General features: G+C 41.5%; 60 protein-coding genes and 1 pseudogene (1 of these 61 running past the window's edge). 22 read left to right on the top strand and 39 right to left on the bottom strand.

Translation table 11 applies throughout. The features are described from left to right. On the top strand, window positions 1–1503 hold the end of the coding sequence (gene glgP, locus OQ5_RS0109840) for an alpha-glucan family phosphorylase (RefSeq protein ID WP_016777336.1). It extends 2730 nt beyond the left edge of the window; only the last 1503 of its 4233 coding nucleotides appear in the window; its start codon lies beyond the left edge, outside the window; its stop codon occupies window positions 1501–1503. 262 nt (window positions 1504–1765) lie between these two features. Here the strand turns inward: glgP and OQ5_RS0109835 are convergent, their stop codons facing one another. The 4 genes from OQ5_RS0109835 to kdsB form a co-directional block, all read right to left on the bottom strand. Beyond that, window positions 1766–3784: an alpha amylase C-terminal domain-containing protein gene (locus tag OQ5_RS0109835; RefSeq protein WP_016777335.1), complete on the bottom strand. Its 2019-nt coding sequence runs from the start codon at window positions 3782–3784 to the stop codon at window positions 1766–1768. Further along, a complete protein-coding gene (locus OQ5_RS20745; protein WP_255297466.1) occupies window positions 3711–4631 on the bottom strand; it encodes a hypothetical protein in 921 nt (306 codons plus the stop codon). Before OQ5_RS20745 ends, OQ5_RS0109835 begins: the two co-directional genes overlap by 74 nt. Before the next feature lie 160 nt (window positions 4632–4791). Next, on the bottom strand, window positions 4792–5190 hold the full coding sequence (locus tag OQ5_RS0109825; RefSeq protein ID WP_016777333.1) for a hypothetical protein: 399 nt from the start codon (window positions 5188–5190) through the stop codon (window positions 4792–4794). Between the two features lie 75 nt (window positions 5191–5265). Further along, entirely contained in the window at window positions 5266–6024 is a 759-nt protein-coding gene (gene kdsB, locus OQ5_RS0109820) for a 3-deoxy-manno-octulosonate cytidylyltransferase (RefSeq protein WP_016777332.1), read from the bottom strand. A gap of 543 nt (window positions 6025–6567) precedes the next feature. Here kdsB and OQ5_RS0109815 point away from each other — a divergent pair. From OQ5_RS0109815 to groL, 6 genes are all read left to right on the top strand, one after another. After that, entirely contained in the window at window positions 6568–7845 is a 1278-nt protein-coding gene (locus tag OQ5_RS0109815; protein ID WP_016777331.1) for a sigma-54 interaction domain-containing protein, read from the top strand. A 403-nt stretch (window positions 7846–8248) separates the two neighbouring features. Then, window positions 8249–8776 carry an LptE family protein gene (locus OQ5_RS0109810; protein ID WP_026055215.1) on the top strand — a complete coding sequence of 176 codons (528 nt, stop codon included), beginning with the start codon at window positions 8249–8251 and terminating at the stop codon, window positions 8774–8776. A gap of 11 nt (window positions 8777–8787) precedes the next feature. After that, window positions 8788–9825, top strand: a complete 1038-nt coding sequence (locus OQ5_RS0109805; protein WP_016777329.1) for a tetratricopeptide repeat protein — start codon at window positions 8788–8790, stop codon at window positions 9823–9825. A gap of 11 nt (window positions 9826–9836) precedes the next feature. Beyond that, window positions 9837–10193 (top strand): preprotein translocase subunit SecG, encoded by a 357-nt coding sequence (secG, locus tag OQ5_RS0109800; RefSeq protein ID WP_016777328.1) that lies wholly within the window; start codon window positions 9837–9839, stop codon window positions 10191–10193. Window positions 10194–10498: 305 nt separating this feature from the next. Beyond that, a complete protein-coding gene (locus OQ5_RS0109795; protein WP_010421684.1) occupies window positions 10499–10777 on the top strand; it encodes a co-chaperone GroES in 279 nt (92 codons plus the stop codon). 35 nt (window positions 10778–10812) lie between these two features. Continuing rightward, window positions 10813–12450 carry a chaperonin GroEL gene (groL, locus tag OQ5_RS0109790; RefSeq protein ID WP_016777327.1) on the top strand — a complete coding sequence of 546 codons (1638 nt, stop codon included), beginning with the start codon at window positions 10813–10815 and terminating at the stop codon, window positions 12448–12450. Window positions 12451–12492: 42 nt separating this feature from the next. Here the strand turns inward: groL and OQ5_RS0109785 are convergent, their stop codons facing one another. Then, window positions 12493–13461, bottom strand: coding sequence for a GDP-mannose 4,6-dehydratase (locus OQ5_RS0109785; RefSeq protein WP_016777326.1), 969 nt, complete (start codon window positions 13459–13461; stop codon window positions 12493–12495). 488 nt (window positions 13462–13949) lie between these two features. On the opposite strand from OQ5_RS0109785, the gene lepA reads away from it, so the two are divergent. Together lepA and OQ5_RS0109775 are read left to right on the top strand one after the other, a co-directional pair. After that, complete coding sequence (gene lepA / locus OQ5_RS0109780) at window positions 13950–15737, top strand: translation elongation factor 4 (RefSeq protein ID WP_016777325.1); 1788 nt, start codon at window positions 13950–13952, stop codon at window positions 15735–15737. 461 nt (window positions 15738–16198) lie between these two features. After that, window positions 16199–16786, top strand: a complete 588-nt coding sequence (locus tag OQ5_RS0109775) for an outer membrane beta-barrel protein (RefSeq protein WP_016777324.1) — start codon at window positions 16199–16201, stop codon at window positions 16784–16786. A 102-nt stretch (window positions 16787–16888) separates the two neighbouring features. Here the strand turns inward: OQ5_RS0109775 and rprY are convergent, their stop codons facing one another. From rprY to OQ5_RS0109750, 5 genes are all read right to left on the bottom strand, one after another. Beyond that, window positions 16889–17572: a response regulator transcription factor RprY gene (gene rprY / locus OQ5_RS0109770; protein ID WP_016777323.1), complete on the bottom strand. Its 684-nt coding sequence runs from the start codon at window positions 17570–17572 to the stop codon at window positions 16889–16891. Further along, window positions 17545–19146, bottom strand: a complete 1602-nt coding sequence (locus OQ5_RS0109765) for a sensor histidine kinase (protein WP_016777322.1) — start codon at window positions 19144–19146, stop codon at window positions 17545–17547. Before OQ5_RS0109765 ends, rprY begins: the two co-directional genes overlap by 28 nt. Before the next feature lie 148 nt (window positions 19147–19294). Next, window positions 19295–20032, bottom strand: coding sequence for a ribonuclease III (gene rnc / locus OQ5_RS0109760; protein ID WP_016777321.1), 738 nt, complete (start codon window positions 20030–20032; stop codon window positions 19295–19297). A 3-nt stretch (window positions 20033–20035) separates the two neighbouring features. Beyond that, entirely contained in the window at window positions 20036–21286 is a 1251-nt protein-coding gene (fabF, locus tag OQ5_RS0109755; protein ID WP_016777320.1) for a beta-ketoacyl-ACP synthase II, read from the bottom strand. Between the two features lie 35 nt (window positions 21287–21321). Beyond that, entirely contained in the window at window positions 21322–21558 is a 237-nt protein-coding gene (locus OQ5_RS0109750; RefSeq protein ID WP_010421658.1) for an acyl carrier protein, read from the bottom strand. Between the two features lie 173 nt (window positions 21559–21731). Between OQ5_RS0109750 and purN the strand changes: the two genes are divergently transcribed. Next, window positions 21732–22313, top strand: coding sequence for a phosphoribosylglycinamide formyltransferase (purN, locus tag OQ5_RS22475; RefSeq protein WP_026055214.1), 582 nt, complete (start codon window positions 21732–21734; stop codon window positions 22311–22313). A 127-nt stretch (window positions 22314–22440) separates the two neighbouring features. Here purN and OQ5_RS24525 read toward each other — a convergent pair. From OQ5_RS24525 to OQ5_RS0109720, 5 genes and pseudogenes are all read right to left on the bottom strand, one after another. Continuing rightward, window positions 22441–23172: pseudogene (locus tag OQ5_RS24525) on the bottom strand (peptidoglycan DD-metalloendopeptidase family protein); the annotation flags it as partial. Window positions 23173–23613: 441 nt separating this feature from the next. Beyond that, complete coding sequence (locus OQ5_RS0109730) at window positions 23614–24534, bottom strand: YitT family protein (protein ID WP_016777317.1); 921 nt, start codon at window positions 24532–24534, stop codon at window positions 23614–23616. Between the two features lie 210 nt (window positions 24535–24744). After that, window positions 24745–26967, bottom strand: a complete 2223-nt coding sequence (leuS, locus tag OQ5_RS20735) for a leucine--tRNA ligase (protein WP_369688191.1) — start codon at window positions 26965–26967, stop codon at window positions 24745–24747. Beyond that, window positions 26964–27533 carry a class I tRNA ligase family protein gene (locus tag OQ5_RS25285; RefSeq protein WP_369688190.1) on the bottom strand — a complete coding sequence of 190 codons (570 nt, stop codon included), beginning with the start codon at window positions 27531–27533 and terminating at the stop codon, window positions 26964–26966. Before OQ5_RS25285 ends, leuS begins: the two co-directional genes overlap by 4 nt. A 333-nt stretch (window positions 27534–27866) precedes the next feature. Next, window positions 27867–28865: a pectinesterase family protein gene (locus OQ5_RS0109720; protein ID WP_016777316.1), complete on the bottom strand. Its 999-nt coding sequence runs from the start codon at window positions 28863–28865 to the stop codon at window positions 27867–27869. Window positions 28866–29526: 661 nt separating this feature from the next. Between OQ5_RS0109720 and OQ5_RS0109710 the strand changes: the two genes are divergently transcribed. The 4 genes from OQ5_RS0109710 to OQ5_RS0109695 all read left to right on the top strand — a co-directional run bounded on the left by OQ5_RS0109710 (window position 29527) and on the right by OQ5_RS0109695 (window position 32028). Beyond that, complete coding sequence (locus OQ5_RS0109710; RefSeq protein WP_141638870.1) at window positions 29527–30072, top strand: hypothetical protein; 546 nt, start codon at window positions 29527–29529, stop codon at window positions 30070–30072. Window positions 30073–30077: 5 nt separating this feature from the next. Next, window positions 30078–30389, top strand: a complete 312-nt coding sequence (locus OQ5_RS0109705) for an ArsR/SmtB family transcription factor (RefSeq protein ID WP_016777313.1) — start codon at window positions 30078–30080, stop codon at window positions 30387–30389. A gap of 66 nt (window positions 30390–30455) precedes the next feature. Next, complete coding sequence (locus tag OQ5_RS0109700; RefSeq protein WP_016777312.1) at window positions 30456–30686, top strand: thioredoxin family protein; 231 nt, start codon at window positions 30456–30458, stop codon at window positions 30684–30686. A gap of 25 nt (window positions 30687–30711) precedes the next feature. Beyond that, complete coding sequence (locus OQ5_RS0109695) at window positions 30712–32028, top strand: permease (RefSeq protein ID WP_016777311.1); 1317 nt, start codon at window positions 30712–30714, stop codon at window positions 32026–32028. Between the two features lie 83 nt (window positions 32029–32111). Here the strand turns inward: OQ5_RS0109695 and OQ5_RS0109690 are convergent, their stop codons facing one another. From OQ5_RS0109690 to OQ5_RS20730, 3 genes are read right to left on the bottom strand one after another with little or no spacing between them, the layout of a single operon-like run. Continuing rightward, window positions 32112–32885, bottom strand: coding sequence for a sulfite exporter TauE/SafE family protein (locus tag OQ5_RS0109690; protein ID WP_016777310.1), 774 nt, complete (start codon window positions 32883–32885; stop codon window positions 32112–32114). A 4-nt stretch (window positions 32886–32889) separates the two neighbouring features. Next, on the bottom strand, window positions 32890–33279 hold the full coding sequence (locus OQ5_RS0109685; protein ID WP_016777309.1) for a rhodanese-like domain-containing protein: 390 nt from the start codon (window positions 33277–33279) through the stop codon (window positions 32890–32892). A gap of 12 nt (window positions 33280–33291) precedes the next feature. Continuing rightward, the gene (locus OQ5_RS20730; RefSeq protein ID WP_016777308.1) at window positions 33292–33630 is read right to left on the bottom strand and encodes an ArsR/SmtB family transcription factor; all 339 of its coding nucleotides are present in this window, start codon (window positions 33628–33630) and stop codon (window positions 33292–33294) included. A 181-nt stretch (window positions 33631–33811) separates the two neighbouring features. Here OQ5_RS20730 and OQ5_RS0109675 point away from each other — a divergent pair, with 181 nt between their 5' ends. The 5 genes from OQ5_RS0109675 to arsB all read left to right on the top strand — a co-directional run bounded on the left by OQ5_RS0109675 (window position 33812) and on the right by arsB (window position 37456). Beyond that, a complete protein-coding gene (locus OQ5_RS0109675) occupies window positions 33812–34144 on the top strand; it encodes an ArsR/SmtB family transcription factor (protein WP_016777307.1) in 333 nt (110 codons plus the stop codon). Between the two features lie 202 nt (window positions 34145–34346). Next, window positions 34347–34772, top strand: a complete 426-nt coding sequence (locus OQ5_RS0109670) for an arsenate reductase ArsC (RefSeq protein ID WP_016777306.1) — start codon at window positions 34347–34349, stop codon at window positions 34770–34772. Between the two features lie 34 nt (window positions 34773–34806). After that, window positions 34807–35019 (top strand): four helix bundle protein, encoded by a 213-nt coding sequence (locus tag OQ5_RS23835; protein WP_016777305.1) that lies wholly within the window; start codon window positions 34807–34809, stop codon window positions 35017–35019. Between the two features lie 284 nt (window positions 35020–35303). After that, entirely contained in the window at window positions 35304–36101 is a 798-nt protein-coding gene (locus OQ5_RS0109660; protein WP_016777304.1) for an arsenite methyltransferase, read from the top strand. 323 nt (window positions 36102–36424) lie between these two features. Beyond that, entirely contained in the window at window positions 36425–37456 is a 1032-nt protein-coding gene (gene arsB, locus OQ5_RS0109655) for an ACR3 family arsenite efflux transporter (protein WP_016777303.1), read from the top strand. Between the two features lie 17 nt (window positions 37457–37473). Here the strand turns inward: arsB and OQ5_RS20720 are convergent, their stop codons facing one another. The 14 genes from OQ5_RS20720 to OQ5_RS0109600 all read right to left on the bottom strand — a co-directional run bounded on the left by OQ5_RS20720 (window position 37474) and on the right by OQ5_RS0109600 (window position 48453). Continuing rightward, the gene (locus tag OQ5_RS20720; protein WP_016777302.1) at window positions 37474–37968 is read right to left on the bottom strand and encodes a phosphate ABC transporter ATP-binding protein; all 495 of its coding nucleotides are present in this window, start codon (window positions 37966–37968) and stop codon (window positions 37474–37476) included. 8 nt (window positions 37969–37976) lie between these two features. Then, the gene (locus OQ5_RS23830) at window positions 37977–38291 is read right to left on the bottom strand and encodes an ATP-binding cassette domain-containing protein (RefSeq protein ID WP_016777301.1); all 315 of its coding nucleotides are present in this window, start codon (window positions 38289–38291) and stop codon (window positions 37977–37979) included. A gap of 6 nt (window positions 38292–38297) precedes the next feature. Beyond that, window positions 38298–39152 carry a phosphate ABC transporter permease PstA gene (pstA, locus tag OQ5_RS0109645; protein WP_016777300.1) on the bottom strand — a complete coding sequence of 285 codons (855 nt, stop codon included), beginning with the start codon at window positions 39150–39152 and terminating at the stop codon, window positions 38298–38300. A gap of 116 nt (window positions 39153–39268) precedes the next feature. Next, on the bottom strand, window positions 39269–40159 hold the full coding sequence (gene pstC, locus OQ5_RS20715) for a phosphate ABC transporter permease subunit PstC (RefSeq protein ID WP_016777299.1): 891 nt from the start codon (window positions 40157–40159) through the stop codon (window positions 39269–39271). A gap of 38 nt (window positions 40160–40197) precedes the next feature. Then, window positions 40198–41133 (bottom strand): PstS family phosphate ABC transporter substrate-binding protein, encoded by a 936-nt coding sequence (locus OQ5_RS0109635; RefSeq protein WP_016777298.1) that lies wholly within the window; start codon window positions 41131–41133, stop codon window positions 40198–40200. Between the two features lie 369 nt (window positions 41134–41502). Then, a complete protein-coding gene (locus tag OQ5_RS21965; protein WP_016777297.1) occupies window positions 41503–42123 on the bottom strand; it encodes a hypothetical protein in 621 nt (206 codons plus the stop codon). 178 nt (window positions 42124–42301) lie between these two features. Continuing rightward, entirely contained in the window at window positions 42302–42781 is a 480-nt protein-coding gene (locus OQ5_RS21960) for an alginate export family protein (protein ID WP_016777296.1), read from the bottom strand. 100 nt (window positions 42782–42881) lie between these two features. Beyond that, window positions 42882–43550, bottom strand: coding sequence for a (Fe-S)-binding protein (locus OQ5_RS0109625; protein ID WP_044107773.1), 669 nt, complete (start codon window positions 43548–43550; stop codon window positions 42882–42884). Window positions 43551–43578: 28 nt separating this feature from the next. Then, on the bottom strand, window positions 43579–44280 hold the full coding sequence (locus OQ5_RS0109620) for a GTP-binding protein (protein ID WP_016777294.1): 702 nt from the start codon (window positions 44278–44280) through the stop codon (window positions 43579–43581). A 9-nt stretch (window positions 44281–44289) separates the two neighbouring features. Continuing rightward, window positions 44290–45114, bottom strand: coding sequence for an ATP-binding cassette domain-containing protein (locus OQ5_RS0109615; RefSeq protein ID WP_016777293.1), 825 nt, complete (start codon window positions 45112–45114; stop codon window positions 44290–44292). 127 nt (window positions 45115–45241) lie between these two features. After that, window positions 45242–46267 carry an inorganic phosphate transporter gene (locus OQ5_RS0109610; protein WP_016777292.1) on the bottom strand — a complete coding sequence of 342 codons (1026 nt, stop codon included), beginning with the start codon at window positions 46265–46267 and terminating at the stop codon, window positions 45242–45244. Window positions 46268–46394: 127 nt separating this feature from the next. Further along, window positions 46395–46517, bottom strand: coding sequence for a hypothetical protein (locus tag OQ5_RS24520; protein ID WP_255297464.1), 123 nt, complete (start codon window positions 46515–46517; stop codon window positions 46395–46397). 368 nt (window positions 46518–46885) lie between these two features. After that, entirely contained in the window at window positions 46886–47518 is a 633-nt protein-coding gene (locus OQ5_RS0109605) for a response regulator (protein ID WP_016777291.1), read from the bottom strand. Further along, the gene (locus OQ5_RS0109600; protein ID WP_016777290.1) at window positions 47515–48453 is read right to left on the bottom strand and encodes a sensor histidine kinase; all 939 of its coding nucleotides are present in this window, start codon (window positions 48451–48453) and stop codon (window positions 47515–47517) included. The genes OQ5_RS0109605 and OQ5_RS0109600 overlap by 4 nt, the downstream gene beginning before the upstream one ends. 418 nt (window positions 48454–48871) lie before the next feature. Here OQ5_RS0109600 and crcB point away from each other — a divergent pair, with 418 nt between their 5' ends. The 3 genes from crcB (at window position 48872) to OQ5_RS0109585 (ending at window position 52317) form a co-directional block, all read left to right on the top strand. Then, window positions 48872–49249, top strand: a complete 378-nt coding sequence (gene crcB / locus OQ5_RS0109595; RefSeq protein WP_026055213.1) for a fluoride efflux transporter CrcB — start codon at window positions 48872–48874, stop codon at window positions 49247–49249. Between the two features lie 340 nt (window positions 49250–49589). Then, a complete protein-coding gene (locus OQ5_RS0109590; RefSeq protein WP_016777288.1) occupies window positions 49590–49946 on the top strand; it encodes a DUF190 domain-containing protein in 357 nt (118 codons plus the stop codon). 37 nt (window positions 49947–49983) lie between these two features. Then, entirely contained in the window at window positions 49984–52317 is a 2334-nt protein-coding gene (locus OQ5_RS0109585) for a glycoside hydrolase family 3 N-terminal domain-containing protein (RefSeq protein ID WP_016777287.1), read from the top strand. 420 nt (window positions 52318–52737) lie between these two features. Here OQ5_RS0109585 and OQ5_RS23480 read toward each other — a convergent pair whose 3' ends face one another. From OQ5_RS23480 to OQ5_RS0109550, 7 genes are all read right to left on the bottom strand, one after another. Next, complete coding sequence (locus OQ5_RS23480) at window positions 52738–52896, bottom strand: hypothetical protein (RefSeq protein ID WP_016777286.1); 159 nt, start codon at window positions 52894–52896, stop codon at window positions 52738–52740. A 16-nt stretch (window positions 52897–52912) separates the two neighbouring features. Then, entirely contained in the window at window positions 52913–53128 is a 216-nt protein-coding gene (locus OQ5_RS0109575; RefSeq protein WP_016777285.1) for a hypothetical protein, read from the bottom strand. A gap of 113 nt (window positions 53129–53241) precedes the next feature. Then, the gene (locus OQ5_RS0109570) at window positions 53242–53976 is read right to left on the bottom strand and encodes an ABC transporter permease (RefSeq protein WP_016777284.1); all 735 of its coding nucleotides are present in this window, start codon (window positions 53974–53976) and stop codon (window positions 53242–53244) included. Window positions 53977–53980: 4 nt separating this feature from the next. Beyond that, window positions 53981–56071 (bottom strand): heavy metal translocating P-type ATPase, encoded by a 2091-nt coding sequence (locus tag OQ5_RS0109565; RefSeq protein ID WP_016777283.1) that lies wholly within the window; start codon window positions 56069–56071, stop codon window positions 53981–53983. A gap of 70 nt (window positions 56072–56141) precedes the next feature. After that, a complete protein-coding gene (locus tag OQ5_RS0109560) occupies window positions 56142–56555 on the bottom strand; it encodes a Fur family transcriptional regulator (RefSeq protein WP_016777282.1) in 414 nt (137 codons plus the stop codon). Window positions 56556–56783: 228 nt separating this feature from the next. Further along, window positions 56784–57140, bottom strand: coding sequence for a DsrE/DsrF/TusD sulfur relay family protein (locus OQ5_RS0109555; protein WP_016777281.1), 357 nt, complete (start codon window positions 57138–57140; stop codon window positions 56784–56786). Window positions 57141–57326: 186 nt separating this feature from the next. Next, window positions 57327–57521: a hypothetical protein gene (locus tag OQ5_RS0109550; protein ID WP_016777280.1), complete on the bottom strand. Its 195-nt coding sequence runs from the start codon at window positions 57519–57521 to the stop codon at window positions 57327–57329. Window positions 57522–57671: the final 150 nt, after the last annotated feature.

Genomic DNA, 57671 nt, shown 5'->3' with positions numbered 1-57671 from the left:
CGCGAACATGCAGGGGCCGATGAAATGTTCTCAATGAGTGTTCTGGCTGCTAAAACTTCTCAGGAAATGAACGGCGTGAGTGAATTGCACGGAAGCGTCACACGAAGAATGTTTCGTAACCTGTGGAGTGGTTATTTCCCCGACGAGCTTCACATTGGGCATGTGACCAACGGTGTACATTATGGAACGTGGACCGTTTCTGAGTGGCAGGAATTTTATAAAGAGATGTTTGGCCCTGAGTTTCTGTCAGATGTTTCCAATACAGAATACTGGAAGCGAATCTATGATGTTCCGGACAGGAAAATCTGGGAAGTAAGGCATGTGTTAAGGAAAAAACTGATGGATTTTGTGCGTCTACGCCTCGAAAGCAGCATGTCTAAACGTCACGATTCGCCTGCCCACATAGTGGAAGTGTTAGACATACTTGACGAAGATGCACTTACCATTGGATTTGCCCGACGATTTGCCACCTATAAGCGTGCTCACCTCCTTTTCAGGGACCTTGAACGGCTGTCCGAAATTGTTAACGATTTTGAGCGGCCTGTCCAGTTCATTTTTGCCGGCAAGGCACATCCGGCCGATGAGGCAGGGCAAGCGCTAATCAAGAAGATTATAGATATTTCCAAGCAACCTGAATTTATAGGTAAAATCATTTTCCTGGAAAATTATGACATGGAACTGGCCAAGCGGTTGGTTAGCGGTGTTGATGTATGGCTCAATACACCTACCCGGCCGCTCGAGGCATCAGGAACAAGTGGTCAGAAAGCGGAACTTAACGGGGTTCTCAATTTTAGTGTTCTCGATGGTTGGTGGTACGAAGGTTTTAAAGAAGAAGCCGGCTGGGGTCTTACTGAGAAAAAATCATTCGATAATCAGGATTTTCAGGACGATTTGGATGCTGCAACCATTTACAGTATTCTTGAGAATGAAATTGTACCCCTTTTTTATGATGTGAATGAAGATGACGTTCCGGTTGGATGGGTTCGTTACATCAAAAACTCAATCGCACATATAGCGCCCCGATTTACAACCCGACGGATGATTGATGATTATCTGTCCCGGTTTTATCAACCCATGCACAAACGGTTGAAGGCATTGTGCGCCACCGATTGCGAGCTGGTTCATGACATTGCTTCGTGGAAGCGGAGGGTGATGTCGGGATGGAATGATATTGAGCTTCTTGAAGTTAATATGCCCGATATAGCACGGCAGGAGTTAGGGATTGGGGATGATTATATTATCGAGGTTAAGCTTGATCTTAAACAACTGGAGGATATTGATGTTGGCCTCGAAATGCTTATTGTGGAATCAACAGAGGAAGACTTTCCGCCAATTCTGCATAAAGAACCTTTTAAAGTGACTAAAAAAGAAGGTTCTGTGGTTTATTACGAGATGAAGTACAAACTCAATCTGCCGGGTTCCTTCAAGTTTGGTATCAGGATGTTCCCAAAGAACGAACATCTGCCTCATCAGCAGGACTTCGCCCTGGTAAGATGGTTCTAAACTGATTTATTTGGTGCTCGTCTATACAATAGTCAGTTAAAAAAAAGCCCAAACGCAGAGACGCAATGACGCAAAGTTTTTATTATGAGAGCGTTGTGATTTGTGCCATTAATTGTGTAAACAATTAATTACCAAATATCTGTAAAAGTTTAACGGAGTATTGCTATAAACTTACAAAAAATTTTTACAATTTGAGTGTCTGTTCAGAAAGTGCCAGTTACAAGCGTAACACAGCAAATGGTACTTTATGGGCAGACACTATTTAGTGTACCCTCGGCGTGGGAATTTTCCTCAATACCAGTCCTGTCCGGTTGGGAAGATAAAGTTTAAGCTGATAGCCGTTTGCCGGATTCTCTCCCACCGGTTGGGCGAAATAGAGTTGTTGCTGGTCAACCCGGTCGAAACCTCCAAATTCATGTTTGTCGGAGTTGAGAATGATCTTGTATTTTCCGGGTGCAACCGGTATTCCATAATCCGGGAACGACCGCGTGGGATGAAAATTGAAAACCATCAGAAAGTTACCCCTGTTGAAAGCGAGTATTTTGTCACCCTCATTGGCAAGGTTTAGATATACCGGAAGGGGGCTTAAAATGTTTTGTTCAACAACCGTTCTGATCATCGCCTGATCGAAAGCTCCAAGCCATTCATATTTCAGGTTTTTATCATCGGCAAGACGCCATTGGCGACGCGCATATTTATACGACCAGTTGTTTCCTGCCCGTGGAAAATCTATCCACTCGGGATGACCGAATTCGTTCCCCATGAAATTGAGATATCCTCCGTTGGCAGTAGTGAGAGTGACCAGCCGGATTATTTTATGCAAAGCTATGGCCCTGTCGATGATCAGACTTGGCTTGTCTTTGCTCATAAAATCATACATCTCTTTGTCGGCCAGGCGAAAAATAATGGTTTTGTCACCAACAAGTGCCTGGTCGTGCGATTCTGTATAGGAAATGGTACGCTCTTCAGGACGGTGCTGGGTTAGCTCGTGAAAAATAATTCCCATATTCCAGCTTTCATCCGGTAATTCTTTGATGAGTTTGATCCAGAAATCGGGCACGCCCATCGACAATCGAAAGTTGAATCCCAGGCCCCCATCTTCGGGAGGAGCTCCCGTTCCTGGATAACCGCTCATTTCTTCGGCAATGGTGATGGCTCCGGGCTTAATTTTGTGGATGAGATGATTGGCCATCATCAGGTAAACCAGAGCATTTTGGTCGCGGCTGCCGTCAAAATAATCATGATAGCTGGTAAATGCTTTTTCGAGTCCGTGATGTGTATAAAGCATACTGGTTACACCGTCGAACCGGAATCCGTCGAAATGATATTCTTCGATCCAGTACCTGCAGTTGGACAGCAAGAACATCATTACCTCTTTTTTCCCATAGTCGAAACACCTCGAATCCCATGCCGGGTGAAATCCCCGGTCGCCAGGGTAAAAATATTGATCCAGGGTGCCGTCAAAGCGACTTAACCCTTCTTCTTCATTCTTTACGGCATGCGAATGTACGATATCCATGATCACAGCCATTCCCATTTCGTGGGCACGGTTGACCAGTGATTTTAGTTCCTCTGGTGTTCCGAATCGACTGCTGGGCGCAAAGAAGTTGGAAACATGATAGCCAAAACTTCCATAATACGGATGCTCCTGAATGGCCATGAGTTGTATAACGTTGTATCCTGCCTTTTGAATCCGGGGCAAAATGTCTTCTGCAAATTCTTTAAATGTTCCTATCCTTTCTTCTTCATGAGCCATGCCAATGTGTGCTTCATAAATGAGCGGGTGCTTGATATCGGGATGAAAGTTATGGTCGGTCCATTGAAATGCTGCACCGGGACACCAAACCTGAGCACTAAAGAGCAAAGTGGACGGATCCTGAACGACACGGTTGGCATAGGCAGGAATTCGATACCCCGAACCGGTATCCCATACCACGAATAGTTTAAAATAATCCTGATGTTTTAAAGTGGAGTCAGAAAGAAATATTTCCCATATCCCGTGGTCCTTTTTTTGTAGCCGAAAAGATTCATGCGGTTTCCAGTCCGAAAAGTCTCCGACAATATATATTTTTTCCGCGTTGGGAGCCCATTCGCGAAAAACCCATCCGTCACTGTATGGATGCAGTCCAAAGAACAGATGATTGCCGGCAAAATTTACGATCCCGTCTCTGCTATCGTTGATTTCGTCCAAAATGTCAGTGTATTCATTATATGTAGCTTCCAGTGCAGGCGCAAAGGGTTCCAGCCAGCCGTCCTTTTCTATAAGTGGAAGTTTCTTCATCGAATTTGCTTTTTATAAAATTAAAGAATTCTTCAGTATCCTTTATGTCTTTTAATCCCAAAATCCAACAAACTTCGGAGAGGTCCGAGAAGTCCAGGCCTCCTGCAGAGATCGCTTCGTTATTGTAACGTCCGTCTTTCCCATTGTATTTGTTTGCGATTTCAATAGCAAGCTGCCATATTTCAACTAACCGGGGGTCAGCAACTTTATCCTGCCAGTGGGTGTAATCAGGAGAACGAAATCCCGGCGAACCATTTCCAACGGCATTCCCGTCCGGAATTTTATGATAATCGGTATTATCTTTTACATATCTCAGATGCCCGGGCGAAGTCACTTCTTCATTCCAGTTTGAATGTTGAACTACATGAATGCGGTGTGAAGTGTTTATCTCCGGAATATCAGCTTTGACTGCTTTAACTACTTCAGCCGTAAAATCCGACTGCCCGGCATCGGCAATCCATACATCACCCTGGTTTTTGAGGGTTGTTTTAACTAATTCTTTTACTTTATTAATAGCCGATTCAAAATCTTTATGTGCATCTGTCCAGTTGTCGCGAAAAGCAAGTTGGAGCAAGTCGTTAGGAGGCACGTAAGGCCCCTCTTGAATACCATAAGCACCGGTAACAGCATGATAATTTACTTCTGAATAATCTTCTTCAGACATCAGGGTAGCCAGGGCTGCCATAGTGTGAATGTCGTCGACATCGGTCTTACAATCAAATTGTACCAGCAGCAGGTCTTTCTCTGTGTTAAAAGTCCCGTTTTTTGAAGATATTTCTTCCGGATTGGTGTTGAATGCCATGGAAAAAATAGCTATGGCAATTAGTATAATGATTTTAGTCTTCATAAATGTTAAGTTTATAGTTTCCAGGATATATTCAATATCTTGTTAATTTTAACAAATAACTGATAATCAATATTTTGCGAAATTAAAAAACGGCTATAACTCTGTCATAATAAGAACTTTGCGTCATGGCGTCTCAGCGTTTAGGCTTTTTTAATAATCGTTAATTTAGACCGATAAAAATCAGTCCGCTAATCACCCATAATAAAATCCATTGTCCCAATTTCAGGTAATTTTTTGGAAAATTCCTGGAAATTGCTATTCCAATTATCCAAACGATACCGTATCCAAGAAAATAAACCGCTAATATTTGAAGCAGAAGTCTTTCACTTTGAAAAAAGCTTGTAAAGTTTATCAATCCAAGTCCGACGGTGGCAAGTAGTAAGTCAAACGAAATCCAATGCCAGCCACTTCTTACCATTGTCCATTTTTCACGTTTTAAATATTTTTCGTCATTTTCATTCTCCGGCTCAATTATTTTCAGTTCTCTGTCCCCTAAAAAAGTGTGAATTACAAATGCCAAAAGCGTAAGGATATTTGCTATAATAATTGGAATGTTCATATTGTTACTTTTTTATGTTAGCTTTATATTCGTTTCTTAACAGTTCAGTTCCCTCTGCTCCTGTTGGTTGAATTTTTAAAATACTCCTTTACTCTTGAGTTCATCAATGTCCATCGGGGTGTCTATCGACCAGCTTTCAAATTCGGTTTTGCGGGTAGTAATTGCATATCCGTTTTCGATCCACCGCAGTTGTTCCAATGACTCGGCTAATTCCAAAGGAGCGGGTTTGAGAAGGGTTATTTCTCTGAGCACGTCGGTACGATACGCATAGAGTCCGATGTGTATATAATAATTGTGGTGTTGATGCCATTCCTCTTTAGGGAAATTTCGCAGATGGGGAATGGGTGAACGACTGAAATATAATGCCTGCGAGGTACTGTTCAAAACAACTTTGGGTTTGTTCGGATCGAATAGATCATTATTGTTTTTCAGTGGCTTTACCAGTGTTGCAATTTCGGTTTCGGCATTGTAGAAGCACATAACAAGCTTTTCAATTTGCTGTGGATCGATGAATGGCTCATCTCCCTGAATATTCACAACCACCTGATATTTACGATTGTTTAATGCTTCGGTTTTGTCAAGCGCCTCAGTGCAGCGGTCGGTTCCGCTGCGGTGCCTGTCGGAAGTCATCACACACACCCCACCGAAATTTTTAACAGCCTCCATTATTCTGGTGTCATCGGTTGCTACGACGAGCTGCGTTAACGCTTTTGAGGCTTGTTCATATACACGCTGTATCATCGGTTTTCCGCCAATATCGGCAAGCGGTTTTCCGGGAAACCTGGTTGATGCGTATCTTGCAGGTATAATTCCAAGTATATCTTCTGTTTTCATATTATTGTTTTAATTCTTGAGTCCGGTATAAAAAGCATCTTTGTTGCCAAAATCTGTGTTGTTTTAAATTTTTGCATCCTCATTAACAATGAGTTAACTCCGGTACAAAAATTTAAAACGCCTTGATTTTGACAAAAATATGCTTTTTATACTGCACTCATTCTTGTTGTGGTAAACCTTTCCATGCTTGTTTCTTTGCGATTTTAGCATTCCTTTAATTTTGCGTTCTCAGCGTGGAATAAAAATAGACAAAACTCACAGCACCTCAAAATAATATTTAGTGTCTGTCCATAAAGTGCCATTTACTGTGTTACGCTCGTCCGAAAATTACTCATTTACGATGCGTAAACTCCGTATTTTCGGACTTCGCAAGCCTTGTAAATGACACTTTCTGAACAGACACACATACTGTAAAAATTCTTTGCGAGTTAATAGACGAGCACTGTTTAGTACGGGTTTTATATTTTATCGATGCGTAAAATGGAAAAACAGACAAAGAATAGTAACTTTGTCAGTTGATACTGAAAAAATAGCAGTTATTTTATGGTCAATATACAGCAAATCAAGCAACGTTACGGGATTATAGGAAATTCTGAAGCACTTAACAGGGCTATTGATGTCGCTGTTCAGGTGGCTCCTACCGATTTGTCGGTTCTCATAACAGGCGAGAGCGGTACGGGAAAGGAGGTGTTTCCCCAGATCATTCACCAGCATAGCATTCGTAAGCATGGTTCATATGTAGCCGTTAACTGTGGCGCCATTCCCGAAGGTACCATCGATTCCGAATTGTTTGGTCACGAAAAGGGCGCTTTTACCGGTGCCTATTCCGACCGTAAGGGATATTTCGAGGAAGCCAATGAAGGCACCATTTTTCTGGACGAGATAGGAGAGCTTCCTCTTGCCACGCAGGTTCGACTGCTTAGGGTACTGGAGACCGGCGAATTTATGCGCGTGGGTTCGTCACGAATATTGAAGACCAATGTCCGGGTTGTGGCAGCCACCAATGTCAACCTCGAAAAAGCTATTAAAGAAGGGAAATTTCGTGAAGACCTGTTCTATCGTTTGAACAGTGTTCCCATCAATATTCCGCCTCTTCGTGAACGTGTTGAGGATATTTACCTGTTGTTCAGAAAATTCGCAGCCGATTTTGCCGACCGCTACCGGATGCCGGCCGTTAAGCTCGACCAGAGTGCCCGTGAGATGCTGGAACGATACCGGTGGCCTGGAAACATCAGGCAATTGAAAAATATTACCGAACAGATTTCTATTATTGAAAAAGAAAGAGTGCTGACAGCCAGTGATCTGCAAAAATATCTGCCTTATCATGAAGGAGATAATCTGCCTGCTTTGATTGGCGGCCGGGAGCATCAATTTGGGGGCTCTGATTTCTCCAACGAGCGCGAAATCCTTTACAAGGTGCTTTTTGATATGAAAAGGGACATGAACGATCTTAAAAAGCTTGTGCTGGAAATTTTGCAACACGGGAATGACGTCAGCCTAAAAGGTGATAATGCCGAAATAATTCAAAACCTTTATCAGGATACTGCGCAGGATTTAACCAATCCTCAGCTACTCAAAGAGGGAACTATTGTTCCTTTCAGTCAGCGCAGACAAAACAATAGCCCTGCCGAAGAACACCATAATATTGAAGATACTGAAGAGTTAGTTGAAGAGTCGCTCTCTCTTGAAGAAAAGGAGGTGGAACTCATAAAGAAAGCCCTTGAGAAGCATAGTGGAAAACGGAAGCAGGCAGCCAAAGAGTTGGGAATTTCGGAACGCACTTTGTATCGTAAAATTAAAGAACACAATATTGAAGGATAGAAGCAGTTTCACAGGCACATGGAGTAAACGGGCAATTACCGGTTGAGGTTAAGGTTAAGGTTGAGGTTGAGGTTGAGGTTAAGGTTGAGGTTAAGGTTGAGGATTCACCACAGATTAATTATCAATTACCAGTTACCAATTATTAATTGAGGTTGAGACTGAGGTTAAGGTTAAGGTTAAGAATTACCCATAACTTGAGCCAATCAAATAGATGATGTAATAAAACTTATTACATTCGGTAACTAACAACATTAACAATTCTAACAGCCGGGTAACAACTATTAAATGTAAGATGTAAGATGTAAGATGAAATGAACATAGATAGTTTTACCATAATAAGAACATGTATAAGTTCTTGCATGCGAGTTCCATTCGGCCAATTAGTTAAATAAATTTTATACGAATGAATAAACATCAGATTAAGAGTGTCATAACAAAAAGTATGTGGGTTTTAGTAGTGTCCTTTCTGATGCATGGATGTGCCATTCAGATGACATTCGACGGGGCATCCATTCCAGAAAACGTGCATACTGCCTCTGTTCAGACGTTCGATAACAGAGCTGCATATATAAACCCCGTTTTAAGCCAGACCCTTACCGAAGCCCTGAAAGACCGGGTTATTAACGGTTCGAGACTTACACTTGCTGAAGAAACCGGAGATGTGGACTTTTCAGGAGAAATAACCGGTTACGAAACAGAACCACTTGCTATTCAGGCAGACGCTGTTTCGGCTGAAACCCGTTTGACTGTTAGGATTAATGTTCGATACGAAAACTTTAAAGACCCCGAAAAAAGTTGGGAGTCTTCTTTTTCGGCATATCGCGATTTCCCGAGTGAACAGAACATTACAGCCATTGAGGGTGAGTTGGTTAGTGAGATTGTGGAAGAACTTACGGATAATATTTTTAATAAAGCATTTGCTGACTGGTAAAATTGTTTATTATGGGCCGTATGCGACTGATCGATCTGGTATCAGCCCCTGAAATGCTGGATGAACAAACTCTTGAGACGCTTAAAGAAGTTCTTGATACCTATCCGTTTTTTCAGGCTGGCAGGATGCTGTGGATCAAAAATCTTCACAAGCTTGACCACATACGGTTTAACAGTGAACTCAAACTGGCTGCTGCGTATATTCCCGACCGGTCAAAGTTGTTTTTCCTGATTAACGATGTATTTTCAGCAAAAGAATCTACAGAACAATCCCGCATTGATGTTCCGTCTCCTGATAAGGATGAAGCAGCATCAGGGGATCAGCCGGAGAGTCCATCTGTTGAACTCCTTTCTCGTGATGAGAACAGGGAAGAGACTGACCACCGGTCATCGAATAACCTTGAGCTGATAGTGGGTGATGATGCCAACTATTTTGAGGTTGATGATACGATTACTTCTGCAAACGGCGAGCAGATAAATTTTTCAGGCATAGATGAAGAAAGGGAAGATGAAAAGGGTGATGCCGAAGAAGGAGCCTACGATGGGAATGAGCACAATCCCGATCTTGTATTACCTTCTGCCGACTTGCTTGATTATGAGAAAGAAGCTTATTCATCTGCCTATTCTCTCGAGTACGAAGTATCCAAATCCTCCATTGATTTTAATGAAAGTCATTCATTTTCGGAATGGCTTTATCTGTTAAGACATCAGCCTGTGGAAAAAGGCACCAATGCTGAGAAAGAGCAAGTTCCAAAATCAAAACAAGACGGAAAAATGGAGCTTATAGATAACTTTCTCAATAAAGCAGGCAATCAAACCCGGATTGTGCCATCAGATAATAGTTCGGTTCCCGACAAAGATTTTTCTGTGAAAAGTGTTGAGGAGAATGATGATCTGATGACCGAAACACTGGCAAACATTCACATCAAACAGGGCCGTTATCAAAAAGCGATAGAGATATTCGAACGTTTGCGCTTGAAATATCCCGAAAAAAGTGTTTACTTTGCACGTCGTATTGAAGAAATGGAAGAGCTTATTAATAAACAGTAATTTAGAAAGATATGTATCAATTTGTTTCAGTTTTGGTAATTCTGGTCAGTATTTTACTGATACTTATAGTCCTGGTTCAGAATTCCAAAGGTGGCGGACTGGCCTCAAATTTTTCAGCCTCCAATCAGGTGATGGGGGTTCGGAAAACTGCCGATTTCCTGGAAAAAGCAACATGGACGCTTGCCAGCGCTCTTTTGGTGCTGTCCTTCATATCCGTGATGGTATTGCCAAAAGATGAGATGCAGTCGGGTTCAGCTATTGATGAAGAAATTCAGAATATGACCGCACCAACACAGGAACTTCCTGATTTTGGTGTGGGTGAGGAAGAAGCTGCTCCCTCGGGAGAAGCTGCCGGTGACAGTCTCTGATACAATATTACTGACAGTAATAAATGACAGAGTGTCAGCAATCGCTGACACTCTTTTTTTTGCCGGCTATTGAAAGGTCTTCTGCTTTTAAGATTTTGATATATAATATGTATGGAGTTTTTTCGACATATCGAAACTCTGACTTTAGAAATGTTTGTGGATTTTGATTTATAAGACAACTTTGGGCTATGCTGTAAAAATGTCCTTCTTTTCTTCCTTTTTAGAGGTCGCCTGGCTTTGGCATAGTTTGTGAATGAAAGGTTGGCGGAGTAATTAATTTTGTTTAACGTCTAAATAAAATAGAAATGTCAACATTGAAAGGAAAAATTCTTGCCGGCAAGGTTTTGGTAAAACCACAGGCAGCCGAAGAAAAGACTTCAAGCGGAATAATCATCCCTGATTCAGCTAAGGAGAAACCGCAGAAAGGAGAAGTGGTTTTAGTTGGTGCTGACAAAAAAGATGAACCTATGCAGGTAAAACCCGGCGATGTGGTATTGTATGGGAAATACGCCGGAACCGAATTGAACATCGACGGTGAGGATTATTTACTCATCTCGCAGAATGACATTCTTTACATCGCGTAATTTTAACTTAAAAACATTACTAAATTTCAAAGAATATGGCTAAAGAGATTAAATTTGATATTGATGCCCGCGAAAGGCTTCAGAGAGGTATTGACCAGCTTGCAAATGCTGTAAAAGTAACACTGGGCCCCAATGGGCGCAACGTTGTTATCGACAAAAAATATGGGGCACCGCAGATTACCAAAGATGGTGTAACCGTTGCCAAAGAGATTGAGCTCAAGGAGCCTTATGCCAACCTGGGCGCCCAAATGGTGAAAGAGGTGGCATCAAAAACCGGCGATGATGCCGGAGATGGTACTACTACTGCCACAGTTTTGGCTCAGGCTATTGTTAATGTCGGGCTCAAAAACGTTACTGCCGGTGCAAACCCAATGGAACTCAAAAGAGGTATCGACCTGGCTGTTGCCAAAGTTGTTGAAAATATTCGCAAACAGGCCCAGGTTGTTGGCGAAGACAACAGCAAGATTGAACAGGTTGCCCGAATATCTGCCAATAATGACGAAGAGATAGGCCGGCTTATTGCCGAGGCCATGGACAAGGTCGGGCACGAAGGTGTAATTACCGTTGAGGAAGCCAAAGGCATCGAAACCACTGTTGAAGTGGTTGAAGGTATGCAATTCGACCGTGGCTATATTTCTCCTTATTTTGTTACCAATACCGAGAAGATGCAGGCTGAGCTGGAGAATCCTTACATCCTGATCCATGATAAGAAGATCAGCACCATGAAGGATTTGCTGCCTGTTCTTGAACAAACTGCCCAATCAGGCCGTCCGTTGCTTATCGTCGCCGAAGATGTTGACGGTGAAGCGCTGGCTACCCTGGTCGTTAACCGCCTGAGAGGTTCGTTGAAAGTAGCTGCTGTTAAAGCTCCCGGCTTTGGCGATCGTCGTAAGGAGATGCTTCAGGACCTGGCTGTACTGACCGGTGGTACCGTAATCTCTGAAGAAACCGGACTGAAGCTCGAAAATGCCAACATCGATATGCTCGGACAGGCCGAGAAAGTGACCATTGACAAAGAAAACACAACAGTGGTTAACGGTTCGGGCGACAAAGATGCTATTGATCAGCGTGCCCAGCAGATCAAAGCTCAAATTGCCAACACTACTTCCGATTACGACAAGGAAAAACTTCAGGAACGTCTGGCCAAACTGGCCGGTGGTGTAGCAGTACTATACGTTGGTGCCGCTTCCGAAGTGGAAATGAAGGAGAAAAAAGACCGTGTGGAAGATGCGCTGAGTGCTACACGTGCAGCTGTTGAAGAAGGTATTGTTCCAGGTGGTGGTGTTGCATATATACGTGCTATTGCTGAGCTTGAAAACCTCAAGGGTGAAAACGACGATCAGACAACCGGAGTTGAAATCGTGAAACGGGCCATCGAAGAGCCATTGCGGCAAATTGTGGCCAACGCCGGTAAAGAAGGCGCAGTTATCGTTCAGAAAGTAAAAGACGGCAAAGATGCCTTTGGATATAATGCCAGAATTGACGAGTATCAGGACTTCTATAAATCCGGTGTTATCGACCCGGCCAAAGTGGCCCGTGTAGCTCTTGAAAATGCCGCTTCTATTGCCGGTATGTTCCTTACTACCGAATGCGTACTGGTAGAAGAGAAAGAGGAAGAGCCCGCTCCGGCAGGCAATCCAGGAATGGGAGGCGGTATGCCGGGAATGATGTAATCAGTGCAACATAAACTGAGTATAACATTAGGAAAGGCTGTCTTAAAAGGCGGCCTTTTTCTTTTTGAACCATTCCACGAAATATTTCAGGCCGTTTTCAAGATTTACCTGTGGCTGATAACCGATCATCCGTTTGGCTTTCCCGATATCGGCATAAGTGATATCGACGTCACCCGGCTGTACAGGTAATCTTTCAATTCGGGGGTCTATGCCCGTTGCCAGGCTTATTTTTTGAACGAGCTCTTTTAAGGCCACCGGATGATTGTTGCCAAGATTTACTACCTCGAACACAGAATTGTGCGACATCAGGTAGCTGATAACCCCGCGTATTCCGCTCACTGTATCCGAAATATAGGTGTAATCTCTGGCTGTACTGCCATCACCAAACAATGTAAGCGGGAGATTTTCGAACATCATGCGTGTGAATTTATGAATGGCCAGGTCGGGACGCTGACGAGGCCCGTATACTGTAAAAAATCGCATATTAATGATGTCGAATCTGTATAAATGATGCCAGGTGTGATTTAAGAGTTCGCACGATTTTTTTGAAAACGCGTAAGGCGAAATGGGGTTGTCAACATTTATGTCTTCGTGCCACGGGGTTTGCGGATTGTTACCATATACCGACGAAGAGCTTGCAAAAGCCAGTTTCGTGATGTTACTTTTCTTCATAGCGTCGAGCACAACTCTAGTCGATGTTATATTATGATCGATATAACTTTGCGGGGCTTCAATACTGGGACGCACACCGGCTTTCCCTGCAAGATGAACTATTATATCCGCTCCTTTGGAGAAGATTTTATGGACAGAAGCTTCATCTCTTAAATCCTTCTCAAAAAACAGAAAATTTTTGTCAGTAAAACAATTCTTCAGGTTGTCTCTTTTTATGGCAGGACTGTAATAGGGGTCGAAGTTATCAATACCAACAACCTTATGTCCTTCTTTTAGTAATGTTTCGGATAAATGGGAACCGATAAATCCGGCACAGCCGGTTACAATTATTTTATACATGAGGATGATTTTTTCAGAATGCTATTTTACGCGATTTTAAGACCAATTTCAAGGCAAAACCGGAATATTTTGTCCTGAAAGATTAAATCAATGGATGAGTTAATCTATTTTTTAGACCAATGATTAAAAGATGGGATATTAGAATAATATTAATTCCTGTTACAGCAATAAAACTAAAGATATTGAAACAACCAATGTAATAATCCATTATTTAAATATCTTTGCAGACACATGATTAATAAGTAGTGTCGGTCTATAAATTCACAAAATTTTTTACTATATGAGTGTCTGTTCAGAAAGTGTCATTGACAAGGCCTGCGAAGTCCGAAAATACGGAGTTTACACATCGTAAATGAGTAATTTTCGGACGAGCGTAACAAAGTAAATGGCACTTTAGGGACAGACACTAAATAACAAACCAGCATTGTTGGTTTCCGGATCATAATCATTTGACAACACAACATAGATCAGAGAAAACATATTTGTACATGAAGAATATAAGGAACTTTTGCATTATTGCCCATATCGATCACGGTAAGAGTACTTTGGCTGACAGGTTGCTGGAACGAACCAAAACAGTAACCGATCGCGAATTGCTCGAACAAACCCTCGACAGTATGGACCTGGAGCGGGAGCGGGGAATTACCATTAAGAGTCATGCCATACAGATGCAATATCCTAAAGGTGATGAAATTTATACATTGAATTTGATAGATACCCCCGGGCATGTGGATTTTTCATATGAAGTATCGCGTTCAATCGCCTCTTGTGAAGGAGCGCTTTTGATTGTGGATGCCACACAGGGAATCCAGGCGCAAACCATAAGTAATTTGTATCAGGCTGTAGACCACGATCTTACCATCGTCCCTGTGCTTAATAAAATGGATATGGAAAGTGCAATGCCTGAAGAAGTAGAAGATCAGATTATTGACCTCATAGGCTGCGACAGGAGCGATATTATACGTGCAAGCGGGAAGACAGGAATGGGCGCCGAAGAGATACTCGATGCCATTGTGGAACGGATACCGCCACCGGTAGGCGATCCCGGTGCACCCCTTCAGGCTCTTATTTTCGATTCAGTATTTAATAATTTCAGGGGAATTATTGCTTATTTTAAAGTGATGAACGGCGAGATACGAAAAGGGGATAAAGTAAAATTTGTGAATACCGGACGTCAATATGAAGCCGATGAAATTGGTGTTCTGAAACTTGGCATGGTTCCTCGTGATATGCTTAGCACAGGCGATGTGGGGTATATTATCTCCGGCATTAAAACGAGCAAGGAAGTGAAGGTCGGCGATACCATCACTCATGTTGCCCGTCCCTGCTCGAAAGCAATATCGGGCTTCGAGGAAGTTAAACCAATGGTCTTTGCAGGTGTTTATCCCATCGACACGGATGACTATGAAGATTTGCGCGCAGCTATCGAAAAACTTCAACTCAACGATGCATCCCTGACATTTCAACCGGAATCGTCCGTGGCGCTCGGTTTTGGTTTCCGGTGCGGTTTCCTCGGGATGCTTCACATGGAAATTGTCCAGGAACGGCTCGACCGGGAATTCGATATGGATGTGATTACAACGGTTCCCAACGTTCCGTATCTGGTATATACCAAACAGGGAGAAGTGCTGGAGGTTCACAACCCTTCAGGGTTACCTGAGCCAACGGTTATCGATCATGTGGAAGAACCTTATATACGGGCTCAGATTATTTCCAGATCCGATTTTATCGGCCCTATAATGACTTTATGTTTAAGTAAACGGGGAGAATTGGTCAACCAGCACTACCTGACGGCCGACAGGGTGGAACTGAGTTTTGATATGCCTCTGGCCGAAATTGTTTTTGATTTCTATGACAAATTGAAAAGTATTTCCAAAGGGTATGCTTCGTTTGATTATTATACAACAGGTTATCGTACATCAAAACTGGCACGTTTGGATGTGCTTCTGAACGGTGAGCCGGTTGATGCACTTTCAACACTGACACATACCGACAATGCCTACCCTTTGGGACGCCGTATGTGTGAAAAACTGAAAGAATTAATACCGCGACAGCAATTTGATGTGGCCATTCAGGCTGCCATCGGTTCCAAGATTATTGCACGTGAAACGGTAAAAGCACTGCGTAAGGATGTTACAGCCAAATGCTATGGCGGCGATATTACACGAAAACGGAAACTGTTGGAAAAGCAGAAAAAAGGAAAAAAACGGATGAAACAGGTAGGGAATGTTGAAGTACCCCAAAAGGCTTTCCTTGCCGTACTGAAACTCGATTGATAAAACCAGCAACCCGAAACCTGCTAAGGTTGAGGTTGAGGTTAAGGTTGAGGTTAAGGTTGAGGTTGAGGTTAAGGTTGAGCTACCAACAACCAACAATCTTAACAACCTAACAACCTAACAACCTAACAACCTAACCTGGACAAGCCAGAACCAAACAAATTTATACATTATCTGTCACTGCTCCGCAGCTTTTTGTTTTTCTTTACATAATTCTACCGTTCTGTCGCCGCTCCGCGGCTATTAACTGCTGATATAGGGTTAAAAATACTAAAACCGCGGAGCGGTGACAGAGCGGTAACGTTACCAATAAAGTCCGTAACAATTAACCGCGGAGCGGTGACAGAGCATTAATTTTGCCAAAAAAAACACGAATATCAGGGGTAAGACACTAACAACCTAACAACCTAATAATCTAATAATCTAATAATCTAACAATCTAACAATCTAACAATCTCTCTATGCGGCAACTGTTGTTTTTTGTTTCTGCCTTTTTGCTGTTAAATGCCGGAGGCATGTTTGCTCAAAGCGAATTCACTCCGTTTTTTGAAGTGGGGGTTAAATCATCAGCAAATATTGCCAGGGCATACATATCGGATGATGATGAGGGAAGCAACTTCCTTGGCCCTGTGGTCGGTGTCCGGTACCTTCACATGCAGACAAAAAACATGGGATTTCTGGTGGAAGTGGATTACAACCGGTTGTCTTTCAGCTCGGAAGGAACAGATTATTCGTACAGTTTTATTCACACTCCTTTTATGACGCGGGCAAGATTTCCGCTGGGAAGAAAACATGATATTGGATTGAATGCCGGCTCCTATTTACAGATGGTGCTTGACCACCAGGACGATGTTGTTTTTGACAGAAGGACGCTTTTCGGATTGGCAGGAGGGATTGATTACGGTTTCCTGTTAGGAAACATGAGATTATCTCTCGAAGGAAGATATCATTATAATCTGCATTCGAACAGTGAGGATGCCGACGATATGAGATCAGGCTGGTTGGAAATTGGTCTGGCTGTTAGTTTTCGTAGCTCCGGGAAGAAGTAATCATATAAAAATCGGACAAAAAATAATATTCCGGCCCGGTATGACTTTACTCATCGGGCCGGCAGATAATTATTGACTCCTCTTTTCCTGACCGGGGATAAATCAGAGAACCAACTTGTAACCTTTACCATGCACGTTGATAATCTCAACCGATGGTTCATCTTTCAGGTGCTTCCTGAGTTTGGTAATGTACACGTCCATGCTGCGGGCATTGAAATAATTGTCGTCCACCCATATTGTTTTGAGGGCGAAATTACGTTCTAATACCTTGTTGGCATTGTTACAAAGCAATTTCAGTAGTTCAGATTCCTTGGTAGTCAGTTTAACCACCTTGTCACCATCGATCAGCTGTTGCTTTTGGGTGTCGAATTTGTACTTCCCAAGCTGGAAGACTTCCTGATTAGCAAGCCCGCCTTTTGTGCGACGCAAAATAGCTTCAATACGGAAGAGCAGCTCTTCCATACTAAATGGCTTGGCGATGTAATCGTCGGCGCCGATCTTGAACCCCTGGAAAATATCCTCCTTCATTGATTTGGCAGTGAGGAAAATAATGGGTACATCGGTATTTACCATCCGAATCTCTTTGGCGAGAGTAAATCCGTCTTTTTTAGGCATCATGACATCAAAAATACATACATCGTATTTTTTGTTCATGAATGCATCATAACCTTGTTCGCCATCTGGTACAAGATCGGTTTCATAACCTTTGGCTTCGAGATATTCACGAAGCAGCATGCCTAAGTTCTCGTCGTCTTCGGTCAGGAGAATTTTATATTCTTTTTCCATTCCTTGGTATGTTTAAAAGGTAAAAAAATTTCAAATTTTGTGCCTGTATTTAATTCACTTTCAACAGTAATGGTCCCGCCATGGTCTTCTACAATCTTTTTGACATACGCCAGACCAAGACCAAATCCTTTTACGTTATGTATGTTGCCGGTGGGTACCCGGTAAAACTTTTCAAAGATACGCTTTATATTTTCTTTTGAAATACCCATGCCGTTATCTTGTATGGATATTACAACTCCATTTTTCGGGCGATTCCATGTTTTAACATGAAAAATCGGCTTTCCACGGCGATATTTCAGTGCATTATCCAGCAAGTTATGAATAACATTTGTAAAATGTACTTCGTCAACGTAAACCGTCGGATTCTTGGCTTCCAGTTTTTCTATTATCTGCCCGTCTTTGTTTTCTACCTTCAGTTTAAAGTTGTTGGTGACTTTTGCAATAAGCTCGTTAATATTCACCTTTTTGATCTTTAAACTGGCACTTCCCTTTTCAAAGATAGCCATTTGCAGGACTTTTTCAACCTGAAAACTCAATCTTTTGCTTTCGTCCTGTATCACACTTGATATATGTCTCAGACTATTAGGGCTTTTCGCCACCGAACCATCTTTTAACATTTGTGATGCCAGCGATATTGTGGATATTGGTGTCTTAAATTCATGTGTCATGTTGTTGATGAAATCGTTTTTTATCTCATCAAGTCTTTTTTGTCGTACAATGATTACCAGGGTCAGGATAGAGGCCAGCACCATAATAATTGTAAAAACAGCGCTTGGCAATACCATTCCCATCGAATCCATGATGTAGTTAGGCCGTTCGGGAAAATAAAGCTGTATGTGGTTAGCTTTAGGGTGCAAATCGTTTGGGAACAGGTATTTCTGGTAAATTTTGTTGGCTTTACTTTCATCGAAACCAACCGTCGACATTACACGGTTGCCCCGCGAATCTATAATCGAAAACTCGTAAGGGAGTTTTATGCCTTTTTCTTCAAATTCTTTAAGGAGAAAAGCATCAACCAGTTCACGATCCACTCTTTGTTCTATCGGTACATCATCAAACAGGTCTTTAAGAAGTCTTTTCCGTTGTTCTTCCATCTTATTGCGGACCTGATGCTGGATGTTGTTGAAAGCCGTTTCCAGTGGGTCCATTACCTCCGATTTGTTGAATATCATCGGGGTGGTTTCACGATATGAGAAAACCAGTGAATCCTTTTTGTAGGTAGAAAACTCGGTATCCATTTTCGAGCCCTGGATAATGAAATCAAAGGTAATGTCGAGTTGAGGGACTTCCTCGCTCTGAGTTTGGTGACTTTGTCCTGAGAAATACTTGTTTTCTTTGCGAAGATTTTCCGGCAGGTTGTTGATAGGGTTTAATTTAAGCTGAGCGCCTAATCTCGATGTTTCATTCATTTCAAGACGGGTAATAACCTGATCCATCGCTTGCCGGACCGTCTGATCGAAATGATCCTCCTTTATTTTCGTAGCATTCTTTATCCACAGGGTCTGGATATAGATCAGTCCCGCAAGAGTAAAAGCTATAATAATGGTCAATACCCAAATGAATTTCCTGCTCATACTACAAAAATAATGGGTTGATTTCGAAAATCACTGCGATTAACAATAATTAACTTTAAACCTTGATATTCAGTTAATAAAGCTTTATCAACTAAGGGAAAAAATCAACTGTTTTTATTGAAATCAGCGTCACAAGACCTAGCCTGATTTATAAAGGTGTTTCTGTCTGGACGTTTTCTAAGGCCTCATTAGCAGCTTTCTGTTCTGCTTCCTTTTTTGAATTCCCTGTACCCATTCCTGATATTTTTTCATTAACAATAGCTCTGGCTATAAAAACAGGACCGTTATCTTCTGTTACCGGGTATTCTTCGGTGATGAAATGGACGGGGCGCTTATTTTTTTGTCCCCACTCTATTAATATCGATTTGTAATTGGTATCATTTTCAACGATTTGTTTCAAATCAAGGTATTTGGTGAGAATACGGTTTCGGATGAATTTTCGTGAACTTCCGTAACCTTTATCAAGAAAGATGGCGCCAATAATGGCTTCGAGTGCATCGCCAAGGATGTGTGTTTGTGATATGTCTCCTGGAGGATGGAATTGTATCCATTCCTGAAGACCCATGTCGAGGGCGATTTGATTAAGATTGGCCCGGCTCACTATTCTGGAGCGGGTTTTTGTGAGAAATCCTTCGTCTTCTTTTGGGTAGAGGAGATATAATTCCTGAGCAACTACGGCTCCGAGAATGGCATCTCCCAGATATTCCAGGCGTTCGTTGTTAAGAGCTTTTCTTCTGTTTCGTCTGATAACAGATTTATGCACCATTGCCTGGTGATACAGGTCGGTATTGCCGGGCCGAATCCCGGTTATTGAATTTATAAATCTATAAAACTTTCTTCCCTTACGGGAAAAAAGTTTTATAGATTTGAAAAGCGGTATAAACACAACTTAATCTACTGCTTTAAATACCACACATGCATTGTGACCTCCAAAGCCGAAAGTATTCGACATCGCCACTTTTATTTTTCTTTCCTGAGCTTTTCCAACTGTCAAATTGAGTTTTGGATCAATTTCGGGATCGAGCTCAAAAAGATTAATGGTGGGAGGAACAATGCTGTTTTTCATTGCCAAAATCGATGCAATGGCCTCAACAGCCCCGGCAGCACCCAGCAGGTGTCCGGTCATTGATTTTGTGGAGCTGATACTCAGCTTATACGCGTGATCTCCAAATACCTTTTGAATGGCACGTGGCTCAGCGATGTCTCCCAGCGGGGTGGAAGTACCGTGAACGTTGATGTAATCTACTTCATCAGGACGAATATTTCCGTCTTTCAGTGCATTGGCCATTACTCTTTCAGCACCTTTCCCATCGGGGTCGGGAGCTGTTAAGTGATAGGCATCGGCGGTCATACCTGAACCTGCCAGTTCGCAATAGATTTTTGCACCACGTTTCACAGCGTGCTCATATTCTTCAAGAACCAGGGCACCCGAACCTTCTGCCATTACAAAGCCGTCTCTGTCTTTGTCGAAGGGGCGTGAGGCAGTGGCAGGGTCGTCGTTCCGGGTAGAAATTGCCTGCATGGCGTTAAATCCGCCTACTCCTGCTTCATTTATTGCAGCTTCTGAGCCTCCTGTAATAAACATTTCAGCCTTTCCAAGTCTGATGAGGTCAAAAGCGCTTGCAATAGCATGAGTTGAAGACGCACAAGCCGATACCGTCCCGTAATTGGGACCCCTCAATCCGTACTTCATGGATATATGACCTGCTGCAATGTCAGAGATCATTTTAGGAATGAAGAATGGATTAAAACGAGGTACTTCATTGTTCTTTACAAAAGAACGCGTTTCGTCGAGGAAAGTGATGATACCACCAATGCCTGCACCCCAGATGACGCCTGCCATATCCTGGTCTATGGCCTGGGGATCAATTTGAGCATCCCGGAATGCCTGCTCAGCTGCGATCATGGCAAACTGAGCAAACATGTCCATTTTTCTTGCCTCTTTGCGGTCGAAGTAATCGGTAGGATTGTAGTCTTTTACCTCGCAAGCAAATTTTGTTTTAAAATGGGTGGCGTCAAATCGAGTAATGGGTGCAGCACCACTTACTCCTTTTTGCAGGTTGTCCCAATACTCATCGATGGTTTTACCTATCGGAGTAATGGCACCCAACCCTGTAACTACTACTCTTTTTAACTCCATAACTGCTTTTAAAGTATAACTCTACTTTTTACTGATTACTTTGCATTTTCTTCAATGTAAGCAATGGCGTCACCCACTGTGCCGATGTTTTCTGCCTGATCATCAGGAATTGCAATGTTGAATTCTTTTTCGAATTCCATGATCAGCTCTACAGTGTCAAGAGAGTCAGCACCCAAATCGTTGGTGAAGCTGGCTTCGTTGGTTACTTCTGTTTCGTCAACGCCCAACTTGTCTACAATAATTGCCTTAACTCTTGATGCAATGTCTGACATAGCTTTAAATTTTAAGTTAATAATAGATAATTTGGTTTTAAAACAACTGTGCAAAGAAAAAGATTTGCCCAAAATAAATCAAATATTCCTCAAAAGAAATTAGTTTTCAGGCCTCTTTTTTCTAATTTTGACGGGGCAAAAGTACTAAAATTTCGTAAGATAAAAATTTGGGAATGAAGAATATTGTCTTATTTGCTTCCGGATCGGGCTCCAATGCCGAAAATATTGCGTTTTTTTTTAAAAACCGCCCCGGCGTTGAAGTTTCGTATATTTTGTCCAATCGTTCGGATGCCGGGGTTCTTCAAAGGGCAAAAAAACTGAATATCAAAACAAAAGTGTTTGACAAAGAGATGTTTTTTCATTCGGATGAGGTGCTCCGTTTTTTGATGGATTTATCTCCCGATTTGATTGTACTGGCAGGTTTTCTCTGGCTTGTACCTCAAAATATTGTTGAAGCTTTTCCAGACCGGATTATTAATATTCATCCTGCATTGTTGCCCAAATACGGAGGTAAAGGCATGTACGGTCAGCATGTGCACAGGGCAGTAATTGAAAACGGCGAAAAAAAACCGGTAATCACTATTCATTATGTGAACGACAAATACGATGATGGTGATATCATCTTTCAGGCACATTGTCCGGTGAAGGAAGGAGATACTCCTGAGACCCTGGCAGAGCGGGTTCACCGTCTCGAGTATGAACACTATCCCCGGGTGATTGCACAAATTCTTGAGAAACGGCAGAGTCCCGCTTGAAAAAGTGTGTTCTGGTAAGGCTGTCGAGTTTTTGTTTCCAGGGTTTAATGTATTCCAGGTATTCAGGTAATTGTTCTTCTTTAATTGGTTCTACCGGCGGTGCTTCAATGGTGAGGGGATCGATGGCTCTCCCGTATTTATATACCCTGAAGTCGAGGTGTGGCCCTGTAGCAAGACCTGTTGAACCGACATAGCCGATAAGTTGCCCCTGAGTTACCATCGTGTTTTTCCGGACTCCTTTGGCAAACCCCGAAAGGTGCATGTATACAGTAGTGTAAACACTGTTGTGACGAATTTTTATAAAATTACCACCTCCTTTGGTATCCCAGCCTTTATGGGTGATACGACCATCTCCCAGGGCATAGACGGGGGTTCCTGTTGCAGCGGCATAATCGACCCCGTGATGAGGACGTCTGATTTTTAACACGGGATGCAAACGACTGTTGCTAAACCTGCTGCTGATGCGCGAAAATTTAAGTGGTGCTTTCAGAAATGCTTTTCTCAAACTTGCGCCTTTTTCGTCAAAGAAACTCATCACGCTATCCTGCTCATAACGAAACGCATAAAAAGGATTACCCCTGTGATGAAAGTAGGCTGCATGTATAGGCCCAATGCCTATTGAGGCACTGTCAACGTATTGCTCGTCATAGATTACCGTAAAATGGTCGCCCTTTTCCAGCCCGAAGAAGTCTACTGTCCAGGCAAAAATATCGGAAAGATCGAGTGCAAGATTTGGATTTAGCTCGTTTTCATATATGGTGTTCCATAAAGAGGTTTCGATAACCCCTACCGTGGTTTTCCTGTTATATTTCACCTCTTTGTGGTCGCGGTAGATAACAGTATCTCCTCGAAGTGACATGACCATGTATTCAATGGGGTCGATCTCGTAAACAAACCATACCGGTATCTTCAGAGAGTCTTTTTCTTCGAAGAAAATGGTGTAACGGTTGCCTGCTTTCATTTTCCTCACATCGAAAACATCCTTCGATGCCTGCGCCAGGTTATGTATCACGGAGTAATCGACGTTGTGGTCAGACAAAATAGTGGCAAGGTTTTGTGCATAACGAACTACGCCGTCTTCGATAATGAAAGAATCTTTTTCTATTCCGTATAATTTTTCGGGAGGCGGGGGCGGAACAACCACTAAGTTGATGCTATCCGTAAGTAATGCGGTGTCAGGCGTTCTGATACCACTGAAATGGCGATAACACCAAAATGTTGAAAAGCCCAGAAGGGATAATACGATGAGTCCAATTATGTATTTTTTCTTCATACTTTTTTTGCTGGGTATTTCCCCGTTTTAATTTCGGTCGGTTAATTCTGCTTCAATTTCGGTCAGAGGCTTACGTTTCTTTTCACGTATTTTTAAACGGTCGTATCCTTCTCCGAAAATACCCATTACATTACCCATAGTAATGAATGCTTCAGGATCGACACTTTTTATGATTCTGAATATAATGGATGATTCTTTTTTTCGTGCATAAACCATGAGTACTTTAATTTCTTCTCCCGTATAGCCTCCAATAGCCGGAATAATAGTCAGTCCTTTTTTCCCGGTATAAACAATTTGTTCGGCAAGCTCTTTATGTTTGCGGGAAAAAATGAAAAACTGTACGGTTTGTTTGTTACCCGAAATTACCAGGTCGATTGCATAAGCAATAACAGCCATGGTCATAAAACCATAAACCATGGTTTCTATTGAGCAGAAAATAGGATAGGCCGACACTATTATGATGGCATCCATCGCCAGCAGAAGTCTGCCCATGCTGATGTTGTAATACTTATTGATGATACGGGCAATAATATCGGTACCGCCGGCACTTCCACCGTACGAAAAGACAAGTCCACCGCCAATTCCACTTAAAATGCCGCCGGTTACGGCTGCCATCATCTTTTCGCCTACCAGGGGTTCGCTGGTGAATATATTGCTGAAGAAAGAGAGAAAACCTGAAAATACTACAACACTATAAATGGTTTTTATTCCAAACGAGGCCCCAATGGATTTGATAGCAATAAGAATAAGGGCAGCATTGATTAACAGACTGCTTAAACCCACATCTATGTCGAAAAGGAAAAAGAGAATGCTGGAAATACCGGTGAGACCGCCACCTACAATCTCACTGGGAATAATGAACCCGGTCCAGCCAATGGAACCCATTGCCAAACCGGCAGTGATGATTATATAAGATCGAATCTCTCTCCAGAGGTATTCTCTGTTCATTCGTATAAAAATTATTTGTTAAGGCCTAATGGAACTCGCATGCAAGAACTTATACATATTCTTATTGTGGTTTACCTTTCTATGCTCATTTCATCTTACATCTTATATCTAAAAATCTAATGATCTATTATGGCAATCCTTGCCATGCTCGTTTCATCAGTATAAAATTAGTCTAAGTTGTTGGTATGATGCAGCTTGCATGATTGATTTTTACGACACAACAATGTTTATGATCTTGCCTGGAACAATAATCACTTTTCGGATGGTTTTTCCTTCTATCCATTTGGCGGCTCCTTCATGTTCCAGGGCGGCTTTTTCTATCTCAGCGTTGTCTGCTTGGGCAGGCATTTCCAGTTTAAATCGCATTTTTCCATTGAAAGAAACAGGGTAGATCACGGTGTCATCTTTCAGATATTTTTCTTCTGCCAGGGGCCAGGTGGCATCAACAATTGAATCATTGTGTCCGGATAAGTGCCAGAGTTCTTCCGTCATGTGCGGTGCAAATGGTGACAGAAGTACCAGCAACGGCTCCAGAATGGCCCGCTTATGGCATTTCAGGTCGCTGAGTTCGTTAACACATATCATGAAAGCACTGACACAGGTGTTGAAGGAAAAGCGCTCTATATCGTCAGTGACTTTTGAAATAGTTCGGTGCAATACTTTAAGCTCTGCCTTTGAAGGTTCCTCATCGGTTACAAGTATGTTATCATCACGATCGGAAAATAGTCTCCAGGTTTTGCGAAGGAATTTATGTACACCGTCAATGCCGTTGGTATCCCAGGGCTTGGATTGCTCCAGAGGGCCAAGGAACATTTCATAAAGGCGAAGGGTGTCGGCACCGTATTGCTCAATGATGTCGTCGGGATTAACCACGTTGAACATTGATTTCGACATTTTTTCCACAGCCCATCCGCATACATATTTATCGCCCTCCTCGAGGATGAATTCGGCATCTTTGTACTCGGGATTCCATTTTTTGAAGGCATCGATGTCGAGGATATCGTTGTTTACGATATTCACATCAACGTGAAGGGGGGTGACGTCATAATCATTCTTAAGATTGTAAGATACAAAGGTGTTGGTACCTTTGATTCTGTAAACAAAATTGGAGCGTCCCTGTATCATTCCCTGGTTGACGAGCTTCCGGAAAGGCTCCGGTTTGCAAACTACTCCAAGGTCGTAAAGAAACTTGTTCCAGAAACGGGAATAGATAAGATGTCCTGTTGCATGTTCGGTACCGCCAATATAAAGATCAACATCCTGCCAGTACCGGTTGGCTTCGGGACTGACCAGCATCTGATCATTATGGGGGTCCATATAGCGCAGGTAATAGGCTGATGATCCGGCAAACCCGGGCATAGTATTTAATTCAAGGGGATATCCTTCTTTGGTTTTCCAGTTTTTGGCGCGTCCCAACGGCGGTTCTCCTTTGTCGGTGGGCAGATATTTGTCGACTTCGGGAAGTTCCAGGGGAAGTTCCGACTCATCAAGTGTGTAGGGCATTCCGTCCTTGTAATAAACGGGGAATGGTTCGCCCCAATAACGTTGACGGCTGAAAATAGCATCGCGGAGTCGGTAATTTACTTTCACTTCACCAAGGCCTTTTTCGCGGATGTACTCGTTGGTCTTTTCTATGGCTTCAGGAACATTCAGACCATTCAGAAACCCGGAATTGATCATGTAGCCTTCTTTGGAATCTCTTGCATCGTCCCATTTGTCTATATCGCCGGGTTCTTCTCCCCGGGGAACGACAACCTGAACAATGGGCAGATCAAAAGTACGGGCAAAAGCAAAATCGCGACTGTCGTGAGCCGGTACCGCCATAATGGCTCCTGTTCCGTAACCGGCCAGAACATAGTCACTTACCCATACAGGAACTTCTTCATTGTTCAGGGGATTGATGGCATAAGCTCCTGTAAAAACGCCGGTCATTTTTTTGACTTCCGACATTCTCTCCCTTTCGGTGCGTTTCCTGGCATCCTTTATATATTGGTCGACTTCGGCTTTTTTGTCGGGCTTAACTATTTTATCAACCAATTCGCTTTCAGGGGCCAGTACCATAAAAGTAACCCCGAATACTGTGTCGGCCCGGGTGGTGAAAATTTTCATCTCCACATCCGAATCTTTTACGGGGAAAACCATTTCAGCACCTTCGGAGCGGCCTATCCAGTTCTTCTGGATTTCCTTGAGCGATTCTGTCCAGTCAATATTGTCCAGTCCTTTGAGCAGACGTTCTGCATAAGCAGAAACTCTGAGTGACCATTGGCGCATCACTTTTTGTTCGACCGGGTGCCCTCCCCGAAGTGACACCCCATCCTTTACTTCATCGTTGGCCAATACAGTTCCAAGTGCCGGGCACCAGTTTACCATTGTGTCGGCCAGATAAGCAATACGGTAATTTAGAAGCACTTCCTGTTGTTCTTTTTCGCTCATTTTTTCCACTCTTCGGCAGAAAAATTGAGTTTTTGCGAAGATGCAGCATCTACATCCTTTGTGCCCGAAGCATTAAATTTTTTAATCAGTTCTTCAATTGGTAGTGCTTTATCGGCTTTATTGTCGTAATAGTGATGGAACATTTTAATAAAAGCCCACTGGGTCCAGTGATAGTATTTGGGATCGCAGGTTTTTACTTCTCTGTCCCAATCATAAGAGAAACCAATTTTGTCGAGCTGTTCGCGATATCTTTTTATATTGTTTTCGGTGGTTATGGCCGGATGTTGTCCGGTTTGAATGGCATACTGCTCGGCTGGAAGGCCGTAGGCATCGTATCCCATGGGATGAAGCACATTAAATCCGGAAGATCTTTTGTACCGGCTGAAAATATCGGATGCTATATATCCCAGCGGATGTCCCACGTGCAACCCTGCTCCGGAAGGGTAGGGAAACATGTCAAGAACATAGTATTTGGGACGGTTTTTGTCAATATCAACCTTGTAGGTTTTCTGGTCTTTCCAGTGTTTTTGCCACTTCTTTTCGATCTCTTTGAAATTGTACTCCATGGTGTCTTCTATAGTATTTAATTTTTAGTGTCTGTCCATAAACAATAGTCCGTTAAACTTTTACCAACGATTTTAAGACAATTGTTTGTATTTAAAATACAAATTATCAGTGCCTTAATGTTCATCTTGTATCTTAAATCTAAAAATCTGACGATCTATTGCATAAAGCGCCATTTCAAAAAATCACTTTGTCTCGATCTTGTGAAAAATAGCTTTTTAAGGAACAGACTCAATTATCTTATTATGCTATTGTTAAAGCTGCGAAAATACAAAAACTTTGAGACATCCTGGCAATAGCCTCCAAATTCAAAAGCAGGCTAAGTGATCAGTTGATTATTCACTCTCTGCTCTTCTGGATATCCACATTTCATGGCCTGCCTCTTTGTTGCAGACCGGAGCCAGTATGGTTTCAATTTTATATTGCTGCGCCTGCTCATCTGTCAGCTGATGCATCCAGCCAACCCTGCTGCTTTGATTGGAGCCAGGGCCGGTATTTCCATATTCAGAAAATTCGGCAGTCTGGTCGCGGTCCGTATCCTTCCAGTTTGCCCAACCCTGAGGATGAATATGATTGCCCATGTAACAATTCAGGAATGCTACCCTGGCATAATCGCGCCATGGCCTGCCAAGAAAAACCTTCTTAACCGCGTCACCTGCGGTAAGTCTACAATCGAGGAAAACAAAGCCGAAATCTTTCCATGCAGGAGTACTGGCAGCTGTAATGTAGGAATTGGCCAGGCTGCGGATTTCGCAATCTTCGAATAAAACGGTGGCATCGCCGAAAATAAAGTCGGTTGTTCCTTCGAAATAGCACTGGCTAAAGTATTGGCGGCTGCTTTCTCCTGCACCATAAAAGGTATCCTGGTGCCCAAGTATGCGACAATTTCGGAATACAACCCTGTCGCCTGTTAAGTGAAGCGCTACGGCTTGCCCCACATCTCCCGCCGTGTTTCGAATGGTCAGATTCTCTGCATAGAAATCGTTGGCATCCACTTTCATCGTGTAGGTGTAAAATGTGCTGTTGCGCCCCTTGTCGATCTTTTTAAAATGATCGTCCCAGGTAATGATGGTTTTTTCCGGGTCCTCTCCAATAATTGAAAGATGAGTATTAAAAGCCGGGATATTCACTTTTTCTTTGTATGTCCCTTTCTTTACATAAATGGTAATGCGCCTGTCGGGAAACGCTTTCGTGTCATAAATCGCCTCCTGAAGAGTCATGTAATCACCGCTCCCGTCTTTGGCAACGGTGATTTGTGTGTCATAAGAAGCGTTTGCTTCCTGAAAAATGAATAGTATCAGAAAAAGTAATGACAATAATTTGAAACGTTCCATGTAGAGTGAGTCTAAATTGTTGATTTAATGTAGTATGTTTGTTACTTGCTGCTGTGATGACAAATATGGGAAAAAAGATATAATCTCGCTAAATTTCAGATATGTTTTCACTACTGTCCGACAAAAATGAAAAAGCTTTTTAGGGGTACACTAATTAGTCCCCGTCTATAAACTTTCAAAAAATTTTTTCAGCATGTGTGTCTGTTCAGAAAGTGCCAGTTGCAAGGCTTGCGAAGCCGCCAAAAACGGAGTTTACTTTTCGTAAATGAGTATTTTGGCGGCGAGCGTAACACAGCAAATGGCACTTTATGGACAGACACTAATTACGTGCGTTCTGAATACATATACAAAGTGCAGGAGTAGATTCGCTTAAGGAGAATAAGTAATTTAAAAAAGAAATATTCGCAGTTTGTCTTTGATGAAAAAACAATGACGATGTCACAGGTCGATTCCGCTTCTTTTAATTCTGCTTATGAGAAAAGAAATGAGATAGATTTTACTAACTTTAATAACCAATTAAAAAAAGTGCCATTAGCTGAACGGGGTTTCGTCATAAATGACATATATCCTAAATCGAACCGGGAGTACATCGAAGAAACCATATATTTAAAAAACGACTCATATTTAGCCAGGAGAGCGGTTGTGGAACAGATAATTGAATTTGCCAAAAGAAAATTTCGAAGCGTTCAAGAATAATGTTCGAGCGGAGTTTGTAGAAAATATGGAGTTCCCCATTGAGGACAGTTCTCTGATTATGAAGTTGGAAATACTGGAAAACTACGCCGGAACAGAATATGATGATATTTGCATCTCCGAGGTTTTCTTTAATGACAGGTTTGTTGCTCAACGATCCGGTTCTCATCCGCCAATTGAGAGAGTTTATGAAAACAATGATCAAACCGCCTTACTTTTGGATGATGCTGAAGCAGAAGGGAAGGTAGTCTTGAGAGATTCTTCGCGAATCGTATCACTCATGCAGGTTTCATCCGATAAACAATGGGGCATTATCACAACCATGCCATTAGAGATAGAAGGCAGGGCAGAAACACTTTATCACCTGATTGATTTAGTCAACCAGGAGGATGTAACCGTGCAAATTGAAAAAATTTCCGGCAAGAGTGTATCTTTGGGGATGGTCTTTGAAGAGGGAGACCATGATCAATTATATCTCGACTATTACGACGGGAAAATTGAGCTGAAGTATTAAGAGCCATGAAAATACAAGGAATTAAACAAATCGCTCCTTCAAAAGAGCAACAGAAAATGGCCCGTTATGCCAAGGCACTCGGGCATCCTGTAAGGGTGTATATTATGCAATTGCTGGCCAACCAATCGTGTTGTTACAGTGGCGATCTTTCGCAGGAGCTTCCCATTGCAAAATCAACTTTATCACAACATCTTAAAGAATTAAAAGAGAGCGGACTGATTCAGGGGCAGATCGAGGCGCCCCGGATTAAGTATTGTGTCAATAGTGAGAATTGGGAGGAAGCCAAAAAGTTGTTTAAAGATTTTTGGTCGCTCTAATTTTTTAATATATTTGTTCGTGATTTTACGAACTACGAACTATTTGTTTTTAAAAAGCAGAAAACTATGGATATAAAAGTTTTAGGTACAGGGTGCCCAAAGTGCAAAACCCTTGAAAAATTAACGCGTGATGCGGTAGAAGAACTGGGAATTGAAGCCAATATCTCAAAGGTGGAAGACATCATGGAAATCATGCAGTACAATGTTGCTAAGACCCCGGCACTTATTGTAGATGGCGAAATTGTAGTCAAAGGAAGTGTACCCTCTTATGATGCGTTGAAAAAGATGCTGAGTTGAGTACATAAGGTTATTGAAAAAGATAATGGAATTAAAAAAAGAATTAAAAATATTAGGCTGGATTATCGCGATATTTCTTTTTGCATTCTTCATGCCATTGGGTAGTGCGCGTTTTCAGGAAGCCATTATGGCCACTTTTGACCTTACCAGGTGGTATGCACAGGAGCATGTTATTCTATGTTTGTTGCCTGCTTTTTTTATTGCCGGAGTAATTGCCGTATTTGTCAGCCAGAGTGCGGTGATGAAATATTTTGGAGCAAATGCAAAAAAATGGCTGTCTTATTCTGTTGCTTCAATTTCGGGAACCATTCTGGCGGTTTGTAGTTGTACCATACTCCCGCTTTTCTCCAGTATCCATAAGCGTGGAGCTGGTCTGGGGCCTGCCATTGCTTTTTTGTACAGCGGTCCTGCCATAAATATCCTGGCCATTATCCTTACTGCCCGTATTTTGGGAATTGAAATGGGGATTGCCCGAATTATTGGTGCGGTGATTTTTGCCGTAGTTATTGGTTCTGTTATGTCGCTCATTTATCGCAAAGAAGAAAAAGCCAAACGCGAAGAGCAGATGAATTTTCCAAATGTACCGGAAGAACGTCCCATGTGGCAAACCGCTTTCCACTTTTTTACTCTGGTGCTGATTTTGGTTTTTGCCAACTGGGGAAAGCCGGGTGATGACGTAACCAGTGGCGGATTTTACTGGCTGTGGGCCAATAAATGGTACATCACTTCTTTCTTTTCCGTCTTATTGGTTTTCTCACTCATTTTCATTTTAAGACTAAAATGGCAATATGTGGTTCTTGGGACAATTGTTACCGCAGCGTCAGCATTTTTAACCAAATCCCCGCTTGTACCAATGGTAGTGGGTATTGCCGTCCTAAGTATTATTACTCTGACTGATAAGAAGCATGATGAAAACCGGGAGTGGACGTTGTCGGCCTGGGATTTCACCAAACAAATTATGCCGCTATTGGCAATTGGGGTTGTGGCAGCCGGATTTTTACTTGGCTCTACACATGGCAATACAGCAATCGCCGGAATTATTCCCGAAAGCTGGATAACGTCGCTCGTTGGCGGTAATTCTGTGTTTTCTAACTTTTTTGCTTCAATCGTAGGTGCATTTATGTATTTTGCAACGCTTACCGAAGTACCCATTCTTCAGGGACTGATGGCTGCCGGAATGGGAAAAGGTCCGGCATTGGCATTGCTGTTGGCCGGCCCGTCATTGTCATTGCCAAATATGCTGGTTATTCGCGGAGTGATGGGAACACAAAAAACTTTGATGTATGTTGCACTGGTAGTGGTTATGGCGACTGCTTCGGGACTTATTTTTGGTAGTTTGTAGTATTACAATAGTCTGTAAGAAAAATTGATCGTTAAAATAGTTTTAAACGCAGAGATGCAATGACGCAAAGTTTTGTTTGATTTCTAAGTATTTAAAACCATAAGCAAGGCCGCCAGCAACGACGTCGCCGCAAAGATCAGTTTCAATTTTTTTGAAGGGATTTTTACCGTTAAATGTGTACCCAGATATCCGCCGGCAGCGCCTGCAATTGCGAGCGGAATGGCCAGAGACGCATCAAAGTGACCGGTGCTCAGGTGTCCCAAGAAACCGGCCGTGGCGGTGATCATAAAAAGTGTGGTGGATGTGCCAACGGCAATGTGCATGGGAACACCGACTGCAAGTACCATCAAAGGAACGAGAAATGAACCACCCGAAACACCAACCATACCCGATACAAAACCGGTAAGGAGAACGATCGGGACAAAAAGAAATAAGTTGATGTGGTAAGTTATTTCACCCGACTTCAGTTTTACCCGGTATTTACTGTTTTCCTTGGGGCCTTCTTTTACGGGTTTAAGCATTAAAATGGATGCAATGGCGATAAAAACAGCGAAAATGATTTTCAGCATTGTTCCGTCAAATATATCCGAGAAAAAACCGCCAAGGAAACCTGAAACCAGCGTCATTCCGCCGATTAGCAGAACCAGTTTCCAGTCGATAACTTTCTTTTTGCCAAAAAAGAATGTGGCTGTCATTGAAGATGCAATCAGCACAAATTGTCCGGTTGTTGCTGCTTCGTGCATGCCAATGCCTGCCAGGGCGATGGCAAGTACATAAAAGTTGCCCCCGCCCCGACCAGTGGTTGTCATTGTAGCCGCGATGGCAAAAATTATAAATGCCAATATCCATATGTTCATAGGTCTATTGATTGAGATGTTTGTAGATTTTTCCGGGCATCAGAGCCGGCAGTAATTTCGTGTAGCCGCCCTCCAAAATTTTGACGTGTTCAAAACCCTTGCTTTTGAGATAGAGAAAAATCATTACACATCGTATGCCTGAAGAACAAAAAACCCCGATGAGTTTATCTTTAGGAATTTTATCAATATTTGATGGTACATCGTGGGCAGGAATCTCAAGCTTGTCTGTGTGATGTTTAAGATGAAACTGAACTGTTTCTATTTCTTCTTTCGATCTTACATCTAAGAGTACAGCATTTTTAGTTTGCAGGAAAGTTTCCGGCTCAACTTTATGTTGCCCGGTTGCAAAATACTCAAAATCCATTCGTTGAATGGTTTTTTCCAGTTCGTTCATAATGATGTATTTTTATTGGTTAAGTTTCTTCGGAACACATTGCAATTGCTGACACTCCGGCGAACAGTCGATCATTTTTCGTGCGCAGCGGATGAAATCGAACAGACACGGAATGGTCAGCTGGTAATAAACCGTATTGCGTTCTTTTATTCCGCCAATGAGTTTGTATCTTTTCAGTAAATCCAGATGTTTCGACATAGTGGATATATCAATCCCAACCATTTTGGCCAGTTGAGAAACAGAATAGGACTTTTCTTTGATGGTGTGCAAAATGAAAAGTCTTGTAGGGTGTGATAACGCTTTGAAGATTTCTGCTTCTGCCTGATATTGACTTGTAATTTTCCGATTCATAAGCCTTTGGCTTTTTTTCAAAAAAACATTTCTGCGCTTCGTAAAATTCGTGACAGAATTTTATTTTGGCAATTTGGCAAAAGTACCAAATAACTGCAAAAATAAAATGGTTTCAAAATTAACGACGTATAATTACGTCATATAAATTATTTGACGTATATTTGCGTCAAACAAATAAGAAATGGTACTCGCGAAAACAACATTATTTGATTCGGATTTGCAGGATGCTGCGTTGCTCTATAAAGCATTGGGACATCCGGCCCGTTTGCAGATTCTTCGTTATTTGGCAGAAACAAGGGTCTGCATTACCGGAGATATTTCCGAAGAACTTCCCCTTAGTCGCACAACGGTCAATCAGCACTTGGCAGAGTTGAAAAAGGCCGGACTTATCCAGGGGCATGTCACCGGAAATCATACCAATTATTGTCTGAATCCCGAAAAAGTGAAAGAATTAAAGAAAATCAGTGAATCTTTTTTGAATGAATTACCCGTTGACAATTTTCAATGTGAATAATTTATGTTGTTGACAATCAGATTTTCTAACTTCTAACCTGAACTATTCATAAATTATTTTTTTATGAATAAAGTGAAGGTTAACCCCGACTTAGATAAAGTTAAACTTTTGAAAAAAAGTTTTTACTGAATCTTAGTCGTTGTCGGAGACAGGGATTATTTATGAATAATCCGGGCTAAAATCTAAAAAAGAAAAAAGTAACATGAAAATACTCATTCTATGCACCGGCAACAGCTGCCGTAGCCAAATGGCGCATGGTTTCATGCAATCGTTCAACAAAGATCTTTATGTACGTTCGGCCGGGACTGAAGCATCAGGAAAACTGAACCCCAATGCGGTAAAAGCGATGAAAGAGATCGGGATTGACATCAGTCATCACACTTCTGACCCGGTTGATCAATATCTGGGCGATGAATGGGATTACGTGATCACTGTTTGCGGGGGAGCTAACGAAAACTGCCCTGTTTTTATGGGTAAGGTAAAACACCGTCTGCACATGGGATTTGATGACCCTTCAGATGTCACAGGCAGTGATGAGTTTATATGGAGCGAATTCATCCGTGTACGTGACGAGATAAAAGATGCTTTTTATAAGTTTTATAAAGAAGATATTGAACCTGTTTTATAATTTGAAAATGAGTTAATTTGAGAATTTGAAGATTATGAGAAATGATAAAGAAAATCTAATTATTAAACTCACACTTGAATTTTCTCTGGAAATAATTGAGTATTCAGAATTATTAGAAGAAAAAAGAAAATATGTTATTGCAAGACAATTATTGAAAGCAGGCACGTCAATTGGCGCAAATGCCCGTGAAGCACAGAATGCAGAAAGCAAAGCCGATTTTCTTCATAAAATGAAGATTGCGGCCTAAGAAGCCGATGAAACAGAGTATTGGTTGCTGCTTTGTTCTTTATCTAAAACATATCCAAAGAATGAGCTGCTGTCTGAAAAATTAAATATTATCATCAAAATACTCTCGAAGATTATCAGTACTTCAAAGGTAGGTTAAGGCATTTTCAAATTTTCAAATCGAATTATTTTCAAATTAATTTTATGAAACGAGCATGGAGCTTTGATTTCTCAAAACTGCCACAAAAGGGTATGTATAAAGAAATCGCGAGTTCCATCCGACCTTAATAAATAAATTTTATACGGATGAACCCACAAGATTTAAAACTAATTGTTCAGAACAAATACGGGCAAATAGCCGAAAACAACACCTCCTGCTGCGGTGATACAGGATGCTGCGACGGGGAAGTTGACTACTCAGTGTTTAACGATGATTACACCGGGCAGCTAGGTTACAACAAAGACGCTGACCTTGGCTTGGGGTGCGGATTGCCTACAGAGTTTGCTCAAATTAAAGAAGGCCATCATGTATTGGATCTGGGAAGTGGTGCGGGCAATGACTGCTTTGTAGCCAGAACCCAAACCGGTGATTCAGGAAAGGTGACAGGCCTCGACTTTACTAAAGCGATGATCAAAAAGGCCAACGAAAATCTGGAGAAGACAGGATTTAAAAATATAGAATTTGTTCAGGGCGATATTGAAGAGATGCCACTTCCCGATGCATCATTCGATGTGGTAATCAGCAACTGTGTGTTGAATCTGGTACCTGATAAACAAAAAGCTTTTTCAGAAATTTTCAGAGTGCTGAAACCCGGAGGACACTTTTCTATTTCTGATGTGGTGATTGTTGGAAATTTTCCTGAAGGCCTGAAAAAAGATGCCGAGATGTATGCCGGTTGTGTTTCCGGTGCCATTGACAAAGATGAATACATCTCCATTGTCAAAAGACAGGGATTTTCCGGCATTACAGTTCAGACGGAAAAGGAAATCGTCTTGTCGGATGAAACACTTCTGAATCATGTTACACCTGATGAACTGGAAGAATTTAAGCAATCAGGAGGCGGAATTTTCAGTATTACGTTATTTGCTGTGAAGATGGGATAGTATTAATTGCTGCGCAATTATTTTTCTTGTCGTCCACGAAACGACAGAAGGAGTTATCGAACTCCTTCCAGTCGTTTCGTGGACAAGAAAAATAAAAATGGCGCAAGCCATTTCCTTTTTAATGTTACCAATAGTTTGCAAAACTCTTTTAAATACTTTAAAATCAACTGGTTGTATCGCATGAGTTGTTCTGGTAAAATGCATATTTTCAATCAAATACGAATCATCTTATATCTTAAATCTAAAAATCTAACGATCTATAACATAAATAAGTCTAAAATAAACTCTGCGCCTTAGCGTCTTTGCGTTTAAACATTCATTTTATGAGCACTCAAAAACGAAAAATAGGATTCTTCGAGAAGTACCTTACTATTTGGGTCGCCCTTGGTATTCTGGGGGGAATAGTCATTGGCCATGTTGCCGGTGATTCCATCGAGGTTTTCAGCCGCCTGGAAGTAGCGAAAGTAAACATTCCCGTAGCGATCTTGATATGGTTGATGATTTACCCCATGATGTTGCAGGTTGATTTCTCGAGCATCAAAAAAATCGGGAAACGCCCCAAAGGAGTGGTGTTAACACTGGTGGTCAACTGGCTCATCAAGCCTTTTACTATGTCCTTCTTTGCCTGGTTGTTTTTCTCACACCTTTATCAGGCATGGATTGAACCCGAACTGGCCGGAGAGTATATTGCAGGAGCCATTATTCTGGGAGCTGCTCCCTGTACGGCCATGGTGTTTGTATGGTCTTATCTGACCAACGGTGATCCCAACTATACGCTGGTGCAGGTTTCTATAAACGACCTGATCATTTTGGTGGCTTTTGTGCCAATTGTCGGACTGTTGCTGGGAATTACCAATATTTCCATCCCTTACAACACGCTAATTGCAAGTATTGTAACATTTGTTGTTATTCCTCTTGTAGCTGGTGTAATCACCCAGAAAATTCTATTAAAACGGCGAGGTGAAGAATGGTTTAAGAATGTTTTTTTGCCAAAACTCAAACCTGTTAGCATTGTTGCCCTTCTGGTAACGCTGGTTTTGCTCTTTGCTTTTCAGGGACAAAATATTGTTAACAATCCGCTTATTATTTTATTGGCGGCTGTGCCATTGGTCATTCAGACCTATTTTATCTTTTTCATCACCTGGTTTGCCGGTAAAAAAATGAAACTGCCACATCCGGTTTGTTCACCTGCTGCCATGATCGGGGCCAGCAACTTTTTTGAACTGGCTGTAGCGGTGGCTATTTCACTTTTCGGACTGCAATCACCTGCTGCGCTGGTTACGGTAGTTGGTGTGCTTGTTGAGGTTCCGGTTATGCTGTCGCTGGTTGCACTGGCCAATAAGTGGAAGTATTAGTTTCAATAGATCACTAACTAAAATCCATCCACAAGATATTCTTTCAATTGAGAACTTTGCGGATTTTTGATTACGGTTTCCGGTGCTCCCTGTTCAATAATTTTCCCATAATGCATGAAAACCACATTGTCGGCCAGTCTTTGAGCCTGCCTCAGAATATGTGTAACAATCACAATGGTATAATGCTTCTTCAGTTCTCTGAAGCGGTCTTCAATAATTTTACTTGACACAGGGTCTAAAGCAGAAGTAGGTTCATCAGCCAGAATAATTTGTGGCTTTACTGCAAGTCCACGAGCCAGACAAAGGCGTTGTTGCTGACCGATGGATAAACTGTCGGCAGATGAATGAAGGCGGTCTTTTACTTCGTTCCATAAACCAACTTCTTTCAGCTTTTGCTCAACATTCCATGCAATTAGTTTTTTATCTTTTACCCCTTTCAGTTTTATCCCGTAAGCAACATTTTTAAAAATGGAAACAGGTAAGGGATATGGCTTTTGAGAGAGCAGTCCCATTTTTTGTCTCAGCGCCGGAACGTTGTGATTGGAATTAAGAATATCGTTCTGTCCGATAAAACACTTCCCGACACATCTAATTCTTTGTAAAGATCGGTTAATTTATTCAGTGATTTGAGCAAAGTTGTTTTGCCACAGCCCGATGGTCCCAGTAAGACGGTAACTTTATTTTTGGGGATTTCAAGGCAGATGTTTTTTAATATATGATGATCTCCGGCAAAGACATTCAGGTTTTTTATAGAGATGGCCGATTCAGGTTGTGTTTTCCGGATTGCTTTCGAAGCAAAGTAAGTACCGGTTTTTTCTTCGGTTAGTGTGTCCATAATTCTTTATTTTAAATTCGATTTTGAATAGCGTTTGGCAAAAAAGCGTGCCGAAAGGCTAATGATCAAAACAATGATGGTAAGTATAGCTGCTGCGGCATAAGCTCTTTCCCTCACGGCAGGAATAGGAGAGCTGAGCTGAAAGAAAATGGAAAGAGGCAGAGTGGCTGCCGGTTCATCTAAATTTGTAGGGATCAAGTCGGTATAACCGGCTGTAAAAAGAACCGAAGCGGCATCACCAATGCCTCGGCCGAATGCCAGTAGAACTGCGGTGATTAACCCTGAAAAACCTTGTTTCAGAAGTACCTTAAAGGCTGTTTGAGACCGCGTGGACCCGAGTGCAAGAGACGCTTCATGAAGTCCCTTTGGGATGGTACTTAACACTTCATCAAAAGAACGGATGACTATGGGTGTGATCAGGAAAGCCACCGTAATGATGCCAGCCATTAATGAAGCACTCATTCCAAGCCAGATCATTAACGTGAAACCAAAAGCTCCATAAACGATCGATGGAATTCCCCACAAGGAGTCCAGGATATACCTTACCGTATTTTGAGTTTTTTTGTGCCGGATCAGGTGTGAGTTGATATAAAGTGCAGCAGGTACGCCAAGAATGAGAGCAATGAGCGTAGCGCCGCCGGCAATATACAACGAACCTGCAATGGCGTTGAGCACTCCGCCTTCTCCTCCGTAATAGTAACCTCCCGTGGGCAGTTGGGTTATCATTTCTATGGTCAGGTAACTAAAACCTTTCCGAAAAATTATGAAAATAATATACCCGAGTATTGCAATGAGTGAATAACAGGCTACTCCGGTTAATATTTTAAATATCTTCTCTTCTATTGTTTTTCCATTTCGCATCGCGTGATTTTTTCTGATTGGCCGTTCGTTATGCTTTCATTTGTATAAAATTTATTTATTATGGTCGAATGCCTGCCTGTCGGCAGACAGGGAATTTGCATGCAGAAACTTATGTATTATATTTTAACTGCATGACTTGAGACAATGAAATATCTGAAAATAAGATTGATCAATAAAACAACAATCAGAAGTATTAGTGCTGCAAACATTAGAGCCGAATCGTACAAAGGGATGGAGAGCATCTCTCCGTAATTGTTGGCAATCAGGGCAGGCAGAGGGTATGCTGCTTTAAAAGGGTTGCCGGTGATTTGAATAACATTTCCCACGACCATCATTACAGCCAGTGTTTCACCAAAAGCTTTGGCCAGCCCTAATCCAAATGCCGATAGGATACCCGGCCTGCTTTTTCGTAACAATACATGTTTTATGGTTTCCCAATGCGTAGCGCCCAAAGAAAAAGCAGCTTCTTTTAATCCGTAAGGGACTGTCTTAAATGATTCAATTAGCATATTCAGCATATAGGGAATGCACATGACAGCCAGAACAATTCCCCCGGCTAAAACCGAGTAACCCGACGATTTTATATTGAAAAAGGGAGCCAGTATTTCCCCGGCTAGGGGAACAATGACCAAGATACCCCACATTCCGTAAATAACCGATGGAATACCAGCCAAAATGTCAATCACGGGATGCATAATCTGTATCAGTCTTTTGGATGCAAATTCGGTGAGGTATATGGCTGCCAGTAAACACAACGGGGCCGAGAAAACAAAAGAAAGTGCAGTGACATACAATGAACTGTAAATAAACGGCCAAAAACCAAATTCTCCGGCATTAGGCGCCCAGTCTTCCGAAAATAAAAGGCATGGCAGAGAACTGATATGAAACAGGGGGATAGATTTTAGAAAGAGAGCCAGCCCTATAATTAATGGAAGAAAGAGTATGATAACAAGAGCAGTCAACATCCAGCTGTCGGTTATTCTTGAACGTATGGTTTTATTTAGCATTGAGTGACTGTATTTGTTGCTTAAAGAATGTGTTAATATTAATCTATTTTATACAGGTATTTTTTAAGCTTTTTGGCCGGAATAGGTACATAACCTGCTTCTTTAACATACTTCTGCCCTGTTGTTAAAGTCCATTTGATAAATTCCAAAGTGGCTTCTTTGTCCGGCTTTCCGTTAGCTACAAAGTACAGCTCACGGGCAGGGGGTGAGGGGTAAACTTTATCTGCAATGGCTTTTAATGTTTGGTTAAAATCATCGTAAAAGTCTTCTTCAGAATCAATTTGTCCGTTCTCATTCAGATCGACAGGAATAACTTCGATGCCCTGATGTTTCTTACCGGTGTTAATATTATAAATGAAGGCGGTATTGTTGTAGGCAATTCCTGCACGGTCTTTGCTTACGGCTTCAGCCAGACCCGGATCACCGTGGATGCCCACCCCGTTAAGGTCTTCCTGCTTTCCGCCCAGATATTTTGCCCATGTTCCTGCTGCTCCACAGGCATCAGAGCGGGTATAAACCTGTATATCCAGGGGATCAACATCATCCAGAATTTCATCCCAGTTGGTTATGCTTTTCTCTATAAAGACAGCTCTGAATTCATCCTTTGTCATGCCCTGTTGCCTTAATTGCTCTAAATACGGATGATCGGCGCTGATCGTAGGTAAAACGGCATCCTTGCATAATCCGACCCACCATACGCCTTTGTCTTTCTCGGCCTGGGTGATTTCTCGTGAAAACATTCCCAGATCAACTGTGCCGGCCAGTGCATCGGCCATCCCTTTGCCTGCCCCTCCCGCCGATATATTGAACCGGATTTCGGGATGTTCTTCCTTGTAAATTTTCGACCATTTAATGACCAGAGGATATAAAGCAAAGGCCCCGGAAAAACTTAAAGTGTTTTCTTTTTCTTTTTTTGAGACACAACCTGTAATAATTATCAGGATGGCTAAGCAGAAAAGTGTTGTTTTTTTCATCGTTAATGTCATTTTCAATAGGTTGTTATATTTTAAGATGCCTGTCTGCAGGTAGGTAAGATAAATCGTATGGATACGAGAATCTACCGACCTATTACTTTTTAATAATTCAAATTTATTGACTTAATAAGTGAAAAAATACAGTGTTTATACTTAAAAATCAGTTAAGTATAAAAACGTAGTGACAATTACTGTTATTTGTTTTTGTGACTTGATTAATCTTTTTCTTTAAATAATATTTTGTTAAACTATTGTAAGCACCCTATATTCAATTGGTTATATCTAAGGGATTCACTTTGATAATACAGATTTTCAATGGCATACGAATCATCTTACATCTTACCTACCTGCCGGCAGGTATCTAATAATCTAACGATCTATTGCTTTAAAGATATTCGTGTTTACCGACAGACTCACATAAACAAACTGTGGAAATCCTGGATTGTTAATGTTCTGAAGTTGTTCAAAAGAATCTGTTGTCAGATAGAACAACCAGGCGGCTTCCAGATTCCCCCAGTCATCAAACCGATAATTAAATTTCAATTCGTTCTCATAACCCAGGTATTTGCTATCGGGAGTAAGATTGTTATGTTGAGCCAGTGAAAAGAAATGACCGGTGTTTTTGATGTTTATCTTATTTGAAGCTTTCAAATTTAAGTATACGTATAAGTCAACCAGGCCGCCGCCTCTGGTATGTGACGAGATGTTCCGGAAATAATCCATGTGCCCAAAGAAACGATGCCGGGCGCCATACAGTACATCAAACAGATGGTCGGTTTTCCCGTTAAGATTTTTGTTCCCGCTCAAATAGCTGAAACCCATTCCGGGACATATCTTTCCTGTTTTGAGCATTATGTCTGCATCGGCAAGTAAGGCACTTACATTAGTTCCTTCCCGGTTGTTCCCGAACTGATAATACAAGTTGGATTTGGCTCTGATGTTTTTTGTATTTAAATCGATATAAATGCCTGAAGTTTGCCGGAAATTCATTGTGGATGAAGAGTCGGTTTTTGTTACTCCTGAAGCGATGTGTGAAAAAGCCCCTTTAAGATTGTCAGAAAATTTATGTTCTATCCATAGAAAATTTAATGATTTGATTCTTCGGGATGGATAAAAATTTTCAGAAGTGGTTGCTTCAAGGGAGTTCCAGGAAGCTCCAATATGAATATCAGTCCTTTTCTTTTTTCATTTTTAACACCACGGCATCGTAAGCAAGTCCGTTCTGGTTCCAGTTTCGTTCAGAAAGTAATCGCTGATTATCGTAAGACAATACCTGCCGGCCAATTGAAAGTCTGACTGAAGGTGCCGGTTTTAGCTCGATATAGCCTTCGTAAAGATCGAGAGATGCAACTTTGCCGTAAACTCCCGTGGAGCTGGTCAGGTTTTCATCCCCCCAGACGCGCACATCCTGGGGGGAAAATTTGAGTTTCAGTTTTTCCGTTTCATAAACCAATGACAACCGCATACGTTGAGATGCAATGAGCGAAGGGTTGGCATCTTTAGGGATTAATTCACGATAGCCGTTGCGCACTTCGAAGCGGGGACGATACTGTGCGTCTACATTTATCTGAGCAAATGCATTATTAAAAAGAAAAATAAAGCACGTCAGAAGCAAGAAAAACCGGATGGTTGAAAATAATTTAGTCATAGTTCAAATCTTTATTGCAAAATTGGGCATGACGAACGTTCTAAAAAACAGGCTTTTTGCCTATTTTTATTTACGTGAAAATACTTATTTAAGAGGTTATTTAAGTATTGGTAGAATTTATTTTCGGCATACCCCATACTTTCAGGTCGATAATTTCAATTCGTACTTTTCCTTTTTCAATTTGGACAACTACACCACTATGGATTTTCTGCATCATGCAATGATGTGGAAGGAAACGTATCGTTTCGCCAACTTTTAATGTTTTACCTTCATATCGGCCCTGAAATGCAAGTACCATACAAATACCAACATCTATTACTGCATTGTTTCCGATATTTCGATCATTATCCGGGCCTGTAATTGCCACTGTAATGAGAGAGTACTGACGATCAATGATTTTGGCAATGTGTGTTATCGGGCAACCTAACGGGCGATATTTTATTATATCTCCTGCTTTCAGGTCGATCGTGCAAAAGGGTAAAAGGGTTTCCCTGCAACTTTTTTCGTTTTTCAGAGGCTTGAGGACAATGTCTGCCTTGTAATTATCAATAACCCCGGTAATGATATTATGGTTGTTATCTCGATTTTGCTTCTGAATAAGCTTCTCAATGGAAGTTTTGTTGGCTGCGAACGCCTGGCGTTTTAGTACGGGACAAGTACATAGTTCTTCTTCTCCGTTGATTAAAGATAAGGCAAAATCTTCACATTGGCTGTATCCGCAATTTCCGCAATTAAAACCTGGCAAGAGGGATGTTATTTTCTTCAGCATAATATTTTTGTCTAACTTTTTTGGTTTGCTATTCACCGATATATTCCTGAAAACCATTCATATTTCTAAGTAATCCACGATGGTATTTTTTGCTTACTCGTTGTTCGCCAACACATAGTGTACAGACAGCAAAAGGCGCATTGTGTCTGAGTCTTTCTTCATCTGTAACTTTTTTATCTGATGCCATGATGTGCTTTGCTACTTCAGCTGCTCCCTGACCATTAAGGCCATTGACATCCAGGATTGTGCATTCGGGATTCGCTTCAAGTATTTTTTCTCTGAAAATTTCACGTTCGGCTTGCGAAATCATATCGCCTTTTGTGACAACCACAATATCGGCACAACTCAGGAAGGGACCTGTTTTCCCGGGATTGTTAGGCCCACTTGTAGAATCAATAACACAAATGCCAAGGCAATTGTCTGTGTAGGGAGCGCAGCGATGACACAAACCGGCGGTTTCCATAATAAGTGTATCGGCATTGTTCTTGTCAGCGAATTTTACCATTTCATCCAGATTATAGATTGAGAAATGATCAGGGCACATATCACGAGACAGCCCGGTAAGAACTGGTATGCTTAAGGTCGCAAATCGTTTATCATCGTCAGTGGCAAGACAATCTACTTTAACAACGGCAGGTTTTGTGTTTGCGCCTTTCAATAATTTTATTGTGTTGATCAATATCGATGTTTTACCTGCTCCCGGTGTTCCGGCAATAATTACAAGCTTCATAAAGTAGAATTAATAATTTACCAATGTTGTTATTTTTTTATTGACGGGTAATTCGGGAAATATCTGATTAAGGTCTTTTCCTTCAATATGTTGTCCATTGCGGATTATTTCTCTTAATTTGAGCATAGTTTGGTCGATTTGGCTTAGTTGAGTAGAAATTGTTTTTTCTTCTGGAGAACTATCAATAATGTCTGTCATCCCCCCGTTTTTCATTATTATTCTTTTCTGAGTACTGAGAGCCATTACCGGGTCATGAGTGACAATGAGGATGAGTTTGTTATATCCGGAAAGCAATTCCAGCGCTTCGTGTTTTTTGATACCTGCATTTTCGATCTCATCAATCAATACAATGGGTGATTCACTAATTACTGCCACATCGGCTACCATCAGGGCACGCGTCTGGCCACCGCTTAAAATGGTTAGATTATCATTGGGCTTTATTGGCTCACCGGTTAACTGGTTAGCCATGTAGATAATTTTATCGATATTTTTCATGCTTTTTCCCCGGCATTGCGCATGTAGTAAAAGAAAATCCCTGACATTCATGTCGGCCAGGAAGTTCATGTTTTGAGACAGTTGAGCCACCATTTTTTGTCTGGGGTTGTTACGTAGTTCAGATGAAGGGATTTCTCCGTTAATTAGTATCTGGCGGTGTGTAGAACTGTCCTTTTGAGATAATTGTTCTATGTCAGAAATTAGCTGACTTTTCCCACTTCCGGTGGGCCCTACAATGCCTATAATTTCACCTTGTGCGATATCGAAGCATTTGATATTTTCCTGCTTCCCGGATTTATCGATACCGCCAATAATCGTAATGTTCTTGATTTGTTCCATGGTTTGTTCTTGTTGATTATAAAGCAAAATTGGAGCAAATCTGTATTAAAGAAAACAGTTCTTAATCGTAATTTTGGGTTACGTTTTAAAACTTAAGTGAAAAATGAGACGGCAGGCATCTAAGAATCTATCTATTGATCATTCCCCAGCTATCTGCTCCCCATGTCAGCAATAAAGAAACCAGAAAAGCAATAAGTGGTGCAATAATCCACATAATGAAAAAGCGGTTTACTTCGGTTTTGAAAAAAATGTTTTTCCATCCAAGTTTGGCCACGCCAATGCCAATTATGGCTGATACATTTAATTGTACCAACGAAGTGGGAATTCCTTTTATCAGCGAAGCAGATAGTAACAATGTTGCCGAAATAAATGCAATAATGACGGCTTCAACTTTTCCGAAAAGAACTATTTCTTTGCCCGTGTTCCGGAGTATCTTTTTCCCGAAAATCGAACTTCCTATACCAAAATTGGGTGCCACAATGAGCGTAGCCAGAATCAGTACCTGAAGAAAATATGCGTCACTGATATTTAGCTCGTTTACCGCCATTACCGCTATGGGACCTGACGCATTGGCAACATTGTTTGTGCCGATAGAGAAAGCCACATACATCGACATAAGCAGTATGCCACCCTTAAACATGAAATGGTCGTTTAGTTTTTTCGATATGGTATAACCTTTTTTTCTTATGGGTTTGTAGATGTATTTCCCAATTAAAAATGCCAGTACAAAAGAGATGATTGGCATTACAAACCAGGTGGGCAGAACCTCATAAAGAAGTTTGTGCGTATTGAGCGAGTTAAAATATAAGGCCGGGCCAATAACCGCCATCACGGTTGCCTGGCTGGTTGATTGCGGAATGCCGAACAAATTGGCTATAAGAAGAGCAAGAGCAACCGATATTAAAATTACTGAAACAATGGTGAAAGTCATTAATTCCGGTTGAATAAGGCCTTTCCCTACAGTATAAGCTGTGTTCTTTCCACCAATTATAGCGCCTAAAAAGACCATGATCCCAAACAAGCCCGGGATGGCACTTTGTTTTATTATGTTGCTTCCGTATGCCGCCGAAAAAGAAGGTGCCGTACCACTACCTCCCATGTTTATTGCAAGAAACATGGCAATTACAAATGGTATTAGAAAAGGAATCAGCATGGTTACAATAATTGGATTTTGATGACAAAGGTGTTTCAAACCCGGCTGCTTTCAAACCGTACAAAAGCGTATTTGGGAAGTACGTTTAAAGACGTAGAAGATTAGTGGGTTGAAAAATTTATTTCCTCTATCCATGAAACCCCGGTAATATGCCTATCAGGAGATTAGCACCATGGAGTTTACCGGCATGGGGGATGTCGCGGAATCGCAATAGCGATGTCCAAAAAGTATGTTTTTTCTTTATGTTCATTTGTGAAGCATTCTAAGCTCTCTGCGTAATCAATTGAGTCCATTTTTCTCAAAATGTTTCTTTTTGGACGGTATCAATAAATTCGTAAAAACGGCGTAGCCATTTTTAGATAACATTGAGAAATATTTTTCAAAAAAAGCACGCATATTGGTGATAAGACATCAATGAGTGTGGTATAAAAAGCATATTTTTGTCAAAATCAAGGCGTTTTAAATTTTTGTACCGGAGTTAACTAATTGTTAATGAGGATGCAAAAATTTAAAACAACACAGAGTTTGGCAACAAAGATGCTTTTTATACCGGGCTCATCAATAACTATCTTATAAAAATCCTTTGCGTTTTTGCGTCTCTGCGTTTAGTCGTTTTTTCTATACTTCAAAAATTTTGTTTTTTATCGCATAAACCACCATCTGAGCTGTATTTGATGATTGGGTTTTAAGCAATATGTTTTCCCGGTGCTTATCAATGGTTCTTTTGCTTACATTAAGTACTTCGGCAATTTCCTGGTTAGATAAACCTTTACAAATATTGAAAAGCACTTCTATTTCTCTTTCGGTGAGCTTACTGTTTTTGGGGCCGTTTTTCTTTTTGTTGATGTTTTGAATAATTCCGGAAAGGATTTCGGGTGAAAAATAATTGTTGCCTTCAGCCACATCCGAAATGGCTTTTTTAACATCTTCCAGTTTTGAGTTTTTTAAAAGAAAGCCACTCGCCCCGGCATCGATCATACCCGAATAGTAGTTTTCATTACCATACATCGAGAGTGCAATTATTTTCCAATCGGGGTGTTGCTGCAGACATTTTTCTGTTGTTTCAATGCCATTAATGCCCGAAAGTTCGATGTCCATAAGAACTATTGCTTCTTTTGTTTCGTCAGTCATCTTTAAAAAAGCTTCTCCGCTTTCGGCTTCATGTATTTCTGAAATGAAGTCCCAGTCGGACAACAAAAACCTGAGCCCTTCACGGAATAGCTGATGATCATCAACAATGTACAGTGTCATAGCGGGATATTTATTTTAATAAAAAAACCATTATTATTCTTGCTGTGCATTTGCACTTTTCCGTCTAATGATTTCACCCTGGAAGAGATGTTGTCCAATCCATTACCCTGATGTTTTTTCCGCTTTAAGTCAAAGCCACAGCCATCGTCGCTGTAATTGAGTTCGAGGGTTCCCGACTGTTCAAAAATAACAATGTTGATTTTTGAGGCGTTTGCATGTTTCAGGGTGTTATTAATTAATTCGCACAGAATACGATACAGGATAACCTCTATGTTTTTAGGGAGTTTGGGCGGAACCGCGCAGTTTTCAACATCAAGTTCAGGTTTTTGGACGGGGGCTATGGAATTGTAAAAGGAACGAATGGCTTTAAGTAATCCAAATGTCTCCAAAATATGGGGACTCAGATTGTTTGAAATCTCTCTGACAGCAGTCACTGCATGGTCAACCGATTTCTCTGTTCTTTCCATGATTACTTTGTTTTTTTCTCCTATCTCTTCTTTGTTGATGGCCGAAAAGGCCATTTTTACTGACGATAATATGGGGCCAAGACCATCGTGCAATTCTCTGGCAAATGACTGGCGTTCTTTTTCTTCGGTATCAATAATTGCCGATAAAACCCGTGCCTCATTTTGTTTCCGAATTTTGTCAATTTCTTCCTGCCAATTAAAAATTCTGCGGATGTAAAAAGAGGCAACAAACATCAATAGAGAAATAAATACTGCTACCCAACTGTTGAAATAGTCAATGCTGGTCGGTTCTGCATTTTTTGTGAAGACCAGTAACTCACTAACTCTGCGGATTGCCATCAGAAAAAAAGCAATCGATATCGTGATCCAGGATACGTTGAAACGGGTTTTTCTTATCAGGCCCAGAGTCTTAAAAAGGGCTCCCATTTGGAGAATTACCGCTGTTAAAAGTGCTATTTGAATAATCATGAAGAAAATATAATATATAGACTGTTAGATTTTTAGATTGTTAGATACCTGCCTGCCGGCAGGCAAGCAATATGATTCATAAAATACTGATTTACTGTATTTTTAAAAAATATAAATACTTGAAAACAAACAACTGGTTTGCAGCGTATTGCAAAAGTTTAACGGACTATTGATTAATAAACGATTAATTTTTAGATGTTTTTTCATAACAAAAACTTTGTGTCATGGCGTCTTTGCGTTTAAAATAACAAAAATAGATGAAAAAAATTAAAAGCAAAGGAAAAATGGACGATTTTATATATTTCAATTTATTGAAACAGAGTTAAATATATACGTATAAAGACGTATAATGATTATCGTGCTTTCTCATCATTGTTGCCGATTTATTATTTTTGCCGTTACATTCAATTTAAGAACAATGGTCAAGGCAATGCTCATAGCCGGTTTTGGCGGATTCATCGGTACCATCTTCCGGTTTCTTATCTCACGATACGTTCAGCTTTCCGTAGTTTCCACTTTTCCATGGGGCACTTTTCTGGTAAATATTGCAGGTAGCTTTCTGATAGGGGTCTTTTTTGGTATTTCGGAAAAAGGGCAGTTTATGACAGCCGAATGGCGACTGTTTCTTACTGTCGGACTTTGTGGCGGATTTACCACTTTTTCGTCTTTTTCCAACGATGCATTGTTGCTTTTGGAAAACAATGAAATTTTTCGGTTTGTAACGTATGCCGGGTTAAGCTTTTTGTTGGGGCTTTTGGCGGTATTCCTTGGGCGTTTGCTGATAAAAGTAATGTGATATGCCTAAATTGATAGATTGTTAGATTCATAGATGCCGGCCTGCCGGCAGGTAAGATATGAGATGATTTGTAATTAGTTGAATATTTTCATTTATTAAAACATGCCTGCTTGATGTAATTAATTGATTTTAAACTGTTTGAAGTTGGCTGTTTATAATTAAATGAATGTTTGTACTAAAAATCTAATTTTCAACATTATATTAGTCATCTTACATCTACTATCTAAAAATCTAACAATCTTTTGCATGAAATATGCCTGATGAATTACAATTTTTCCGTAATAAATCTTTGCGTTATTGTGTCAGCATTTAGATTCATTAATACTAATATATTTATAACATGGAATCAGCAACGAAATCCTCCATTCTTCGTATTTATATCAGTTCAACGGACAAGGACGGGCATCAGCCATTGTCCGAATCCATTGTTTTTAAAGCCCGCGAAGCCGGAATTGCCGGTGCTACAGTCATCAAAGGCGTTTTGGGATTTGGCGCCAGCTCGGTCATTCATTCTTACAAATTTTGGGAGGTAACCGAAAAAGTGCCGATTGTGGTGGAAATCATCGACAATGATGATAAAATAGAGGCTTTTTATGAGAATATACGTCCTATACTTGAGGAAATGCGCTATGGTTGCCTGGTAATTCGCGAAAAAGTGGATGTTCTGCTTAATAAAACGGGCAAAAAGAAAAGTTGAGTAAAAATAAATTTATGCACACAAAACTAATAAAACCATGAAACAAATTTTTATTTTTTTAATCACGATTGTCGTTTTTCAGGCTTGTACAGCAAGAGAAACATCCAAATCTGCAATCCCGAAAGATGAAGAAATTGAACAGAAAGTCGAGGCTTTGCTGAGCCGAATGACACTGGAAGAGAAAATCGGGCAGATGACTCAGTTGACCATTGATGTGCTGGGTGAACCCGGAACTATTCATCGGGACGATTTTCAACTAAGCGAAGCCCGAATGGATACTGTGTTTGGCATCTATAAAGTGGGTTCTATTCTTAACACGCCAGGAACAACGGCTCAGACCAGAGAGAAGTGGCACGAGATTATCAGTAAAATTCAGGAGAAATCCATGGAAGAGATTGGTATTCCATGTATTTACGGTTTGGATCAGATTCATGGTTCAACCTATATCCTGGATGGCACCATGTTTCCCCAACCAATCAATATGGGGGCTGCCTTTAACCGTTCTCTGGTTCGCAAAGGCGCAGAAATAACTGCTTATGAGACCAAAGCGGGAAGTGTGCCATGGACTTTCACGCCGACTTTAGACCTCGGCCGTGATCCCCGCTGGCCCCGTATGTGGGAAAATTACGGTGAAGATGCTTTTGTAAATGCCGAAATGGGACGTGAAGCCGTTTTAGGCTTTCAGGGGGATGACCCCAATAATATAGGCAAAGAACAAATTGCCGTTTGCCTGAAACATTATATGGGGTACGGTGTCCCGTATTCGGGGAAAGACCGTACGCCTGCGATTATCAGCGAGCAGCAGTTGCGTGAGAAGCATTTTGCTCCCTTTTTGGAAGCCATCAGAACTGGTGCCTTGTCGGTGATGGTTAACTCCGGCTCTGTTAACGGCATGCCTGTTCATGCCAGTTATGAACTCCTGACCGAATGGCTGAAAGAAGACCTGAATTGGGACGGTGTTATCGTTACCGACTGGGCCGATATTAATAATCTTTACACAAGAGAAAAGATTGCTGAAAACAAGAAAGAAGCTATAAAACTGGCCATCAACGCCGGCATTGATCTGGCTATGGAACCCTACAACCTGGATTTCTGTGTGCTTTTGAAAGAACTGGTGGAAGAAGGCGAAGTGAAAACGAGTCGCATCAACGATGCAGTACGCCGGGTGTTACGTATGAAATACCGCCTGGGTTTGTTTGATACCCCGGTTTATGAAGTTGGTGATTTTCCTTTATTCGGCGGGGAAGAGTCTGGAGAGGTTGCTCTCAGAGCCGCTGAAGAATCTATGATTTTGTTAAAAAACAACAATGATCTTTTGCCGCTGACCGATGGAACGCGAATTTTGGTAACCGGTCCCAATGCCAACTCTATGCGAACCCTTAATGGTGGCTGGTCGTATACCTGGCAGGGAAGAGGAGCTGATAAATTTGCTGCTGAGCACAATACAATTCTGGAAGCCTTTAATAAAAAGTTTGGCGATAATAACGTGGTTTACGAACCCGGGGTGACTTACAATAATGCCGGTCAGTACTGGGAAGAAAACGAGCCTGAAATAGATAAAGCAGTGGCTGCTGCCGAAGGGGTAGATGTTATTTTTGCCTGCATCGGTGAAAATTCTTATTGCGAGACTCCCGGAAACTTATCCGATCTCACCTTGTCGGAAAACCAGCTGAATTTGGTAAAGGAACTCAGCAAAACAGGGAAACCCATTGTTCTGGTTCTGAATGGAGGACGTCCACGTGTAATCAATGAAATTGAACCTATGGCCGATGCAGTGGTCGATATTATGCTGCCCGGAAATTATGGTGGTGATGCTCTGGCCAATCTCATCAGCGGCGAAACAAATTTCAGTGGTAAATTGCCTTTTTCTTATCCTAAGGCAGTTAACTCACTTGGCAGTTATGATTATAAACCAAGTGAACAAACCGGAACCATGGAAGGAGCCTATAACTACAATGCACAGATGTCGTTTCAGTGGGCTTTTGGTTATGGGTTGAGCTATACCGACTTTGAATATGGTAACTTTTCTGTTGATAAAACTTCATTTACAGCAGATGACGAGCTGACATTTACCGTGGATGTTACCAATACCGGCGATCGTGCAGGAAAAGAGAGTGTGCTTTTGTTCAGTAGTGATCTTGTTGCATCGCTGACTCCTGATGTACGACGCCTGCGTGCCTTCGAAAAAATAGAATTGCAACCGGGTGAAACCAAAACAGTGACTTTAAAGCTAAAAGGCTCTGACCTTGCTTTTGTCGGGAAAGACGGTAAGTGGATATTGGAAGAAGGAGATTTCCGTATTCAGACGGGTGATCAGGTATTGGATATTGCCTGCACGGAGACTAAAAAGTGGGAAACGCCAAATATTTAGTGCGTGTCTATAAAGTCAACAGATCGTTAGATTTTTAGATGCAATACGCTGTAAACCAACTGTTTGCATACAGAGAGGTTTGTTTGTTAAAATGCAATATATCAAGGTTGTAAAAACCATCTTACATCTTATTTCTAAAAATCTAACGATCTATTGAATTTATGAAGATGTCGTTATTTGAAATTTCAACTACTGACTAACTAACGAATAAATTACTTTTATCTCACTCAAGGCATTAAACAGCTTTAAATCAATAATTTACCATATTAAGTTTAATGTTTGCTTATCTGGCAAATTTTCGGAATAAACTGAAAAATTCTTTTCTACAAAATTTATTACTTCTGCCTTCTGCCTGTTGAACTTCTGCCTGTCGGTTACTATTATCTAAAAATCTAACAATCTATTGCATCATGCCATTTTTTAGTGGACAGGACGATGCCTGCCACGATCGCCTAATTCCTTCATATATTTTTTGTAACGCTCTTTTTGCTCGTCGTTAAGAACCTCGAGAACACTGTTTTCTAATTTTTCTTTCATTTTTTCCATCTCATCTCTGTTTTTTTCCTGGTCATCTTTCATCTCATCTCTGACTTTTTTAAAATGAGCCAGATGAAGTTCTTTGATTTTCTTTTTTTTGCTCTTCAGTCAGCGAAAGCTCTTCTGACATGTTTTCCACCATTTTGTTGATAAATGTTGAATCATTAGGCGGTGTGTGATGTCCCGGATGATGTCTTTGGGCATTGATGTTGAAAAACGAGACCATCAGCATAATTGATAAAACCAGCCCGTAAGGTAAAATTGTTTTTTTCATGATGTGATATTTTTAAATTATTTGCCCGAAATTTAATTGGTCATCCATTATTGATCAATTAATTTCAACAAGGCCTCTAAATTATACCACGTACCACTTATTACTATCTATGATCAGTTAATCCATTTTTTGCGGATGTTGTAAAGACTGATATAAAACAGGAGAAAGCTGAAAATAATCAACAGCAACAAGCTAAGACTTACCGGCAGCCATTTGGTGCCGGTAATGGCATTATGCAAAACATCCACCCCGTAAGTTACCGGCAAAATGTACGATATTGGCTGAACTATAGCCGGAAGTGCAGCCACAGGAACAAACAAACCGCAAAGAAAAATCATGGGAAAGCGGAAAAAGTTAGAATAGGTTTGGGCTTCGAAAACTTCTTTGGCCGATACTGAAATAAACAGGCCAAGCAGGGTTGAGATGATGGACAACAAAACCACTCCGGCCACAAGCAACGGCCAGTTTACAACATCTGCTGCAAAATAGAGAACGGAAAATAGTATGGGCACAATGCTGTTGAAAATCCCGAACAGTATGGCTCCTGTAATCTTTGCCAATACCAATAGCTCCGTTTTTATTGGAGCTATCAACAGACGCTCGAACGAACGGGACTTGCGTTCAAAGGTGATGGTCACCGAAAGCATGGAGGTGGTTCCAAACAATACCGACATGGCTACTATGCCCGGAAAAACATCATTGATTTCGAAAGTGTTGCCCGATTTCACAAACATCATCAGCATCCAGGCAAACGGAAATATAATACCCCAACTGATATTGGGGGGTTTCAGGTAATAGTTTTGCATGTCTTTGCGCAGGATGCTCCAAAAGGCAATAGAAGTCTTCATAACTTTATTTCAATATCCGTATAGCATTAAAGACCGCTATCAGGGCTACGCCCATATCGCCAAAAACCGCCTCCCACATTGAGGCTATTCCGAAAATACCCAGTATAATGAAAGCAGCTTTTACCCCCATTGCAAAAATGATATTCTGCCAAACCACATTTCTTGTTTTTGCGGCCACATCAATGGCATCAATCACTTTAGAGGGCGAATCGGTCATCAGCACCACATCGGCGGTTTCGATGGCTGCATCGGAGCCGAGCGCTCCCATGGCCATTCCCACATCGGCACGGGCAATTACCGGGGCATCGTTAATGCCGTCGCCGACAAAAACCACTTTGCCTCGCTTGCTGTTACGGATTAGTTTTTCAATCTGGTCAACTTTATCTTCAGGCAAAAGATTCGGGTAATAACGGTCGATCTTTAACTTTTTTGCAATCGACTGTGCCACATTCTCATTGTCCCCGGTCAGCATAACGGTGCGGATTCCTCTTTTATTCAGCCTGGCTATCGTTTCGGTCGAATCGGGTTTCAGGCTGTCGGAAATCACAATATATCCGGCATACTTCCGGTCGATGACGACAAATACCACCGTTCCATCTACATCACAAACAGGATGGTCGATATCTTCCCTGTGCAAAAGCTTGTCATTGCCGACAAGTACTTCTTTGCCATCCACTACCGCCTTTATGCCATATCCCGAAATTTCCTCGGTGTGTGCTATTCTGTCGTGATCAATATTTTTATGAAAAGCATCGAGAATGGATTTTGCCACGGGATGATTGGAATTGTATTCTGCATAAGCAGCATATTCCAGAATGTCGTCTTTGCTAAAACCATTTGAGCTTGACGCTACCACTTCCGACACTTTGAATTCGCCTTTTGTAAGGGTGCCGGTTTTGTCGAACACAACGGTTTCAACCTGATTTAGTGCATCGAGGAAATTTGAGCCTTTCACCAGAATGCCTTTTTGCGATGCCCTGCCAACGCCACCAAAATAGCCCAGCGGTATGCTGATGACCAGGGCACACGGGCAGGAAACCACAAGAACCACCAGTGCCCGGTATATCCATTCGCTGAAAGTTTGCCCGCTGATTAATAGTGGCGGCAGAACTGCCAGCAACAAGGCGCCGAACACCACCACCGGCGTGTAGTACCTGGCAAATGTGGTAATAAAATTCTCGGTCTTTGCTTTTCGGGAGGTGGCATTTTCCACCAACTCGAGGATCCGGGAAATGGAGGATTCGCCGAATCTTTTTTTTACCTCGATGGTAAGCAGCCCCGACTGGTTGATCACTCCGGCCATTATTTCGTCATGCTCCTCTACTTTGCGCGGCACACTCTCACCGCTAAGTGCCGAAGTATCCACGAAGGAACTCCCACCGGTCACGATTCCGTCGAGAGGCACTTTCTCTCCCGCTTTAACGATAATGATATCTCCGATTTTTACTTCTTCCGGCGAAACTTTTCTGATTTCAGAGCCGGCTTTCAGGTTGGCATATTCGGGCTTAATTTCCAGAAGGGCCTTTATCGATCTTCGGGAGCGCCCCACGGCGACATCCTGAAACAGTTCGCCCACAACGTAAAACAACATAACTGCTACAGCCTCGGCCATTTCGTTTATCGCAAAAGCGCCCAGGGTGGCTACGGACATTAAAAACTGCTCGTTAAAAACCTGTCCCCGCCTGATATTTCTAACAGCCGATGCCAGAACATTCCAGCCTGCAATCAGGTAAGCAATGATAAACAATGCATACTTTGCAATGTGAAAGAACGTGTTGCTTAATTGGTTCTCAAACACAATTCCGGCTATCAAAAGCACAGTGCCCGAAACTGCTTTAATAATGGTAGTTTTGTTTTCGGCAAGCTCGCTTTTGGAAATCATTCTCTGTTTTTCATCCCGATCTTCTACTTCCACATCGGGCTCCAGTTCTTTTATCCTGTCCTTCACCTTTTCCATGTCATCGGCATCGATGGTCATGGTTAAACTGGCAAAGCTTACGTTAACAAACTTTACATCCTTCAGTGTCCTGAGTCCGTCTTCAATTTTTGCAGCGCAGGCAGCACAGTCGAGATTTTTGAGATGATACTTTTTCACAATACTCCGTTAAACTTTTATTCGTATGTGGGCAAAGTTAGCGAATACGCGGTGCAACCGGGTTGCAAAGTTACTTTTGACAGGAGGCACAAATACCGCTGACAACCATATTTACTTTTTCGAGGCTGAAATCTTTTGGCAGATTAATGGAAGGTACCGGAGTATCATTCAGGCAAAAGGTTTTTTGGCAAACAGTGCAGTAAAAGTGTACATGCAGATCTTCGGGTTCACATTCACAACTCTCCTGACACAATGCGTACTTCACAGCCCCCGAACCGTCATCGATGTGGTGGATGAGTTTATTTTCTTCAAACGTTTTCAGTGTTCTGTACAGGGTGGCTTTGTCGGCTTTCTCAAACATATCTTCGAGTTCGGGAAGGCTAATGGCAGCTTTTTGTTTTGACAAAACATCAAGAACCAACTGCCGCATTGCAGTTGGTTTGATGTTTCTGTTTATGAGTATTTTTTCTTTTTCAAATTGCATAGAGCAAACTTACAAAATCAGGTATACGTAATGGTACTTAGTTCGTGTCTATAAACTCGCAAAAATTTTCACAATATGTGTGTCTGTTCAGAAAGTGCCAGTTGTAAGGCTTGCGAAGTCCGAAAATACGGAGTTTACTCATCGTAAATGAGCAATTTTCGGACGAGCGTAACAAAGCAAATGATACTTTATGGACAGACACTACTTAGATTGCTTCAATTAACCAGGTTAAAATGTTATTACCTTGTCGCTGTCAACCACCCAGTCTGTTAATTCGGCCATTGTGACTAGTCGGGTACCCTCAATGAGCTGATCCTCTTTAAGACCGCGTGCATTGGCACATGAGCCACATATTTTTACTTTTGTTCCTTTGTTAAGGGAAAACTTCATCATTCTCTCAATATTGTAGTAACCGTTTGGAGTACTTTGGCCGGCCACGGCACATGCAGCGGCATCAGCCATCAAAAATATACGGACTTCCACCTCTTCGTGGGCCTTATTCAACTGGTTGGCCAGTCGTAATGCGTTGTACGCCTTTTCTGTTCCGTAAGGGGCGTCGTTAATAAGAATCAAAATTTTTTGCATGATGAATTTATTTAGTTACAATCTTTCAACACTCCGTTAAACTTTTGCAATATACTGCAAACCAATTATTTGTGATCAAGAGGTTTTGATTGCTATAATTCAGTATATCAAGATAATATGAATTATCTTACATCTTATATCTAAAAATCTAACGATCTATTGATCTTTGTAACGTTGATCATTTCTTCATCCATGAAGCAGAGTGACGACTGCCTTTGAGATAATTGCTACTGCACGGTCAATTTCTTCGGCGGCGGTATTTTTCCCGGTGGATATCCGTACGGTTGAGACTGCAACTTCGGGGGGTATTTTCATGGCTTCCAGTACAGATGATACTTTCATGGAATCGGCATGACAAGCTGAACCAGTTGAAATAAGCACATCATTATTTTACGAATCGTTGACATTACTGGCGTTTGATTTTTTAATAAATAAATGAGTGCGGTATAAAAGGCATATTTTTGTCAAAATCAAGGCGTTTTAAATTTTTGTACCGGAGTTAACTTGTTGTTAATAAGGATGCAAAAATTT

The sequence above is a fragment of the Anaerophaga thermohalophila str. Valhall genome (genome assembly GCF_000250735.1).
In the GTDB taxonomy this organism is placed as follows: domain Bacteria; phylum Bacteroidota; class Bacteroidia; order Bacteroidales; family Marinilabiliaceae; genus Anaerophaga; species Anaerophaga thermohalophila_A.
The sequence above is the reverse complement of the archived record's forward strand: the minus strand, read 5'-3'. Positions and strand labels throughout refer to the sequence as shown.

Bases quoted from the DNA above. Each gene is read 5' to 3' on its own strand.
- OQ5_RS0109835 (WP_016777335.1), bottom strand. From the start codon at position 3,784: ATGAAGAAACTTCCACTTATAGAAAAGGACGGCTGGCTGGAACCCTTT.
- OQ5_RS20745 (WP_255297466.1), bottom strand. From the start codon at position 4,631: ATGAAGACTAAAATCATTATACTAATTGCCATAGCTATTTTTTCCATG.
- OQ5_RS0109825 (WP_016777333.1), bottom strand. From the start codon at position 5,190: ATGAACATTCCAATTATTATAGCAAATATCCTTACGCTTTTGGCATTT.
- kdsB (WP_016777332.1), bottom strand. From the start codon at position 6,024: ATGAAAACAGAAGATATACTTGGAATTATACCTGCAAGATACGCATCA.
- OQ5_RS0109815 (WP_016777331.1), top strand. From the start codon at position 6,568: ATGGTCAATATACAGCAAATCAAGCAACGTTACGGGATTATAGGAAAT.
- OQ5_RS0109810 (WP_026055215.1), top strand. From the start codon at position 8,249: ATGAATAAACATCAGATTAAGAGTGTCATAACAAAAAGTATGTGGGTT.
- OQ5_RS0109805 (WP_016777329.1), top strand. From the start codon at position 8,788: ATGGGCCGTATGCGACTGATCGATCTGGTATCAGCCCCTGAAATGCTG.
- secG (WP_016777328.1), top strand. From the start codon at position 9,837: ATGTATCAATTTGTTTCAGTTTTGGTAATTCTGGTCAGTATTTTACTG.
- OQ5_RS0109795 (WP_010421684.1), top strand. From the start codon at position 10,499: ATGTCAACATTGAAAGGAAAAATTCTTGCCGGCAAGGTTTTGGTAAAA.
- groL (WP_016777327.1), top strand. From the start codon at position 10,813: ATGGCTAAAGAGATTAAATTTGATATTGATGCCCGCGAAAGGCTTCAG.
- OQ5_RS0109785 (WP_016777326.1), bottom strand. From the start codon at position 13,461: ATGTATAAAATAATTGTAACCGGCTGTGCCGGATTTATCGGTTCCCAT.
- lepA (WP_016777325.1), top strand. From the start codon at position 13,950: ATGAAGAATATAAGGAACTTTTGCATTATTGCCCATATCGATCACGGT.
- OQ5_RS0109775 (WP_016777324.1), top strand. From the start codon at position 16,199: ATGCGGCAACTGTTGTTTTTTGTTTCTGCCTTTTTGCTGTTAAATGCC.
- rprY (WP_016777323.1), bottom strand. From the start codon at position 17,572: ATGGAAAAAGAATATAAAATTCTCCTGACCGAAGACGACGAGAACTTA.
- OQ5_RS0109765 (WP_016777322.1), bottom strand. From the start codon at position 19,146: ATGAGCAGGAAATTCATTTGGGTATTGACCATTATTATAGCTTTTACT.
- fabF (WP_016777320.1), bottom strand. From the start codon at position 21,286: ATGGAGTTAAAAAGAGTAGTAGTTACAGGGTTGGGTGCCATTACTCCG.
- OQ5_RS0109750 (WP_010421658.1), bottom strand. From the start codon at position 21,558: ATGTCAGACATTGCATCAAGAGTTAAGGCAATTATTGTAGACAAGTTG.
- purN (WP_026055214.1), top strand. From the start codon at position 21,732: ATGAAGAATATTGTCTTATTTGCTTCCGGATCGGGCTCCAATGCCGAA.
- OQ5_RS0109730 (WP_016777317.1), bottom strand. From the start codon at position 24,534: ATGAACAGAGAATACCTCTGGAGAGAGATTCGATCTTATATAATCATC.
- leuS (WP_369688191.1), bottom strand. From the start codon at position 26,967: ATGAGCGAAAAAGAACAACAGGAAGTGCTTCTAAATTACCGTATTGCT.
- OQ5_RS25285 (WP_369688190.1), bottom strand. From the start codon at position 27,533: ATGGAGTACAATTTCAAAGAGATCGAAAAGAAGTGGCAAAAACACTGG.
- OQ5_RS0109720 (WP_016777316.1), bottom strand. From the start codon at position 28,865: ATGGAACGTTTCAAATTATTGTCATTACTTTTTCTGATACTATTCATT.
- OQ5_RS0109705 (WP_016777313.1), top strand. From the start codon at position 30,078: ATGAAAATACAAGGAATTAAACAAATCGCTCCTTCAAAAGAGCAACAG.
- OQ5_RS0109700 (WP_016777312.1), top strand. From the start codon at position 30,456: ATGGATATAAAAGTTTTAGGTACAGGGTGCCCAAAGTGCAAAACCCTT.
- OQ5_RS0109695 (WP_016777311.1), top strand. From the start codon at position 30,712: ATGGAATTAAAAAAAGAATTAAAAATATTAGGCTGGATTATCGCGATA.
- OQ5_RS0109690 (WP_016777310.1), bottom strand. From the start codon at position 32,885: ATGAACATATGGATATTGGCATTTATAATTTTTGCCATCGCGGCTACA.
- OQ5_RS0109685 (WP_016777309.1), bottom strand. From the start codon at position 33,279: ATGAACGAACTGGAAAAAACCATTCAACGAATGGATTTTGAGTATTTT.
- OQ5_RS20730 (WP_016777308.1), bottom strand. From the start codon at position 33,630: ATGAATCGGAAAATTACAAGTCAATATCAGGCAGAAGCAGAAATCTTC.
- OQ5_RS0109675 (WP_016777307.1), top strand. From the start codon at position 33,812: ATGGTACTCGCGAAAACAACATTATTTGATTCGGATTTGCAGGATGCT.
- OQ5_RS0109670 (WP_016777306.1), top strand. From the start codon at position 34,347: ATGAAAATACTCATTCTATGCACCGGCAACAGCTGCCGTAGCCAAATG.
- OQ5_RS23835 (WP_016777305.1), top strand. From the start codon at position 34,807: ATGAGAAATGATAAAGAAAATCTAATTATTAAACTCACACTTGAATTT.
- OQ5_RS0109660 (WP_016777304.1), top strand. From the start codon at position 35,304: ATGAACCCACAAGATTTAAAACTAATTGTTCAGAACAAATACGGGCAA.
- arsB (WP_016777303.1), top strand. From the start codon at position 36,425: ATGAGCACTCAAAAACGAAAAATAGGATTCTTCGAGAAGTACCTTACT.
- OQ5_RS20720 (WP_016777302.1), bottom strand. From the start codon at position 37,968: ATGGGACTGCTCTCTCAAAAGCCATATCCCTTACCTGTTTCCATTTTT.
- OQ5_RS23830 (WP_016777301.1), bottom strand. From the start codon at position 38,291: ATGGACACACTAACCGAAGAAAAAACCGGTACTTACTTTGCTTCGAAA.
- pstA (WP_016777300.1), bottom strand. From the start codon at position 39,152: ATGCGAAATGGAAAAACAATAGAAGAGAAGATATTTAAAATATTAACC.
- pstC (WP_016777299.1), bottom strand. From the start codon at position 40,159: ATGCTAAATAAAACCATACGTTCAAGAATAACCGACAGCTGGATGTTG.
- OQ5_RS0109635 (WP_016777298.1), bottom strand. From the start codon at position 41,133: ATGAAAAAAACAACACTTTTCTGCTTAGCCATCCTGATAATTATTACA.
- OQ5_RS21965 (WP_016777297.1), bottom strand. From the start codon at position 42,123: ATGAATTTCCGGCAAACTTCAGGCATTTATATCGATTTAAATACAAAA.
- OQ5_RS21960 (WP_016777296.1), bottom strand. From the start codon at position 42,781: ATGACTAAATTATTTTCAACCATCCGGTTTTTCTTGCTTCTGACGTGC.
- OQ5_RS0109625 (WP_044107773.1), bottom strand. From the start codon at position 43,550: ATGCTGAAGAAAATAACATCCCTCTTGCCAGGTTTTAATTGCGGAAAT.
- OQ5_RS0109620 (WP_016777294.1), bottom strand. From the start codon at position 44,280: ATGAAGCTTGTAATTATTGCCGGAACACCGGGAGCAGGTAAAACATCG.
- OQ5_RS0109615 (WP_016777293.1), bottom strand. From the start codon at position 45,114: ATGGAACAAATCAAGAACATTACGATTATTGGCGGTATCGATAAATCC.
- OQ5_RS0109610 (WP_016777292.1), bottom strand. From the start codon at position 46,267: ATGCTGATTCCTTTTCTAATACCATTTGTAATTGCCATGTTTCTTGCA.
- OQ5_RS24520 (WP_255297464.1), bottom strand. From the start codon at position 46,517: ATGAACATAAAGAAAAAACATACTTTTTGGACATCGCTATTGCGATTC.
- OQ5_RS0109605 (WP_016777291.1), bottom strand. From the start codon at position 47,518: ATGACACTGTACATTGTTGATGATCATCAGCTATTCCGTGAAGGGCTC.
- OQ5_RS0109600 (WP_016777290.1), bottom strand. From the start codon at position 48,453: ATGATTATTCAAATAGCACTTTTAACAGCGGTAATTCTCCAAATGGGA.
- crcB (WP_026055213.1), top strand. From the start codon at position 48,872: ATGGTCAAGGCAATGCTCATAGCCGGTTTTGGCGGATTCATCGGTACC.
- OQ5_RS0109590 (WP_016777288.1), top strand. From the start codon at position 49,590: ATGGAATCAGCAACGAAATCCTCCATTCTTCGTATTTATATCAGTTCA.
- OQ5_RS0109585 (WP_016777287.1), top strand. From the start codon at position 49,984: ATGAAACAAATTTTTATTTTTTTAATCACGATTGTCGTTTTTCAGGCT.
- OQ5_RS23480 (WP_016777286.1), bottom strand. From the start codon at position 52,896: ATGAAAGATGACCAGGAAAAAAACAGAGATGAGATGGAAAAAATGAAA.
- OQ5_RS0109575 (WP_016777285.1), bottom strand. From the start codon at position 53,128: ATGAAAAAAACAATTTTACCTTACGGGCTGGTTTTATCAATTATGCTG.
- OQ5_RS0109570 (WP_016777284.1), bottom strand. From the start codon at position 53,976: ATGAAGACTTCTATTGCCTTTTGGAGCATCCTGCGCAAAGACATGCAA.
- OQ5_RS0109560 (WP_016777282.1), bottom strand. From the start codon at position 56,555: ATGCAATTTGAAAAAGAAAAAATACTCATAAACAGAAACATCAAACCA.
- OQ5_RS0109555 (WP_016777281.1), bottom strand. From the start codon at position 57,140: ATGCAAAAAATTTTGATTCTTATTAACGACGCCCCTTACGGAACAGAA.